The 57,671-nt window shown below is 37.9% G+C and carries 49 protein-coding genes (1 of these 49 running past the window's edge); 33 read left to right on the top strand and 16 right to left on the bottom strand.

Going from position 1 to position 57,671, the window contains the following annotated elements; translation table 11 throughout:
* A protein-coding gene (gene minD / locus MT390_RS11820; RefSeq protein WP_166372786.1) for a septum site-determining protein MinD crosses the window boundary here: on the top strand, positions 1-512 show its 3' portion. The gene continues 301 nt to the left of window position 1, outside the view; only the last 512 of its 813 coding nucleotides appear in the window; the start codon falls outside the window, past its left edge; it ends in the stop codon at positions 510-512.
* Between the two features lies 1 nt (position 513).
* On the top strand, positions 514-780 hold the full coding sequence (minE, locus tag MT390_RS11815) for a cell division topological specificity factor MinE (protein WP_166372787.1): 267 nt from the start codon (positions 514-516) through the stop codon (positions 778-780).
* A 218-nt stretch (positions 781-998) separates the two neighbouring features.
* Here minE and MT390_RS11810 read toward each other — a convergent pair whose 3' ends face one another.
* Positions 999-1,553: a peptidylprolyl isomerase gene (locus tag MT390_RS11810; RefSeq protein WP_166372788.1), complete on the bottom strand. Its 555-nt coding sequence runs from the start codon at positions 1,551-1,553 to the stop codon at positions 999-1,001.
* A gap of 77 nt (positions 1,554-1,630) precedes the next feature.
* Complete coding sequence (locus MT390_RS11805) at positions 1,631-2,215, bottom strand: YajG family lipoprotein (protein WP_499441322.1); 585 nt, start codon at positions 2,213-2,215, stop codon at positions 1,631-1,633.
* A 2,575-nt stretch (positions 2,216-4,790) separates the two neighbouring features.
* Between MT390_RS11805 and uvrB the strand changes: the two genes are divergently transcribed.
* Both uvrB and MT390_RS11795 read left to right on the top strand, forming a co-directional pair.
* Positions 4,791-6,815 carry an excinuclease ABC subunit UvrB gene (gene uvrB, locus MT390_RS11800; protein WP_499441320.1) on the top strand — a complete coding sequence of 675 codons (2,025 nt, stop codon included), beginning with the start codon at positions 4,791-4,793 and terminating at the stop codon, positions 6,813-6,815.
* Positions 6,816-7,136: 321 nt separating this feature from the next.
* Positions 7,137-8,123 (top strand): GGDEF domain-containing protein, encoded by a 987-nt coding sequence (locus MT390_RS11795; RefSeq protein WP_499441318.1) that lies wholly within the window; start codon positions 7,137-7,139, stop codon positions 8,121-8,123.
* Between the two features lie 86 nt (positions 8,124-8,209).
* On the opposite strand, the gene MT390_RS11790 is transcribed toward MT390_RS11795, so the two are convergent.
* The 4 genes from MT390_RS11790 to MT390_RS11775 all read right to left on the bottom strand — a co-directional run bounded on the left by MT390_RS11790 (position 8,210) and on the right by MT390_RS11775 (position 10,690).
* Entirely contained in the window at positions 8,210-8,473 is a 264-nt protein-coding gene (locus tag MT390_RS11790; RefSeq protein ID WP_499441316.1) for a glutaredoxin family protein, read from the bottom strand.
* Between the two features lie 232 nt (positions 8,474-8,705).
* The gene (locus MT390_RS11785; protein ID WP_499441314.1) at positions 8,706-9,392 is read right to left on the bottom strand and encodes a hypothetical protein; all 687 of its coding nucleotides are present in this window, start codon (positions 9,390-9,392) and stop codon (positions 8,706-8,708) included.
* A 163-nt stretch (positions 9,393-9,555) separates the two neighbouring features.
* Complete coding sequence (locus MT390_RS11780; protein WP_499441312.1) at positions 9,556-9,795, bottom strand: hypothetical protein; 240 nt, start codon at positions 9,793-9,795, stop codon at positions 9,556-9,558.
* A gap of 313 nt (positions 9,796-10,108) precedes the next feature.
* A complete protein-coding gene (locus MT390_RS11775; protein ID WP_499441310.1) occupies positions 10,109-10,690 on the bottom strand; it encodes a Maf family protein in 582 nt (193 codons plus the stop codon).
* A gap of 136 nt (positions 10,691-10,826) precedes the next feature.
* Here MT390_RS11775 and yceD point away from each other — a divergent pair, with 136 nt between their 5' ends.
* The 28 genes from yceD (at position 10,827) to MT390_RS11635 (ending at position 42,926) form a co-directional block, all read left to right on the top strand.
* A complete protein-coding gene (gene yceD, locus MT390_RS11770; protein WP_028870002.1) occupies positions 10,827-11,348 on the top strand; it encodes a 23S rRNA accumulation protein YceD in 522 nt (173 codons plus the stop codon).
* An 18-nt stretch (positions 11,349-11,366) separates the two neighbouring features.
* A complete protein-coding gene (gene rpmF, locus MT390_RS11765) occupies positions 11,367-11,537 on the top strand; it encodes a 50S ribosomal protein L32 (RefSeq protein WP_025562454.1) in 171 nt (56 codons plus the stop codon).
* 9 nt (positions 11,538-11,546) lie between these two features.
* Complete coding sequence (gene plsX / locus MT390_RS11760) at positions 11,547-12,587, top strand: phosphate acyltransferase PlsX (protein WP_499441307.1); 1,041 nt, start codon at positions 11,547-11,549, stop codon at positions 12,585-12,587.
* Positions 12,580-13,539 (top strand): beta-ketoacyl-ACP synthase III, encoded by a 960-nt coding sequence (locus MT390_RS11755; RefSeq protein WP_166372797.1) that lies wholly within the window; start codon positions 12,580-12,582, stop codon positions 13,537-13,539. Before plsX ends, MT390_RS11755 begins: the two co-directional genes overlap by 8 nt.
* 78 nt (positions 13,540-13,617) lie before the next feature.
* Positions 13,618-14,559: an ACP S-malonyltransferase gene (gene fabD, locus MT390_RS11750; RefSeq protein ID WP_166372798.1), complete on the top strand. Its 942-nt coding sequence runs from the start codon at positions 13,618-13,620 to the stop codon at positions 14,557-14,559.
* 2 nt (positions 14,560-14,561) lie between these two features.
* A complete protein-coding gene (fabG, locus tag MT390_RS11745) occupies positions 14,562-15,296 on the top strand; it encodes a 3-oxoacyl-ACP reductase FabG (RefSeq protein ID WP_166372799.1) in 735 nt (244 codons plus the stop codon).
* Between the two features lie 173 nt (positions 15,297-15,469).
* Positions 15,470-15,703, top strand: a complete 234-nt coding sequence (acpP, locus tag MT390_RS11740) for an acyl carrier protein (RefSeq protein WP_025562459.1) — start codon at positions 15,470-15,472, stop codon at positions 15,701-15,703.
* Positions 15,704-15,859: 156 nt separating this feature from the next.
* Positions 15,860-17,101, top strand: coding sequence for a beta-ketoacyl-ACP synthase II (fabF, locus tag MT390_RS11735; RefSeq protein ID WP_499441304.1), 1,242 nt, complete (start codon positions 15,860-15,862; stop codon positions 17,099-17,101).
* A gap of 201 nt (positions 17,102-17,302) precedes the next feature.
* A complete protein-coding gene (gene pabC / locus MT390_RS11730) occupies positions 17,303-18,121 on the top strand; it encodes an aminodeoxychorismate lyase (protein WP_499441302.1) in 819 nt (272 codons plus the stop codon).
* A complete protein-coding gene (gene mltG / locus MT390_RS11725) occupies positions 18,121-19,116 on the top strand; it encodes an endolytic transglycosylase MltG (protein WP_499441300.1) in 996 nt (331 codons plus the stop codon). The genes pabC and mltG overlap by 1 nt, the downstream gene beginning before the upstream one ends.
* Position 19,117: 1 nt before the next feature.
* Positions 19,118-19,771 (top strand): dTMP kinase, encoded by a 654-nt coding sequence (gene tmk / locus MT390_RS11720; protein ID WP_499441299.1) that lies wholly within the window; start codon positions 19,118-19,120, stop codon positions 19,769-19,771.
* A gap of 2 nt (positions 19,772-19,773) precedes the next feature.
* On the top strand, positions 19,774-20,802 hold the full coding sequence (gene holB / locus MT390_RS11715; protein ID WP_166372804.1) for a DNA polymerase III subunit delta': 1,029 nt from the start codon (positions 19,774-19,776) through the stop codon (positions 20,800-20,802).
* A complete protein-coding gene (locus MT390_RS11710) occupies positions 20,796-21,572 on the top strand; it encodes a TatD family hydrolase (RefSeq protein WP_499441298.1) in 777 nt (258 codons plus the stop codon). The genes holB and MT390_RS11710 overlap by 7 nt, the downstream gene beginning before the upstream one ends.
* A gap of 154 nt (positions 21,573-21,726) precedes the next feature.
* Positions 21,727-22,338, top strand: a complete 612-nt coding sequence (locus MT390_RS11705; RefSeq protein WP_166372806.1) for a fumarylacetoacetate hydrolase family protein — start codon at positions 21,727-21,729, stop codon at positions 22,336-22,338.
* Between the two features lie 167 nt (positions 22,339-22,505).
* The gene (gene pheS, locus MT390_RS11700; protein WP_166372807.1) at positions 22,506-23,486 is read left to right on the top strand and encodes a phenylalanine--tRNA ligase subunit alpha; all 981 of its coding nucleotides are present in this window, start codon (positions 22,506-22,508) and stop codon (positions 23,484-23,486) included.
* Positions 23,487-23,498: 12 nt separating this feature from the next.
* Positions 23,499-25,886, top strand: coding sequence for a phenylalanine--tRNA ligase subunit beta (gene pheT / locus MT390_RS11695; RefSeq protein ID WP_499441296.1), 2,388 nt, complete (start codon positions 23,499-23,501; stop codon positions 25,884-25,886).
* A 3-nt stretch (positions 25,887-25,889) separates the two neighbouring features.
* Positions 25,890-26,195, top strand: coding sequence for an integration host factor subunit alpha (locus tag MT390_RS11690; RefSeq protein WP_028870016.1), 306 nt, complete (start codon positions 25,890-25,892; stop codon positions 26,193-26,195).
* Positions 26,196-26,449: 254 nt separating this feature from the next.
* On the top strand, positions 26,450-27,154 hold the full coding sequence (gene cobB / locus MT390_RS11685) for a Sir2 family NAD+-dependent deacetylase (protein WP_499441294.1): 705 nt from the start codon (positions 26,450-26,452) through the stop codon (positions 27,152-27,154).
* Between the two features lie 1,858 nt (positions 27,155-29,012).
* Positions 29,013-29,819: a DUF2189 domain-containing protein gene (locus MT390_RS11680; RefSeq protein ID WP_166372810.1), complete on the top strand. Its 807-nt coding sequence runs from the start codon at positions 29,013-29,015 to the stop codon at positions 29,817-29,819.
* Positions 29,820-29,844: 25 nt separating this feature from the next.
* Positions 29,845-30,519 carry a DUF2987 domain-containing protein gene (locus MT390_RS11675; protein WP_499441293.1) on the top strand — a complete coding sequence of 225 codons (675 nt, stop codon included), beginning with the start codon at positions 29,845-29,847 and terminating at the stop codon, positions 30,517-30,519.
* 267 nt (positions 30,520-30,786) lie between these two features.
* Positions 30,787-31,491 carry a phosphoglycolate phosphatase gene (locus MT390_RS11670; RefSeq protein WP_499441292.1) on the top strand — a complete coding sequence of 235 codons (705 nt, stop codon included), beginning with the start codon at positions 30,787-30,789 and terminating at the stop codon, positions 31,489-31,491.
* Between the two features lie 87 nt (positions 31,492-31,578).
* Positions 31,579-33,024: an FAD-dependent oxidoreductase gene (locus MT390_RS11665; protein WP_499441290.1), complete on the top strand. Its 1,446-nt coding sequence runs from the start codon at positions 31,579-31,581 to the stop codon at positions 33,022-33,024.
* Positions 33,025-33,216: 192 nt separating this feature from the next.
* Positions 33,217-35,031, top strand: coding sequence for an ABC transporter transmembrane domain-containing protein (locus MT390_RS11660; protein ID WP_166372814.1), 1,815 nt, complete (start codon positions 33,217-33,219; stop codon positions 35,029-35,031).
* A 1,768-nt stretch (positions 35,032-36,799) separates the two neighbouring features.
* Complete coding sequence (locus MT390_RS11655) at positions 36,800-37,774, top strand: autoinducer 2 ABC transporter substrate-binding protein (protein ID WP_499441288.1); 975 nt, start codon at positions 36,800-36,802, stop codon at positions 37,772-37,774.
* Positions 37,775-37,840: 66 nt separating this feature from the next.
* Entirely contained in the window at positions 37,841-39,334 is a 1,494-nt protein-coding gene (locus tag MT390_RS11650; RefSeq protein ID WP_499441286.1) for a sugar ABC transporter ATP-binding protein, read from the top strand.
* Positions 39,327-40,316, top strand: a complete 990-nt coding sequence (locus MT390_RS11645) for an ABC transporter permease (protein ID WP_499441285.1) — start codon at positions 39,327-39,329, stop codon at positions 40,314-40,316. The genes MT390_RS11650 and MT390_RS11645 overlap by 8 nt, the downstream gene beginning before the upstream one ends.
* Positions 40,316-41,275: an ABC transporter permease gene (locus tag MT390_RS11640; protein ID WP_499441284.1), complete on the top strand. Its 960-nt coding sequence runs from the start codon at positions 40,316-40,318 to the stop codon at positions 41,273-41,275. Before MT390_RS11645 ends, MT390_RS11640 begins: the two co-directional genes overlap by 1 nt.
* Before the next feature lie 13 nt (positions 41,276-41,288).
* Positions 41,289-42,926 carry an FGGY-family carbohydrate kinase gene (locus tag MT390_RS11635; RefSeq protein WP_499441282.1) on the top strand — a complete coding sequence of 546 codons (1,638 nt, stop codon included), beginning with the start codon at positions 41,289-41,291 and terminating at the stop codon, positions 42,924-42,926.
* A 160-nt stretch (positions 42,927-43,086) separates the two neighbouring features.
* On the opposite strand, the gene MT390_RS11630 is transcribed toward MT390_RS11635, so the two are convergent.
* The 10 genes from MT390_RS11630 to MT390_RS11585 all read right to left on the bottom strand — a co-directional run bounded on the left by MT390_RS11630 (position 43,087) and on the right by MT390_RS11585 (position 56,512).
* Positions 43,087-43,659 carry an RpiB/LacA/LacB family sugar-phosphate isomerase gene (locus MT390_RS11630; protein ID WP_499441280.1) on the bottom strand — a complete coding sequence of 191 codons (573 nt, stop codon included), beginning with the start codon at positions 43,657-43,659 and terminating at the stop codon, positions 43,087-43,089.
* An 827-nt stretch (positions 43,660-44,486) separates the two neighbouring features.
* Entirely contained in the window at positions 44,487-45,995 is a 1,509-nt protein-coding gene (locus MT390_RS11625; RefSeq protein WP_499441279.1) for a glutathione synthase, read from the bottom strand.
* Positions 45,996-46,020: 25 nt separating this feature from the next.
* Positions 46,021-47,871 (bottom strand): ABC transporter ATP-binding protein, encoded by a 1,851-nt coding sequence (locus tag MT390_RS11620; RefSeq protein WP_499441277.1) that lies wholly within the window; start codon positions 47,869-47,871, stop codon positions 46,021-46,023.
* Positions 47,864-49,684, bottom strand: coding sequence for an ABC transporter ATP-binding protein (locus tag MT390_RS11615; protein WP_499441275.1), 1,821 nt, complete (start codon positions 49,682-49,684; stop codon positions 47,864-47,866). Before MT390_RS11615 ends, MT390_RS11620 begins: the two co-directional genes overlap by 8 nt.
* Positions 49,668-51,341 carry a glutamate--cysteine ligase gene (gshA, locus tag MT390_RS11610; RefSeq protein WP_499441273.1) on the bottom strand — a complete coding sequence of 558 codons (1,674 nt, stop codon included), beginning with the start codon at positions 51,339-51,341 and terminating at the stop codon, positions 49,668-49,670. The genes MT390_RS11615 and gshA overlap by 17 nt, the downstream gene beginning before the upstream one ends.
* A gap of 355 nt (positions 51,342-51,696) precedes the next feature.
* Entirely contained in the window at positions 51,697-52,251 is a 555-nt protein-coding gene (gene sigZ, locus MT390_RS11605) for an RNA polymerase sigma factor SigZ (protein ID WP_499441271.1), read from the bottom strand.
* 87 nt (positions 52,252-52,338) lie between these two features.
* Positions 52,339-52,728 (bottom strand): rhodanese-like domain-containing protein, encoded by a 390-nt coding sequence (locus tag MT390_RS11600; protein ID WP_499441269.1) that lies wholly within the window; start codon positions 52,726-52,728, stop codon positions 52,339-52,341.
* Positions 52,729-52,769: 41 nt separating this feature from the next.
* The gene (locus MT390_RS11595) at positions 52,770-54,092 is read right to left on the bottom strand and encodes a CoA-disulfide reductase (protein WP_499441267.1); all 1,323 of its coding nucleotides are present in this window, start codon (positions 54,090-54,092) and stop codon (positions 52,770-52,772) included.
* Positions 54,093-54,181: 89 nt separating this feature from the next.
* Positions 54,182-55,594, bottom strand: a complete 1,413-nt coding sequence (locus MT390_RS11590) for a cation:dicarboxylate symporter family transporter (protein ID WP_499441266.1) — start codon at positions 55,592-55,594, stop codon at positions 54,182-54,184.
* A gap of 477 nt (positions 55,595-56,071) precedes the next feature.
* Positions 56,072-56,512 carry a PACE efflux transporter gene (locus MT390_RS11585; protein WP_499441264.1) on the bottom strand — a complete coding sequence of 147 codons (441 nt, stop codon included), beginning with the start codon at positions 56,510-56,512 and terminating at the stop codon, positions 56,072-56,074.
* Between the two features lie 92 nt (positions 56,513-56,604).
* Between MT390_RS11585 and MT390_RS11580 the strand changes: the two genes are divergently transcribed.
* Positions 56,605-57,483 carry a LysR family transcriptional regulator gene (locus MT390_RS11580; protein WP_499441262.1) on the top strand — a complete coding sequence of 293 codons (879 nt, stop codon included), beginning with the start codon at positions 56,605-56,607 and terminating at the stop codon, positions 57,481-57,483.
* Positions 57,484-57,671: the final 188 nt, after the last annotated feature.

The following is a 57,671-nucleotide window of genomic DNA, read 5'->3' as shown; positions in this document are numbered from 1 at the left end:
GGGTTGCACAGGTTATTGAAGACTTAAAAGCAGATGGTTTTGAATATATTATTTGTGATTCTCCGGCTGGTATCGAGCAGGGCGCAATGATGGCTTTATACTTTGCAGATGAAGCAATCGTTACCACTAATCCTGAAGTATCATCGGTGCGCGATTCTGACCGAATTACGGGGATGTTGTCCAGTAAGTCATACCGTTCAGAAAAACAAATGGAGCCTGTTAAAGTTCATTTGTTAATTACGCGTTATTCTCCAGAGCGTGTTGAACGCGAAGAGATGCTCAGTATCGAAGATATTGATGACCTATTAGGTATTGATTTATTAGGTGTGATCCCTGAGTCTAAGGATGTGTTAAGTGCATCTAACTTAGGTGAACCAGTGATCTTAAACCAAGAAAGTGATGCAGGCAAAGCTTATCAAGATGCTGTTGATCGTCTTTTAGGTATACAGCGTGATTTACGTTTTGTAACAGTTGAGAAAAAAGGCTTTTTAAGCCGTATATTTGGGGGTTAAGATGGGATTATTACAATATTTTAGAAAAGATAAGCCTAAAAAGGGTACAGCGAAATTAGCAAAAGATCGCTTACAGATAATTGTAGCCCATGAGCATTCAAGTTTTGATGTACCTTCATATATGCCTGAGTTGCAAAAAGAATTAGTTGCAGTTATCCGCAAGTATATGGATATTTCATCGCATGATGTTAAATGTGAATTTAATGATAAAGCGGATGATGATATGTCGGTATTAGAAGTTAATGTGACATTGCCAAAAAATAAATAGCCAATCAAGTAAATAAAATGCGACTTATTAGCGACTTATTAGCGACTTATTAATATTAGTCGCATTTTATTACTTGTAGCTAAACATCATTTTAAGTCAGGTCCTAATCCCGACATTTATCCTGACATTAATCATTAATATTGCTTTCAATCTAGCCTGACTTACTCACCCAAACCAAATTCAGTTCAAATTAAACTAAATGCTTTCACTGAGCTGCTTTACTCTTTAGTGGCTGGTTTAACTAATGTGATGCTATTGATAATAACCGCTTGTACAGGCTTATCTGCCGCAGCGGTTTGCACTGATGCGATGGCATCAACAACATCTAATCCTTTGCTAACTTTACCAAATACCGCATAACCCCATTGACTACCTCGCATATCCAAAAAAGTATTATCTTTGTGATTAATGAAGAATTGACGTGTTGCCGAATGAGGCGCGCCTGTTCTTGCCATTGCAATGGTTCCTCGTTCATTACTTAAACCATTGCCTGATTCATTTCTAATCGCTGGCAGAGTCTGTAAAGGATTACCATCTTTTAAAAATCCGCCGCCTTGGATCATAAAATCTTTGATAACGCGGTGAAAAGTAGTGCCTTTAAAGCCGTCTTGTTGTACATAACTTAAAAAGTTAGCAACACTAAGAGGAGCCTGCTCGGGATATAATTCGACGCTAATTTGACCTTTATTAGTATCAATAATAACGACTGGATTTTCGGCCGCTAAGGCGAAGTGGCTGCTCACTAATAAAATCAGTGCGGTGATGTACTTCATATCATTTCCTTTATTATATTTTGCTTACTATAAATAAAAATTAACTTACTGTATTTACAATGTTGCTATTGGGGTGACTAAAACTGTTGTAATTTACTATTTAGTTCTGGGTCTTGAATAATTTGATTTAATAATTGTGATATCTGTACATTAAGTTGTTCTGTGATACCTGCCGCACTGGTAGAAAAAGCCGCATCCCACTGTTTGTTGCTGCGGAATAATTTAACGAAATTTTTACCTTGATAATTAAGTTCTATTTTTATTACCATTTGTGAGTCTACATCATAGCTTAATGTTGATTCAGTCACCGTAGCTAGGGCTTTGATTAATTTAATATTGACTTGGTGTTCACTGCTTTTATTCACTTTTAATTTATTGTTTATCCAAGCTTGAGTTAAACTTTTTTCAACCAGTAAACGTAATGATTGTTGCTCATTGATAAGTTGTGCGACATTGTCCCCATCAATAATCTCAATTAAATGACGTGCAACTCGTAAGTCTTGGCTAGCTATTTGCCAAGTATCCGATTGCTTAAAAGTATAAGTATTTTTTTCAAGATCAAGCTCTGGGTTAATATTGATATCGGTCGGCAAAGAGGCACAACTGGCTAATGTAAATAAGAGGGTAAACATGGCAACTAATTTGCTATAAGTGTTAAGCATTCAAAGATCCTTAGAAGAAAAATAATAATGCATCATATCAAACCTATTATTGAATCGTATTAATAAATATTCTATTTGGTTTAATTTTGAACAGGGTTGGATGATAGCAAAATTGTAAGAGTGAATTGTAGTGGGTTTCACAATTTTTTGGGGAACACTACTATCTCGATAGCATTGATTTATTGCATACTTAAACAGGTCTGAGAGCGCTTTAGTATCTGTTATTAACGACTTTCAATCTAGCTCCTGTTCGTCGAATTACCAAATAACAACACATTTAACATTGAATCATTCTTCATCAATAGTCAGACATAATTAAAGCTATTAGGAATGCTCAAAAGGGCTAATTCCTTTTGAGCATTATATTATCTAAAATGGTAATAATGTTAAAAATTTATATATAACCATTATAAATACTGCTGAGATTTCAAGATGAACAGTTAATCCCTTGTCTCTTTGATACCTAATATTTAGCGTCATACTTATACCTTAATATTTAATTTTGATAGAGGAATTATCAAAGGTATTGAGCTGAGTTGTATTAACAGGTAATATAATTTTTGAAAGTTATTGTTAGTGTCAATATCATTACTTGATGCCTCCAGAATATATAGTTTGTTTCAGCAAATTCTATATTCCAACTCAATATACGGAAAAGCCTGCTTTACAAGTGGGCTTTTTTTTTACCTAAATTTTGTCGTTCTAATATTTGGAACTACCACAACATGTAGTGGTATTATTCAGGTAACAACACAAGATAAAGCTTTCTTAAAAGTTTTCAATAGATTACTTTTATTAAATTAGTGGTTAAAATTGTGGACAAATTGGCATGGTTTATATCTGTTAGTGATTACTAACAAAAGGCTGTAAGAGAGGTCTGTTTTATACAAATTGCAATAAGTATTTTGGTTTTTTATTAAATGTGAAAATTACGTTTTATAGCAGTAATAATTTTTAAAAATTTATTTTTTGATCTCTTAATTTATTTATATTTTTAAAGAAAGTGTATGTCAGCACCTGCGAATGCTGACTTTTATATTAAATTAAACACTAGCAGGTATTCTCTGAATCACTTTATCCAACTCTCCTAAGTCAATATTCAAAGCTTCTACATATCGATCTTTGGCAGAAGTTTTTTGTTGCCTACAACTCTATTATTAATCATGTAGTTCGCAGCAAAGTTAACTAAGCTAGTCATAAAACTATGCCTCAAACGATAAAATATCAGAAGGTGGACTTACTCGCTCAAATTACTCATATCAGATTTCCTAAGCAGTTTGGTAAACTTAATATGAATAGAGCGAACCCTTCGTATTTAATCCAGCATTAAACTTATCAATAATGCCAAAATCAACTGAATACTTACTTATTTAGAGATTAGATTTTAATTTGCTTTTTGAGCCTTTTTCTTAAAATATAGAGCGCCGCTACGCATAGTTTGTTCTAATATTTTCAGTTTTTAAATCTAGTTTTTTGTGGCGTATTAGGCGAATGGCAACAGATAATAGTTATTTATGGTTAAGTGGTATCGTAGGTGCGATTACCTTGTTGAATGTTTGCTTTATAAGTTATCTGACACATTTTGTAAGGACGCTGTGTGTGTTTCTCTGGTAATAAAAACATATCTGTTAAATAACTCTATTAATTTCTTCTTCTATAATTAGCTTTAATAATTTTTATGCTTGTACCCTTATTTTCAATTCTTTTACTAAAGTAATACCAGTTGTTTTTTAATTTTTTGTGGGATATTAATATTCTAAAAATATGACATTAATTAATTGACAAGGTTGAAATCAAATTTTGGTATGTCCTAAGTTAACAAAGTGTTACATTTTTTACTATATACCATCATTTTAGGCACGGCTTGCTGCAACACCTTATTTTTTTATAAATGTACTTTTTTGTATAAAATATGATCGAACTACCTAAATTATTTACTAATGAGATCTCTGTCATATTATCTTAATCTTTCTGTAACACTGATAAACTCTAGGCTAGCGATGGTTATCCACTTTTTCTGTGGATAAGTCTGTGGGAAGTTAATGAAGATCGTGCTGAAAGCCTTGCTATACCTTGGGTTTGATTAAATCGAAGTATTTTTGAGCATGAAATTAATCCTATATTTTTCAATTGGTTATAATCGTCAAGTGGTTTTTTTAAGGTTTTGTCCCTTACCTGTAAACTCGCTTTTGATTTATGCCTTGTCAATCATTTTCTGTGCATTATTTGTTAAAAAAGACATTTATTTTAATTGACAAAAATACGGATTACAGAATTTACATTGCCTGTTTATTAAACAGGCGATCAGCGTTGTGTTTATTATAAAGAGTGCTTTTGTTTCGCATGAATATTGAACTTTTGAAAAATTAGCAATGACTTAAAATGCCAAATAAGGTCATTTATTGTTATTTTTAGCCTTGTAAATATTATGTTTGTCGAATAATTTAATCGTAATCCCTGTTTTCAGGCATTACTGATATTTATGTTTTTTATCGATAGCTAAAAATGTTCATTTTAGTGGTGATCGGTATAATGATAAGATTAACTTTTGAATTAAAATCAATAACGAGGATTTATGAGTAAAGCATTCGAGTTAGTCTGTCCATTCTCTCCAGCAGGAGATCAACCACAGGCGATTGCTAAGTTAGTTGATGGCATTGAGTCAGGATTGGCATATCAAACCTTATTAGGGGTGACTGGCTCAGGCAAAACCTTTACCTTGGCAAACACCATTGCTCAATTAAATAAACCAACTCTTATTTTAGCGCCTAATAAAACGCTTGCCGCACAATTGTACGGTGAGATGAAAGCTTTCTTTCCAAACAACGCTGTTGAATATTTTGTTTCATATTACGATTACTACCAGCCAGAAGCTTATGTCCCAAGTTCAGACTCCTTCATAGAAAAAGATGCCGCTGTTAATGCTCATATTGAACAGATGCGTTTATCGGCAACAAAAGCCTTATTAGAGCGTGATGATGTTGTCTTAGTAGCTTCCGTTTCTGCTATTTACGGTTTGGGTGACCCACAATTGTATCTTAAAATGATGTTGCATATTAGTGTCGGTGAAATGATTTCTAGCAGAGATATTTTACAACGTTTAGTCGATATTCAATATACACGCAATGAAACAGAGTTAAGCCGAGGCACCTTTCGTGTCCGTGGTGAAGTCGTTGATATTTTCCCTGCGGACTCTGAAAAAGAAGCTATTCGTGTGGAATTATTTGATGACGAAGTAGAAGCGATTAGCATTTTCGACCCATTGACGGGTCAGCAAATAGAAAAACTCTCACGTACCACTATCTTCCCTAAAACACACTATGTAACACCCAAAGAGCAAATCCTAAAGGCGATAGATGGTATTAAAGAAGAGTTACAGGATAGAAAGAAAACGTTTTTAGCTGAAAATAAACTCATTGAAGAGCAACGGATTTCGCAACGTACTTTATATGATTTAGAAATGATGAATGAACTCGGTTATTGTTCGGGTATTGAGAATTATTCTCGTTATTTATCCAGCCGTGGAGTAGGGGAAGCTCCACCTACTTTGTTTGATTACCTACCTAATGATGGGTTATTGATAATTGATGAAAGCCACGTTACGGTTCCACAAATTGGTGCTATGTATAAAGGTGATCGGTCACGTAAAGAAAATTTGGTCAATTATGGTTTTCGTTTACCTTCTGCGTTAGATAACCGTCCATTAATGTTTGAAGAGTTTGAAAAGTTAGCACCACAAACTATTTATGTGTCGGCGACTCCAAGTGATTATGAGATTAATAAATCACAGGGAGATATTATTAGACAGGTGATACGCCCCACGGGATTATTAGATCCAATCATCGAAGTCCGTCCGGTAACTACACAGGTAGATGACCTGTTATCTGAAATTAATATTCGCGTTGCAAAAAGTGAGCGTGTATTAGTCACCACCTTAACAAAACGTATGGCAGAGGACTTAACTGAATACCTGAATGAACATGGCATTAAAGTGCGTTATTTACATTCAGATGTTGATACGGTGGAGCGAGTTGAGATCATACGCGATTTACGTTTAGGCATATTCGACGTTTTAATTGGTATCAACTTATTGCGCGAAGGTTTGGATATTCCTGAAGTTTCTTTAGTGGCTATTTTAGATGCGGATAAAGAAGGGTTTTTACGTTCGGAGCGTTCGTTAATTCAAACTATGGGTAGGGCTGCACGTAATTTAGAGGGGCGAGCTATTTTATATGCGGATAGAATTACTGAGTCGATGCGTAAAGCCATTAAAGTCACAGAAGATAGACGAATATTGCAGGATGATTTTAATAAAGCCAATGGTATTGAACCTAAAGGTCTGTCAAAAGAAGTAACTGATGTAATGCAATTAGGGCAAAAACCGCAACCTAGAAGTAATATTACACCGCTTAACGTAGCTGAGAATGGGGTTTTATATCAATCTAAGAAACCACTGCGTACAGAGCAAGATATCTTAAAAGAGATTGCCAAACTTGAGAAAGAAATGTTCGCTTTTGCTAAAGCATTAGAGTTTGAGAAGGCAGCACAGTTACGCGATCAAGTGTCCAAATTACATGAGCAACTTCTATCTGTGGGATAAACACTTATGGCTGTTTATATTTATAGCCAGAATCTGGTCGCTTCATGTCTTGTAGATTTTATTTCTGCAATGGTAACGAGCATCAATTATCTAGATCCACATAATTAATGCTCATTTCTTTTTTCTAATTGGCACTAATAAAATGTGATACATCTCACTAATATAGATGAAGATGAACAAGTAGGCAGTGCATGACCTCTCATTAGCATAAAAGTAGACTGCAGCAGTAAAAATGACCATTATACTTAAAATAATAAGTCATACTTATAAGTGATCAAAATGGACTGACACTTTTTAGTTGAATCCAAGAATGGAAAATTAATGATAGAAACTGAAGAATATGGATATCGTCGCACTACACTGCGGGTTTTACTCGTTGTAACCATTTTTGCAGCAAGTTTTTTTGCTGTGACTAATTGGCTCGCCGGGTTTCATCTTTTTTCCATTATGGAAGCGATTATTGCGAGCTTTTGGAGTTGGATATTAGTTATTAGTAAGACAACACAATATTTACAGAGATGGTCTTTTGTCTATTTATGTACTTTTTACTTCCTGGTCATATATGGAATTATGATCACTAATTTTAAGGCCGGGTTATTTTCATGGCTGTTTATTTTTCCCATCCTCTCTTATCTACTGTTAGGGCTAAAAGCAGGAACAGTGATCACCTTTGTTAGCATTTCTGGTGGCTTAGCAGCGCTAGGGCAATTAGTGTGGGCGAGTAATACCGAAGCTCACTGGATTGTTATGGGGAATGTTGGGTTTACGCTTGCTGCAATTTGGGCAATGGTTTACGTATACGAAGCTAAACGTGAAGAAGTTGTTAAAGACTTGAAGGAGCAAGCAAGGAAAGATCCTTTAACTGGTTTACTCAATGTACGGGACTTGAATGGTATTCTCACTAGTACATTACAAATAGCGGAGCGACATTCACAACCAGTGACCTTGGTGTACATTGATATTAATGATTTTAAAAAGATTAATGATGCGCAAGGGCATCAAAAAGGTAATGAAATTTTACTTGCAGTGGCAAAAGCCATAAAAAAAATGACGCGTGTAGAGGATCAAGCTTTTAGATATGGTGGTGATGAATTCTGTATCATTTTCCCGAATTGTGTTGAACAACAAGTAGAGCAAACCTTTGGATTACGTCTAGCTAATGAAGTACATGAAAATTTGGATAAACTAACCATGAGCATTGGTTATGCTCAGACCGGACCCACTGATTTTTGTTCTCCTGATTCCCTGATCCATAAAGCAGATAAAAATATGTATTTAGTTAAGTCAACTTCCAAACTAAATGATTAACTTGGAAGATGGCTGAATAAATACGCTGATATATTGTTAAGCAATTATTTTATTGCGCATACTTGAACGAGCGATGACAAAAGTCATTATTGCGATATAAAATTAATGATGTCATTGGATTCATATAACCATTGTGTTTCACCGCTAGTATGCTCGATGCGTAAACATGGTACTTGTTTTTTACCGCCACCTTGAATTAAATCATTACGATGTTGAGTTTGCTGTTGGATATTTCTGTGCTCTATATCCAACCCTAATTTTTGTATCGCTTTGCGTGTCATTGCACAATATGGACAAGCATCGTAATGATAAAGAGACAGAGATTTTACTGGTGTTTGTGATAATGTCATTTTGCTTCCTTAAAAGTGGAGCTGGTTGTTATAGCGTTTAATTTTTACTGACTGATTTTTGTTGCTTCATTTTGCTGATTGATATTTGTAAATTCAAGTGAATTATAAACAATGAATTAGTGTTCGTAGCGACCATTCGTCTAAATATCCCTCCCATTTGTCCATTTCGTTGATTGACAGATAAATGTTAACAAAGCCAATTTTCACTTTTAATTAACTATCAATTTGCTTCTCAGACTGTTTTTGACATTTTCTTAGCGTGTAAGGTGGTTAGTTTTTTTAATAACATATCACCAGCAATATAAATAACGATAGCCCCTACAGGTGGATTAATGGTTGTGAATAACCACCAGTTCGAATGCCAATACCAGGTGCCAAGCTGCGTACCGATAATTTCTAGATATAAGACCAATAGACTCATTATTAGATATAAAATAGCGTAGTTTTTGCGCTGCAGCAGATAAAAAAACAATAGCGCTAAACAGGCGCTTAGGGTGTCGGTGAGCACTATCGATACGGTCAAAAATAATAGAATGAAAAAGGGCACTAAGACCATTTTAATTTTGTGTTCATTTTTCTGGATTAACTTTACGTTGCTGATTAATAAACCAGTGATATAAATTACAGCATGGCCAAAGGGGACGTATAAGGGAATACCATCATTCCTATAATTATACATATCAAGCCATAGACAACAGATCAGCTCGCCAAGCCATGATAGAGGCACCATGATGATCATTAGTTTTTTTAGTGATGTATTGACTTTAATAAAAAGAAAAGCCCATAAACTCATAATTATGAATGATGTAAACAGCTTATTATCAAAGTTAGTACCTTGTATCAATGTAGAATCTAACATCAATGCAGGGATCCATATCAAGATAAGTAATGAGTAGGTAGCGTATTTATTTAGTAGCATTATTTAATACTTTTAATGAGGAAGCTTTTTAGGTTGAGCAATTAAACAGCATTTTGACAAAGACATTATCATTTGCAACATTTCTCTATCTTATACTGCTATGTAAATCCTACGTAAAGTTTATAACATTTCTAAGCTGGGTAACTATCTCACTGTTTCAATACTAAGCTAATGGTGTTAGTTGATGCTGTTTCGCAATGGCATTTGCAACCTGTATTAGTCGATTTTTTATTGCTTGTTCAATACCTTCATTTATTTTTACTAAGTCTGCAATGGCAATCAAGGCTTGCGTATTTAGGTTATTACCTTGGTGTTGATAAGCAATGCCAGTATCGATCACCCAATGTTCTGTTGTCAGCTGTTTTTCTTCTATTGTCTTTACTAGCATAAAATTAATGGACAAAATAATCCTTTCATCTTTATACCAATTTGCCTTTAAAGCTTGAAAGTTTATCCACATTTCTAATTTTTTTATCAAAGGGCTTAGTGCACTAGAAAATTTCTGGTCGGCGACTACTGTGATAGGAAGTGAATTATACATTATGTAGATCATCTATTATTAGGGGCAGGAGTTGGCCTATTAACCTGATCCTGCCCGACGTTATTAGAATATTGCTGAGGTACATTTTACTGTGCTGTTACTACGAACTCTGCTACGCAACTTTGCTAAGGTACTTTGCGACTAGCTAATGCAGTAGTAAGTGCCAACACCTTACTTAAAGCACGGAAAATCCTTCTTTTTCTAATAACTCAATCAAAGAGATAAGTGGAAGCCCAATTAAACTATTTGGATCTTTTCCATCAAATCGACTAAATAAGCTAATACCATACCCTTCACTTTTGAAACTTCCTGCACAATTATAAGGTTGCTCTTTGTTAAGGTAATTAGTGATCATTGCATCTGATAAATCACGAAAATAGACGTCGAAAGGTTCAACTAAAGAGTGTACTTGTCCCGTTTTGCTATTAACTACCGCTAATCCAGTATAAAAAGTAACGTGTTGGCCACTGGCTGCTTTTAATTGTTTAAATGCATTTTCAAAGTTGCCGGGTTTACCTAAGATTTTACCGTCGTTTAAACATACTTGATCTGAACCTATGATTAAGGCGTCTGGAAATTCGCTAGCAACTGCTTGAGCCTTTGCTATCGCCAATCTTTCTACTAATTGGATTGCCGTTTCTCCAGGTAATTCCTCTTCGTTTACGTGTGGGTTAGCTGTTGAAAAGTCTAGATGTAGCTTTGTTAATAGCGCTTTTCTAAACGGTGAAGTCGATGCTAACACTAGCTTCTGTGGCATAATAAACCTTACTTAAGTGGAAAAATGAGTTTATTTTAAGGACTGTGAAAGAATAAAGCGATAGCTGAATAAAAACTTAAGAAAAATAACGCTTTTTCTTTGACTATATTGAACTCTATCTATATTATTCGCGACCATGCAAAAGGTTAAACTACCGATTAGCGTTGATTCTGTTCGCGCTGCTAATAATAGACTGGAGCTAGTTGCTAGCCTCGATAAGTCTTTATTAAGCAGATTAGGAGAGTCAACAAACAGTATTCACTCTGATATCGATACTGCTTTTTCGTTTGATGTGGACCAGCAAAAGCTGAGAATATTCAAAGGTAAAGCAAGTGTCGCAGTAGAACTCACTTGTCAACGGTGCAATGAGCCTATGACTTATCAGTGTGAAGCTGAATTTACGTATTGTCCCGTTCTTAATAAAGAACAGGAAAATAATTTACCAGACGTTTATGAACCCATTTATTACGATGAAAATGGGGAGGTAAACCTTCATCAAATAGTTGAAGATGAGCTGTTATTAACACTTCCGCAAATTGCAAAACATGCAATAGCAGAATGTAAATATGGCAACTACGAAAGTAGCTTTGGCGAAATTGAGGAAGAGCAAGAACGTCCTAACCCATTTGATGCTCTAGCGAAGCTAAAGCTCAAGTAACTAGCAGGAATTTTTAAAATGGCAGTACAAAAAAGTCGTAAGACTCCTTCAAAACGCGGTATGCGTCGTTCACATGATGCACTAAGTGCACCTACTTTAACTGTTGATAGCACTTCTGGTGAAACTCACCGTCGTCATCACGTTACTGCTGACGGCTTCTACAAAGGCAAAAAAGTAATCGAAAAGTAAGTTATTACTTTGCGTAACTTTACCATTGCGCTTGATGCCATGGGGGGTGATTTTGGCCCCCATATTTCTTTATCTGCAAGTTCCAAATCCCTACAGTTACACCCAAATTTGTTCATTACTATCGTTGGTGATGCTCAACAAATAACTCCTCTATTAAAAAAATATCAGCTACTTAATCACAATAGAATAAAGTTTGTACACGCACCAGAAACCATATCAATGGAAGATGATCCTGTTTCTGTTTTACGTCATCGATCTCAATCTTCAATGCTCGTTGCGTTACAATTAGTGGACAAGGGGGAGGCAGATGCTTGTGTCAGCGCGGGTAATACTGGCGCATTAATGTTACTAGCTAAGCATACCTTAAAAACATTAGAGGGTATTTCAAGACCCGCTTTAGTCTCTGCACTACCAAATAATCGTGGTGGTCACAGTTACTTAATGGATTTAGGTGCAAATTTGCAATGTGGGTGTGATACTCTGTTTAATTTTGCATTGATGGGCAGCGTGCTTTGTGAACAAGTTGAGCAATTAAGTGCTCCATCGGTTTCATTACTAAATGTTGGACGCGAAAGCAATAAAGGTAATGATACGATTAAACAATGTGCAGAGAGGTTGTCTGCTACTGAGTTTATTAATTATATCGGTTATATCGAAGCCAATGAACTATTCGACGGACGTGCAGATGTCGTTGTGACGGATGGGTTCAGTGGCAATATCGCACTGAAAAGTTATGAAGGCATGGGACGTGTTTTTTTTGCACGATTACAGCAAGCGATAAATACAACTTGGTATAGCCGTTTATTGGGTAAGATATTGAATCCAATAATAAAAAACCAATTAAAAAATTTGCATCCAGATCTGTATAATGGGGCAAGTTTAATCGGATTACGTGGCATTGTTGTGAAAAGTCATGGAAGTGCAAATGAAAGTGCATTTTTCTATGCAATAGAACAAGCCATTAAAGAAATTCAATGGCAGATACCTGCTTGTATTAGCGCAAGGTTGGAATCTGTCCTAGCAGAGCGAGATTGTTTATCACATGAATAGCAAAATTATAGGTACGGGTAGTTATTTACCAACAGCAGTGCGCACCAACCAGGATTTAGAAAAAATGGTTGATACCAGTGATGAATGGATCACAGTACGTACTGGCATTAAAGAACGTCGCATTGCTAATGAGCAAGAAACAATCGCTTTCATGGGCAAAAAAGCCAGTGATCTAGCTTTGGAAGCAGCTGGTATGAGTGCGTCGGATTTAGATTTAATTATTGTGGCAACTACAAGTAACCACAATGCTTTCCCTTCTGCAGCTTGTGAAGTGCAAAATTTATTAGGTATCTATGATATTCCTGCCTTTGATGTGGCAGCTGCCTGTGCTGGGTTTACTTATGCTTTAAGCGTTGCAGATAATTTCATTAAAGCGGGTGGAGCTAAAAATGTACTCGTGATTGGTGCAGATACACTGGCGAGTACCTGTGATCCAGAAGATCGTAGTACTATTATTTTATTTGGTGATGGTGCTGGCGCAGCCGTGCTAACAGCAACAGAAGAACCAGGTATTTTATCGACTCATATCAATGCCGATGGACGTTTTGGTGATTTACTCAAATTACCAAATGTTGGCCGTGACAAAGATGCATTATTAAGTAACTCATATTTAACGATGTCAGGTAATGAAGTCTTTAAAGTAGCAGTTAAAAAACTAAGCCAAGTGGTTGTTGATACTTTAGCCGCTAACAATATTGCAAAAGATAAATTAGATTGGTTAGTACCGCATCAAGCGAACCTACGTATTATCGCAGCAACGGCAAAAAAATTAGAGATGTCTATGGATCAAGTTATTTTAGCACTTGATAAACAAGGCAATACTTCTGCAGCATCTGTACCACTTGCTTTGGATGAAGGGGTAAGAAGTGGCAAAATTAAACCGGGCCAATTAGTGTTATTAGAAGCATTTGGTGGTGGTTTTACTTGGGGTAGTGCATTGGTTGTTATGTAATTAGCCTCACTAGTTACTAAAACCATTGACTTTCAAGTTTCATTTTAAAAATTGTTAATACAAAATTTAGGAATAAAGATGACAAACTTTACATTCGCCTTTCCTGGTCAAGGTTCACAAAGTGTGGGCATGTTGGCTGATTTAGCTGCAACCTATCCTGTTGTTGCTGATACGTTTAAAGAAGCAAGTGCAACGTTAGGTTACGACCTGTGGGCATTAACCCAAGAAGGTCCTGCTGAATTATTAAATCAAACAGATAAAACACAACCAGCATTACTGGCTGCATCTGTAGCAATTTGGCGTGTATGGGCTGAAGTTGGCGGTGCGTTGCCAACAATAATTGCTGGGCATAGCTTAGGTGAATATTCTGCATTAGTGTGTGCAGGTGTTATTGACTTTAATGATGCGCTTAAATTAGTTGAGCTACGTGGTCAATTAATGCAACAGGCTGTCCCTGCTGGTGTTGGCGCAATGTATGCGATCATCGGTTTAGGTGATGCAGAAATAAAAGCTGCATGTGAGCAAGCTGCGCAAGGTGAAGTTGTTTCTCCTGTTAACTTTAATTCACCTGGACAAGTTGTTATCGCTGGTAATAAAGATGCAGTAGAGCGTGCCGGTATATTGTGTAAAGAAGCAGGTGCAAAACGCGCATTACCATTACCTGTCTCTGTGCCATCTCACTGTGCATTAATGAAACCTGCGGCCGATGAATTAGCCGTTGCACTACGTGCTATTACATTTAATACACCGAAAATTTCAGTGATTAATAATGTTGATGTTGCGATTGAAACAGAAGCTGACAAAATCAAAGATGCGTTAGTTCGTCAACTATATTGTCCAGTACGTTGGACTGATATCGTGGTGAAAATGGCTGCTCAAGGTATTAATTTACAAGTTGAAGCAGGCCCAGGCAAAGTATTAAGTGGTTTAGTTCGTCGTATTGAAAAAGGTGTCGCTGCACAAGCTATCAATGATTCAGCAAGTTTAGACGCTGCATTAGCTGCAGTTAAAGGAGAATAATAATGAGTATGCAAGATCAAGTTGTTTTAGTCACTGGCGCAAGTCGCGGTATCGGTCGTGCTATTGCCGAAAGCTTTGTTGCACTAGGTGCAACCGTATTAGGGACCGCTACTAGTGAAAGTGGCGCAGCTGCAATTAGTGAATATTTAGGTGATGCGGGTAAAGGTTTTGTCTTAAACGTCACAGAAAATGAGTCTATTGAAGCATTATTTGCTGACATTAAGAAAGAGTTTGGTACTGTTGATGTGTTAGTGAATAATGCAGGTATCACTCGTGACAACCTATTGATGCGTATGAAAGATGCAGAGTGGGATGACATTATTGGTACTAACTTAACGCCTATCTTTAAATTGAGTAAAGCGGCACTTCGTCCTATGATGAAAAAGCGTGCTGGTCGCATTATTAATATAGGTTCAGTAGTAGGTACGATGGGTAATGCTGGTCAAGCAAACTATGCAGCAGCGAAAGCGGGCGTAATTGGCTTTACTAAATCATTAGCTCGTGAAGTTGCAAGCCGTGGTATTACTGTTAATACAGTAGCACCTGGTTTCATTGAAACAGATATGACTAAAGCATTAAACGAAGAGCAACGTGCAAATACTTTAGCAAACGTACCTGCTGGTCGTTTAGGTGATCCAAAAGAGATTGCAGCAACTGTTGTATTTTTAGCCTCTGAAGGTGCAGCTTACATTAATGGTGAAACAATTCACGTTAATGGCGGCATGTACATGGTCTAATTTTTGACTTGTTGAGTTATCAAATTAACCTGAAAAAGATAGATATTCTATAATTTATTGATTAAAGTCGTAAAATACTGGTCTAACCAGTGATAGAATACTTGAATATTAAACGCGATAGAATAAACTACCGCAACTTAACGCAAAAGCGTAATTACAAAGGAAGATAAAAAATGAGCAATATCGAAGAACGCGTAAAAAACATCATCGTTGAACAATTAGGTGTTCAACTTGACGAAGTTAAAAACGAAGCTTCTTTCGTTGACGATCTTGGTGCTGATTCACTAGACACAGTTGAGCTTGTAATGGCTCTTGAAGAAGAATTCGATACAGAGATCCCAGATGACGAAGCAGAGAAAATCACGACTGTTCAATCTGCTATTGATTACGTTGTTAACAACGGTTAATTCTTCACTTTAAAGTGTAGTTAATTTCTAAAGGCGGTCTTCTGACCGCCTTTTGTTTTTTATAGTCTTGAATCCAATTATTTTCTTTAGCAATACCTAAGCATTTTATTTAAAGTTTTTAGTTATTGTTTTTAAAGCCTCATTTAGGAGAGTCTAGTGTCAAAGCGTCGAGTTGTAGTAACCGGTTTAGGTATGATATCGCCAGTAGGTAATACAGTAGAGCAATCGTGGCAGGCTATTCAAGCAGGTCAAAGTGGGATCTCAAATATTGATCACTTTGATACAGAGAAGTTTTCTACTAAATTCGCTGGTTTAATTCGAGACTTTAATGTTGAAGAATACATGCCAAAGAAAGAAGCACGTAAGATGGACCTGTTTATCCAATACGGTGTAGCAGCTGCCGATCAAGCAATCAAGGATTCAGGTTTAATCGTTAATGATGATAACGCTGAACGCATTGGTGTTGCTATCGGTTCTGGCATTGGTGGCCTTGGCATCATTGAACAAAATAAAGATAACTTTGCAAAAAGTGGTCCTCGTAAAATTAGTCCATTTTTTGTTCCTGCGACAATTATTAATATGATTTCAGGTCATGTTTCTATTAATAATGGTCTGAAAGGTCCGAACATTGCAGTTACAACGGCCTGCACAACGGGTACGCATAGTATCGGTTTAGGTGCGCGCATGATCCAATACGGTGATGCTGATGTAATGATTGTAGGCGGCGCTGAAAAAGCATCGACTGAAATGGGGATGGGTGGTTTTGGTGCTGCACGTGCATTATCGACACGTAATGACTCGCCAGAAACTGCAAGTCGACCGTGGGATGAGTCTCGTGACGGTTTTGTATTAGGTGATGGCGCTGGTGTATTAGTGATTGAAGAATACGAACACGCAAAAGCACGCGGTGCAAAAATTTATGCCGAGTTTGTTGGCTTTGGTATGAGTGGTGATGCTTACCACATGACGTCACCACCAGAAAGTGGTGCGGGTGCTGCATTAGCAATGAAAAATGCGATTAAAGATGCGGGCATTACTGCTGCAGATATTCAATATATTAATGCACATGGTACTTCAACACCTGCAGGTGATATTGCTGAAACACAAGCTGTTAAAGGTATATGGGGAGAAGATGCAAAATCAGTAATGATGAGCTCTACTAAATCCATGACTGGCCATTTATTAGGCGCTGCTGGTGCAATCGAAGCTATTTTCAGTGTGCTTGCAATTAAAGATCAAGTGGCTCCACCTACTATTAATCTTAAAAATCCAAGCGAAGGTTGTGATTTAGATTACGTAACTGATGGTAAAGCGCGTCCTTCGAATATAGAGTATGCACTATCGAATTCGTTTGGATTTGGTGGAACAAATGGTACGTTAATCTTTAAACGTATCTAGTTTTACGTATTGCCTATAAAATGAAAACCCGATATTGACTCGGGTTTTTTTATGTCTAAATTTTACCAAGCTTTTTATGTACAAATTTTGCATTGCTAAAGCCGCTTATTTCAAGTGACTTCTTTTGAGCACAAGTGCTTTATAATTAGCCTTGTTTAACTCTGTATTAGCAATTAACTTCAAATAGGTGGCAGTAAGCTAATGTTTATTAACGGTGAAGAACATAACTCAATCGATGCAAGTGATCGTGGTTTAGGTTATGGGGATGGTTTGTTTTCCACCATAAAGGTCGAATATGGCAAGGTGGTTGATTGGCAACTGCATTTGCAACGTTTACAGCTAGGTGCTTCGCGTTTATTTTTTCCTACTATCGATTGGTTACAACTTCAAAGCGAAGTTTTTAACTGTGCAACGACGGTTAAAGCAGAAGCAAATTATGTGTTAAAAGTCATCTTAACTCGCGGTAGTGGTGGCCGGGGGTATAGTGCCGAAGGTTGTGAGCAACCGATGCGCATCATTAGCTTATCACCATTCCCAGTACATTATTTTGAATGGCAAACACAGGGAATTGACATTGTGCAATGCCAAAGTCAATTAGGGCGAAATAAACAATTAGCTGGGTTAAAATCATTAGCCAGGTTAGAACAAGTCTTGATTAAACAAGAACTAATCTCTTTAAATGCAGTGGAAGGTTTAGTGTGTGATGAATTTGGGCATGTTATTGAAGCCTGCAGTGCGAATCTTTTTATTCACCTAAATGGGCAGTGGTTGACGCCTAAATTAGATTATTGTGGTGTGGCTGGAGTGATGCGTCAGCGTATTATGCAACATACTGATATTGAAGTTATTGAAGCTGAATTGACCGTCGAACAAGTTAAACAAGCGTCTTGTATGCTATTAACTAATGCGTTAATGGGGATTGTGCCAGTGAAGCAATATCAAGATATAACATATTCTCAACAACAGTTGCAGCAGGTAACTGATTTACAAATTAAGCTTAAGCAAGGAAGTGGTTACTAATGGTCAAAAAAATTATCTTAGCTTTAATATTTATCAGTATTTGTCTGAGCATTGCTTTTTTATGGGCGCAGCAACAGATAGATAAATATTTACATGTACCAAGAGTACAACAAACACAGTTATTTACCTTATCCGAAGGGCGTTATTTTGCACATCTTGCGCCGCAGCTAATTGAACAAGATTTATTAGATTCTGATCGATGGTGGAAAGTAGTTTCTAAATTGAAGCCTGAGTTAACTAAAATAAAATCAGGCACCTATGAGTTACCTAAAGGTGCATCATTATCAGAGATCTTAACCATTTTAACTACCGGACGTGAGTTTCAATTTAAATTAACATTTGTTGAAGGCAGTACCTATAAAGACTGGTTAGTGATATTGCAAAATGCACAACATATTCAACCATTACAAGAATCTGAGCAAGCCTTGTTAACTAAATTAGATAGTAAAGCAACAAAGCTAGAGGGGTTATTATTCCCAGAAACCTATCATTACACCGCTGATATGAGCGCTTTTAGCATTGTTAAAAAAGCCTATTTGCATCAACAAATGGTATTAGATAAATTATGGCCAGAAAGAGACAAAAATTTGCCCTATAAAACACCCTATGAAGCGCTGATCATGGCCTCTATTATTGAAAAAGAGAGTGGGCTTGCAAACGATAGGGATAAAATAGCATCAGTGTTTGTTAACCGTTTACGCATTGGTATGCGTTTACAAACCGATCCGACGGTTATCTATGGCATGGGAGAACGCTACGACGGGCGTATCCGTAAGAAAGATTTGCAGGAAAAAACAGCTTACAATACCTATACCATTAACGGTTTGCCACCGACGCCAATTGCAATGCCGAGTGAAGAAGCAATGTATGCAGCTTTACATCCTGCGAAAACGCGTTACTTATATTTTGTCAGCAAAGGCGACGGGACCTCTTATTTTTCTAAAAATTTGAGAGAGCATAATAATGCCGTTAATAAATATATCCGAGGAAAGTAGCATGTCTGTATTAGAAAAATTAGCGGGTAAATTTATTGTTATTGAAGGCTTAGAAGGAGCAGGTAAAACGACGGCTATTCAATACATTAAAAAGTGGTTATTATCAAAGGGGCTTGCTGAACAACAACTCGCTTTTACGCGAGAACCTGGTGGAACTGTATTAGCTGAAAAAATGCGTGATATAGTCAAAATGGATGTAGCAGACGAACAATTAGCTGATAAAGCGGAATTACTGATCATGTACGCGGCACGAGTACAACTGGTTGAGCATAAAATAAAACCCGCTTTAACGGCTGGTCATGTGGTGATTGGTGATCGCCATAATTGGTCTTCACTTGCCTATCAAGGTGGTGGACGTGGTATCAATACAAACCTGATCAATGATATTAAGCAGGTTGCGTTAGGTGATTTTAAAGCGGACTTCACCCTATTTTTAGATATTGAACCTGAATTGGGACTCGCAAGAGCCCGTGGCCGAGGTGAATTAGATCGTATTGAGCGTTTAGCCATTGATTTCTTTAATCGTTCTCGTGCTGTTTTTCAGCAATTGGTTAACGAAGAAAAAAATGCGGTATGTATCGATGCAAGTCAAACATTTGCGCAGGTTGAAATTGATATTAATCGACAGCTTGACGCATGGTTAGCGAGTTTATAATAATGCCGGAAAGTAATATTTTTGAAAATGTGAATACGCCTTGGTTAACCCCTTTCTATGCGCATTTACAGGATGCCTATCGTCAAGGGCGTTTTGCGCACGGTCTGTTATTTACTGGCAGTAGTGGTATTGGTAAATATAAATTAGCGCGACAATTAGCCCAGTATTTATTGTGCAGTAATAAACAACATGATGACGCCTGCTTTGAATGTCACTCCTGCCAGCTCTTTAGTGCTAATAATCATCTTGATTTTAATCTATTGGAAGCTGAAAAAAATAAATCAATCGGTATTGATCAAATTCGCTTATTAACAGATAAATTGAATGAGCGTCCACAACTTGGTAATAATAAAGTGGTGTTAATTAAAGGTGCCGACCAATTAACCGAAGCGGCTGCTAATGCATTGTTGAAAACTCTTGAAGAGCCGCAAGGTGATAGTTATTTAATTTTATTAACACGAACACATCATCAATTGATGCCGACCTTATTAAGCCGTCTGCAACAAACACATTTACACAGTCCCGATGATCAAACCTTAATTGATTGGTTGTATCAATTTGGTTTTCAAGTTAGTGATGTTGGCGTATTACGCTGGTTTCAAAATAGTCCATTAGCCTTGCTCAACCATTTGAAAGCGTTGCAAGAAGATGCATCTCTTGATACTCGTCGGCAATGTATTGAAGGGTTATTTTCTCTTTTATATGAGCCTATTAATTTATTTTCCTTTGCACAATTATTAGCGAAGGATGTTGAGCAAAATCTATTATTATTATTTCATTTGTTACACGATCTGCATAAATTAAAATTGAACGGTAATCAGCTTGACCCTGATGCTATTTATTACTTTGCTTTACCGCAATTGCAAATTTGGCAAACTCAATTGTCGTTAAAAAGTTTACGTTTATTAAGCGACGAAATATTAAAAACACGCAGCCTATTAACGGGGCATTCGGCGCTTAAAAAAGAATTATTGATTAATGCGTTATTAATAAAAATTAAAAATGAATTTAAGGAAATTACTGTATGTTAGTAGACTCTCATTGTCATCTTGATCGATTAAAATATGGAGAAAAACATACCGATATTGCTGAGGTTATTGAAAAAGCACAGTCAAAAGGCATTACTCATTTATTGAGTGTTTGCGTTACGTTACAGGATTACCCCGCAATGGCTGCAATGATTGCACCTTTTAAACAAGTTTCAAGCACCTGTGGTGTGCATCCGTTATACGAAGAAGCAGTGATGGATGAAGCCTTATTGCTAGAATATGCAAGTGCAGAGAATGTGGTTGCAGTAGGGGAAACTGGTTTAGATTTTTTCTATTCTCCGGAAACAAAAGAATGGCAAATCGATGCATTTCGTAAACAAATTAGAGTGGCTAAACAACTCAATAAACCTTTAATTATTCATACTCGTGGTGCCCGACAAGAAACCTTAGACATTCTTCGCGAAGAAGGCGCTGAGCAAGTAGGTGGCGTTTTACATTGTTTTACTGAATCAATCGAAATGGCAGAGGCCGCGATGGAAATGGGTTTTTATATTTCTGTCTCGGGCATTGTCACCTTTAAGAATGCAAAAGAATTGCAGGCAGTAATCAAAGCGGTACCCTTGGAACGTTTATTGGTAGAAACGGATTCTCCTTATTTAGCGCCAGTTCCACATCGAGGGGAAGAAAATGAACCAGCTTACACCTACGACGTTGCACAATTTGTTGCTGAATTAAAAGGGGTGACATTTGAAGAGCTTGCTAAAGTCACTACTGAAAACTACTTCACGCTATTTAAAGGTGCGAAAAGATAACCTATTTGTAGTTAAACCTAATTCAATTGGTCATGCTCAGTTTGGTAACGCTTGGTTTGAGAATACTTAGCTTAGGAATACTTAACTTATCAATATTTAGATTAGCAACGCTTAGTTGAACGAAGAAATTAGTTTTTATATATAAGGATCACCCATGCAATCAGTATTATTAAATGGAAAACCAATTACTCCTTCGAAAGTGGTTTGTATTGGCCGTAATTATGTTGAGCATATTGCGGAATTGAATAATGAAGTGCCTACTGAGCCGGTTATTTTTGTTAAACCTAACTCTGCTATCGCTGCTGATATAAAAACACATGCCGTTGACGCAATTCATTATGAGGCTGAAATTTCATTTATTGTTGAGAATAATCAGTTTATAGGCGTTGGTATTGGGTTAGATCTCACCAAGCGAGAAGTACAAAGCGTGCTTAAAAGCAAATCTTTACCCTGGGAAAGATCTAAAGCTTTTGACGCGTCAGCCGTGTTTTCAGAGTTTGTCAGTTTTGAGCATCAAGTCGACTCACTGAGCCTGGTCTTGTCGATTAATGATCAGGTGATACAACAAGCGAATTACGAATTAATGATTTATAAGCCGTTACAGATTGTACAAGCAGTTAATGAATTTATGTCTTTTGAAACAAACGATATTTTGATGACGGGAACACCAAAAGGTGTCGGAAAAGTGAATCAAGGTGATAAATTTACCGGACAAATATTTGATCAAGGTAAATTATTATTAACACAAACTTGGACTGTGTTGTAACGCTTAGTTCATCCTGCTTTTATGTTGCGCTGGTTTTGAGTGAAATAAATACTCATTTCCAGTGTTTTATCCTCTGCAAATCCTCCTCAGCACTAGCCATATCTATTTGATCTGCGTAAAATTACATCCATATTTTTTATCACTTGTATTAAAGTAGAGTAAATTAAATGCAGCATCTAGATGAAATCGTTGCTAATGCGCAACAACAGATCGAAAGCGCCGCAGATACTAATGAATTAGAAGAGATTCGTTTACAGTATCTGGGTAAAAAAGGCCTAATGACTGAGCAAATGAAAGGCTTAGGCAAATTACCTCCTGCTGAAAAGCCAGCGGCAGGTCAATTAATTAATAAAGCAAAACAAGCGATTCAAGCAGTATTAGTTGAACGTAAAAAAGGGATGGAAGAAGCGATTTTAAATGAAAAATTAGCTTCTGAAACCATTGATGTGACTTTACCTGGCCGTGGTGCTAAACAAGGTAATGTGCATCCTGTTACGCGCACAACTGAACGTATTGTTGAGTTCTTTAGCGAATTAGGTTTTGAAGTGAAAGACGGTCCTGAAATTGAAGACGGTTACCACAATTTCGATGCCCTAAATATTCCGCCGCATCATCCTGCACGTGCTGACCACGATACTTTTTACTTTAATCCAGACTTAGTATTGCGTACACAAACATCGGGTGTACAAATCCGTACCATGGAGAACCAAGAGCCACCGGTACGTATTATTTCACCGGGACGTGTTTACCGTAATGATTACGACCAAACACATACGCCAATGTTCCATCAGGTTGAAGGGTTGATGATTGCTGAAAATGTCAGCTTCACGCAACTTAAAGGTATTTTACACGACTTCCTACATAACTTCTTCGAGCAAGATTTAGAAGTGCGTTTCCGTCCATCTTACTTCCCATTTACAGAACCTTCTGCTGAAGTAGATGTGAAAGGTAAAAATGGTTGGTTAGAAGTATTAGGCTGCGGCATGGTGCACCCAACAGTATTAAAATCAATGGGTGTTGACCCTGAGAAATATTCTGGTTTTGCCTTTGGTATGGGTATTGAGCGTTTAACAATGCTGCGTTACGACGTAAATGATTTACGTTCATTCTTTGAAAACGATCTTCGTTTCCTCAAGCAATTCAAATAAGGGTTAATAATAATGAAATTTAGTGAAGCTTGGTTACGCGAGTGGGTTAACCCAGAAATTACACGTGATGAATTAACGCATCAAATTACTATGGCCGGTCTTGAGGTTGATGACGTAGAGCCCGTTGCAGGTGAATTTAGTAAAGTAGTCGTGGGTGAAGTGGTTGAATGTGGCCAACACCCTGATGCAGACAAATTACAAGTTACCAAGATTAATATCGGCTCAGATGAGTTAATTGATATTGTTTGTGGAGCTAAAAACTGTCGCTTAGGATTAAAAGTAGCGGTTGCTGTTGTAGGTGCCGTTTTACCGGGTGACTTTAAAATTAAAAAAGCAAAACTACGCGGTCAACCTTCATTTGGCATGTTGTGTAGCGAGTCTGAATTAGGCATGGCAGAAAGCGCTGAGGGCATTATTGAATTGCCATTAGACGCGCCTATCGGTCAGTGTGTTCGTGAATATCTACAACTTGATGATGTGATTATTGACGTTGATTTAACCGCTAACCGTGCTGATTGTTTAGGTATTGCAGGTCTTGCCCGTGAAGTTGCAGTATTAAACAGTACACATGCAACTCAACCAACGTGGGAAAATGTAGCTGTTTCTATCGATGACCAAGTCGCTATTAACCTGCAAGCACCTGAAGCATGTCCTCGTTACCTTGGTCGAGTGATCAAAGGTATTAACCAAAATGCCACAACTCCTTTATGGATGGTTGAAAAACTACGCCGTTGTGGTGTGCGAAGTGTTGATGCTGTAGTTGATATTACACAATATGTGTTACTTGAGTTTGGCCATCCAATGCATGCCTTTGACCTATCTAAATTAGATGGAGGCATTGAAGTTCGCCTTGCTAATCAAGATGAAAAGTTAACTTTATTAGATGGTAAAGAAGTTAAGTTAAATGCAGATACATTAGTGATTGCAGATCAATCTAAAGCACTAGCAATGGCCGGTATTTTTGGCGGTCAAGATTCTGGCGTTCAGGAAGGTTCAACAGATATCTTCTTAGAAAGTGCTTTCTTTGCACCATTAGCGATTGCGGGTCGTGCGCGTAGCTACGGTTTACATACAGACGCTTCTCATCGTTATGAACGTGGTGTTGATCCATTACTTCAGGCAACTGCAATGGAGCGAGCAACACAATTATTAGTTGATATTTGTGGTGGTCAAGTTGGTCCAATTACCGAAGCAGTAAACGAAGCGACTCTACCAAAACAAGCTACTATCGAGTTACGCCGTAGTAAGTTAGATCGTTTAATTGGTATTTCAATTGATTCTGAACGTGTTCTACAAATCTTAACGCAATTAGGTTGTGTAGTATCTGAAACGGCTGAAGGTTGGTCTGCACTTGCACCGAGCTACCGTTTTGATATGGAAATTGAAGAAGATTTAATTGAAGAAGTAGCACGTGTATACGGCTACAATAATATTCCTAATATTGCACCACAAGCAGCATTAACTATGCCTGCTCATAATGAATCACGTTTAAAATTATCTAAAATACGTGATGTATTAGTGAACCGTGAATACCAAGAAGCGATCACTTACAGTTTTGTTGACCCTGATAAGCAACTTAAATTACATCCTGAAGCGGATGCATTGATTTTGCCACATCCTATCTCTAAAGATATGTCAGCAATGCGCGTTAGTTTATGGACCGGTTTGTTAGATAGCGTGTCTAAAAACCAAAAGCGTCAACAAAATCGTGTGCGTTTATTTGAAACTGGTTTACGTTTTATCAAGGATGAGCAAGCTGAAAATGGTATTCGCCAACAAGCAATGCTTTCAGGTGTGATCATTGGTAACGTTAATGACGAGCACTGGGCGATTGAAACGCGTGTTGCTGATTTCTTTGATCTTAAAGCAGATTTAGAAGCCGTACTGGATTTAGCTGTTGATGATGCAAGTTTTGAATTTAAAGCAGAGAAACACAGTGCTTTACATCCTGGTCAATCTGCAACTATTTACCGTAATGGTATTAAAGTCGGATACATAGGTACTTTGCACCCAAGTTTGAAAAAAACCTTTGCTTTAAACGGCCAAGCCATTGTATTTGAAATAGAAATTGATGCTATTTTAACCCGTCAATTACCTCAAGCTGGAGACATTTCTAAGTTCCCTGCAAACAACCGAGATCTCGCTTTTGTGGTCGATGATCAAGTAAATGCAGGTAAGGTCCTCAAATTTATAGAAAAAATTGGCGGATCTCAGCTAGTTAGCATAAACTTGTTTGACGTATACAAAGGATTGGGTGTTGAAGACGGTAAGAAAAGCTTAGCAATAGGCTTAATATTACAAGACGCGACACGTACTTTGGAAGAACAGGAGATTGCTGATAGTGTTAATTCAATAGTTGAAGCGGTTTCTACGGAATTTCATGCATCGTTGAGAGATTAATTTATGGCACTGACAAAAGCTGAGATAGCGGCACATTTATCGGAAGAAATCGGATTAAGCAAACGAGAAGCTAAAGAGTTTGTAGAATCTTTTTTCGAAGAAATAAAATCAACTCTTGAAGCTGGTTCACCAGTTAAAATATCAGGCTTTGGTGGATTTGAGCTAAAGGATAAAGGAGAACGGCCAGGTCGTAATCCTAAAACTGGTGAGGACATACCTATAGAGGCCCGACGAGTTGTTACTTTTAAAGCGGGTCAGAAATTGAAAGAGTTAGTAGAAACGAGTCTTTCAGATAAGCCTAAAAAATAATTTATTCCCTTTTAAAGAAAGTCGCTTAGCGGCTTTTTTTTTGCCTCAAATTCGGTTGGAATATGAACTGAACCACAAACTTTTTCTGATATAACATTACAATTAACAATGACTTTTTTGATACTTTAATTTCGTTTATCAAAAGTCATATTGTCAATATTAAGATTGCATTGGGGTTTTCGTGAATAAGGCATTAATAAATAGAGCTCAGCTTTATGCTGTTGGGGTTATGTTTTTGATTGGGGTTTAAAGTAGTGAGTAAATATAAAAAAATAGTAGTGTTAACAGGAGCAGGCATTTCTGCTGAGTCAGGTATTGAAACGTTTCGTGCAAAGGATGGTTTGTGGGAAAAATATAAACTTGAAGATGTCGCGACTTTGGATGGTTATCAACGCGATCCTGAATTGGTATTAGATTTTTATAATAAACGACGCCATAGTTTTTGTTTAGGAGAAAATAAACCTAATGCTGCACATTATGCGTTAGCGGAATTGGAACAAAAATTTGAAGGAGAGTTTCTACTTGTCACTCAAAATATAGATGATTTGCATGAACAAGCAGGCTCAAAGAGCGTTATTCATATGCATGGTGAATTATTAAAAGTACGTTGTGCTAAAACCAATCAAGTCATTCCTTGGAAAACGGATTTAACCAGTGATGATTTTTGTACCTGTTGTCAATACCCGTTACCTTTAAGGCCTCATATTGTTTGGTTCGGCGAAATGCCCATAGGCCTAGATATTATTTATCATCATCTTGCGCAAGCTGATTTATTTATAGCGATTGGTACTTCCGGCACTGTTTATCCAGCAGCGGGATTTGTTGAAGAAGCTAAAAGTGCAGGAGCTGATTCTATTGAGGTTAACCTAGAGCGTAATGAGCATAGCCATTTCGATACCATACTAGAAGGTAAGGCGACTCAATTAGTGCCTGAATTGGTTAAAAACCTATTAGCATAAAATTAATCACTGGTTTTATAGTGACCAAAAGCTAAATAACCTGAAGCTTTGAAGGGTGGATAAGGGCGAGTCAACATTCTTAACTCGTTAATAAGCAATCAAAGGTTAATGTTTGTATTGTTCCATCTGGTTTTTTAAGTGCAAATTCAAAAGCAATTAACCACGAAGACACGAAGGGTGGAGAAGGATGAATCAAACGATGATTCCCTTACCCTATAATAAGTAATTAAAGTTTATTTTTTAGCTTGATCCTCATTTTTGATCTTTTCTTCGTGCTCTCTGTGCAGCGCAGCGGCTTCGTGGTTAATTGCTTTAAAATCAAAAGCTGATTAACCACGAAGGCACGAAGAGTTAAGAAGGATAAATCAAACCATGAAACCTATAACTTGTTAATAAGTAAAAATTTAACTTTTACGTAGATCCGCACCTTTAAATCCCTTTTTGAAGCCTTTCTTCGCAGCGGAACGGTTTCGAGGTTAATTGCTTTAAAATCAAAGGCTGATTAACCACGAAGAGTGCAGAAAGATGAATCAAACCATAATCCTTTAACCCGTTAATAAGTGATTAAAATTTACTTTTTAGCTTGATCTTCATTTTTAATCTTTTCTTCGTGCTCTCTGTGCAGCGCAGCGGCTTCGTGGTTAATTGCTTTAAAATCAAAAGCGAGTTAACCACGAAGGCACGAAGAGTTAAGAAGGATAAATCAAACCATGAAACCTATAACTTGTTAATAAGTAAAAATTTAACTTTTACGTAGATCCGCACTTTTAAATCCCTTTTTGAAGCCTTTCTTCGTGTTCTCTGTGCAGCGCAGCGGCTTCGTGGTTAATTGCTTTAAAAACAAAAGCGAGTTAACCACGAAGGCACGAAGGTTGGAGAAGATGGAATCAAACCATAAACCCTTTACCCCTTATCCCTTTAATAAATGATTAAAATTTACTTTTTAGCTTGATCCTCGTTTTTAATCTTTTCTTCGTGTTCTCTGTGCAGCGGAACGGTTTCGAGGTTAATTGCTTTAAAATCAAAGGCTGATTAACCACGAAGAGTGCAGAAGGATGAATCAAACCATAATCCTTTAACCCGTTAATAAGTGATTAAAATTTACTTTTTAGCTTGATCCTCATTTTTAATCTTTTCTTCGTGCTCTCTGTGCAGCGCAGCGGCTTCGTGGTTAATTGCTTTAAAATCAAAAGCGAGTTAACCACTAAGGCACGAAGAGTGCAGAAGGATGAATCAAACGATGAATCCCTTACCCAATAATAAGTGATTAAAATTTATTTTTTAGCTTGACCCTCATTTTTAATCTTTTCTTTGTGTTCTCTGTGCAGCGGAGCCGCTTCGTGGCTAATTGCTTTAAATTCAAAAGCAATTAACCACGAAGGCACGAAGAGTTAAGAAGGATGAATCAAACCATGAAACCTATAACTTGTTAATAAGTAAAAATTTAACTTTTACGTAGATCCGTACTTTTAAATCCCTTTTTTAATCTTTTCTTCGTGTTCTCTGTGCAGCGCAGCGGCTTCGTGGTTAATTGTTTTAAAATCAAAAGCGAGTTAGCTACGAAGGTAACAACGAAGGCTCGAACTGAAACAAAAAAACCTTAAAAAATGATAATAAAATAGCTCAGTTTTTTCCTTCGTAAGCTCTGTGTCGTGTCTTGATTTTGTCGTTAAGTACTTTTTAAAATCAAAACTCATTAAGCACCAAGCATAGTAAAGAAGGCGTGTTTAAAAACTTGTTAAGCAATGAGTTTTAATTAATCTTGTTTAGCTTTGAATGTACTTGAAAAGCTAACAGAACTCCCTACAATGATCCGCTGTTAAGCAGCTGTTATTCAATTTAGGGAAGTTAGTGTGTTATGAATTCAAAATATTTTGTATTAGGTGGTGATATTAAAAAATCACTGACCGAAGGGTATCGATTTGATCTGAAAAAGTTGTTGCTGGATGCCCTTAAAATTACGCGTAAACATTTCTTTCCTCTATTAACCGCTTGTCTATTTATCATGTTGGTTTCATTTGCTTTACTTAGCGTATTTCTTGATCAAGCAACGTCACTTGATGATCCTAAAACCATGATACTTTTCTTTATTTTTGCATTAATTGTCGTGCCTCCTTTGATGACCGGTATGCTGATGATGGGAGTTCACCATTCTGTGGGATTAAAAACCAAATCTTTTCACTTGTTTAATTATTTTAATATCATCTTTAAATTATCGTTAGCCGCGATGATCATCAATTTGATGACCAATGGCGCTAGTATGTTCTTAGGGCAAGTCTTTGGCAGTGTTGGTTTTGTGTTATCTGTTATTGTGTTGCTGTATTTAAAAATGTCTTTCTGCTTGGTTTATCCTTTGATTGCCGAGAAAAAAGTATCACCAGTGATGGCTTTAAAACTCTCATTTAAGTTGGTTCATAAAAACATTGCTCAATTTACCCAACTATTAATTATATTTTGTGTTCTTTTTATGATTGGCATTTTGACATCAGGCATTGGTTTATTATTCGTTATTCCTTTTTCTATCAACGTGATGGGGATTGTTTATCGTCAAGTATGCGGTGTTAGCATCTCAGTAACAGAAGCAACTGAAGGTTCAAACGACAACAATAAGAATGATGATGATAATCATCATTCTGGACCTAAAAACGGCGGCTTTGAAGCTTAACTCCAATACAAAGAAGGAAGGTATAATGCGACGTTTAGTACTCGCCATTTTATTGTCTAGCTTGACTTCATTGAGTCAAGCTTCAACCATTAAGCTTAATTATTCAGTGTTTTTTAGCTACATGAAAACGATGTATAAACTTGATTACCCCTATGTCACTACCGCCTTTTATTTAATCGATAGAGAGAGTAAAGCGCTATGTAAGATTGCTAATGCAGAGATGGTAGTTGAGAATGTTCGAGAGCCTATTTTGTTTGAATCAGCAGGACGTTTATTGCCTTTCTACTCTGATAAACATCGCAAAGACGGTGGGATGTTAGAAGTTGATATTGATGATAATAAAACATTATCTAGTTGTGACTTACAAATAACAGTGATGGCAAAAGAGAGTGAATTATTTAATTTAAACGAACAAAAACTCGCTGCTATTGATGAACAGTTAGAAGGGGTGATAAAGAAAAATGCAGGCATGATAGGGAAGCATTTTTTACCTACGTTTGCTGGTTTACGCCTTCAGTTTTTAGATCCAATTCCCGCATCCATGAATACTTCACTAAGTAGCGATGTTGAAAGTAGCGATGTTAAATTTGCTGCTAATGGTGATCTATTACTTAGCAAAGATGATTTTGTAAAAATTAAAGAAATAAATGAACTTAACCTTTCTGTGGTGCGTATAACCCCGTGGATGTTAAACGACTGACTTTATTAGCTTATCGTTATTGTGGCGGGTTGATTGTTGATTGGTTAGTCCTTGATGGGGTAATTCTTGATGGGTTAATTGAGGTGGCTGAATTTAATTGGCCTGCTTATTGCCCTTCATATTGACCTTTATACAGTTTAATTAACTGATGGTTATGTTTAAACGATAAGCTTGAATCGCGTAATTAATAACAAACTAATATCGTTCAAACACACTGCAAAACCAAATAAAATAATAAATAAAAATAGCAGCACTTAGGAGTGACTCTTGAAATTTACAGGTAAAAAAGCAATTCTTTTTGATTTAGATGGTACGTTAATTGACAGCGCACCGGATCTCGCATTAGCTATCAATCATATGTTAACAAGTATTGGTCGCGAACCTATTTCACCAACTATTATTCGTTCTTGGGTAGGTAATGGTGCAAGTATTCTAGTGCAAAGAGGCCTTTCTGGGCAATCACACATTGACCCTGACCTTGATCCTGAATTGCTGGCAAAAGCTTTGGCGATTTTTCTTGAGTTTTATGCTCAGAACTTATGTATAGATACTGTCACTTATCCACATGTACGTTCAACATTAAAAATATTAAAAGCTAAGGGCTATCAGCTTGCAATTGTAACTAATAAACCCTTTGATTTTATTCAACCAATCCTTGATGGTTTAGAATTAAATGGTTTATTTGAGCTTTTAATTGGCGGCGATACTTTAGAAAAACGTAAACCTGATCCGCTTCCTTTGCATTACAGCTGCGAAAAGTTAGGTGTTACCGTTGACCAGTGTGTGATGGTTGGTGATTCTAAAAATGATATTTTAGCTGCCAATGCAGCGAACATGCAGAGCATTGGTTTAAATTATGGTTATAACTATGGCGAAGATATCAACGAGCACAATCCAGATATCAGTTTTGATGACTTTGCGGACATCATTGCTACTTTCTCAGATGTTAATCAATATGAATTAACAGAGTAAATAAAGCTTCAGTTAATTTTTGATAAAATCTAGCCATATTATTTTTACATATGGCATGAATTAAACGTAAATATAAACGGTTTTAAAATGACTAAGAACGAAATGTCAGATAAAAAAATTGCCATTATCGGTGGCGGTATTGCTGGAGCTTCAATTGCACTTTATTTAAGTGAAATAGGCTTACAAGTTGATTTATTTGAAAAAGGGACGAGTTTAGTAAATGGACCTCCTATTTGTCACCTTCATGCTGGTGGTAATTTATATAGGGAAATTTCAGAAGAACAATGTGTAACGTTATTAAAAGAGTCTATAGAAGCACTGCGCTTATATCCTGATTCAGTTGATTATCGCCCAACAGTGATTGCGATCCCTGAACAAGATCCTGGGCAACCGATGGAACTTTTACCTCGTCTAAAGCGATTACAAAGTGAATACCAAGAGCTAATTGATGAAGATGCTGATAATCAAGTGCTTGGCAAAGCGAGCGACTATTATCAACTGTTTGAGTTGGAAGAATTACAACAGTTAGCGTTACTAGATGAGCATCCAGTACCTAGCACGACAGAGCAATGGATGATTCCATTTGCTAAGCATGTTGATCTGTCTTTATTAAAATTTCCTGTTGTTTTAGTTCAAGAATTTGGTTGGAATGTATTTCGCTTAGGCGCCACAGCTGCGCTCTCTTTAGAAAAGAATGCCCATTGTCAGGTGCATCTAAATGCTAAAATCACAAAAATCGAACAAACTGTTGATAAAAAATGGCAGTTAAGTTGTGATGAAAGTGGTCATAATAGCCAACAGAAGTTTGATTATTTAATTAATGCAGCGGGCTTTAAAACCGGTGAAATTGATGATTTAGCTGGTTTTCATCGTCAACGTTTAGTCGAGTTTAAAGCTGCCTATGTCACCAAGTGGCAGGGTACCGGAGGTTTATGGCCTGAAGTTGTTTTTCATGGTCAACGTGGAACGCCCGAGGGCATGGCACAATTTACGCCTTATGCTGAAAATTTAGTACAGTTACATGGCATGACAGAACAAATTACATTATTTGATAATGGACTTGTTGCTAGTGCTGACAATAGCTCTCAGCCTCAGTTAGATGCGCAGTTTATTCGTAAAATAGATAAAGGTTGGTTAGCCCAAGAGGTTGCAGAACGCGGGCAACGCGCAATTGCACACTTGGCTCGATATATTCCTGTTTTTAAAGACGCGAGTGTAGAAGGTAAGCCGCTATTTGGAGCACAACAAATACCAGGTGAGGATGCTTCCCTGCGTGCCGCTGGTGTATCTTTTGAAGATGATAATTATGCACGTTGTGAAATAGTCAAAGCGTCATCTGTATTAACGAGTGCCGATGCGTTAACTGAAAAATTGGCAGAATTGGGTTTTGTTGATAAAGGCTTAGTGGGGTCACGTTTGTTTCCTGTGACACGCTCTATTACTGATCAACAAGTAACGGAGCGTTCAGAGTGTTACACACAGCAGCGAGGGTATCCGCTGGCTTTAGCTCATAGGACAGTCAAACAGTCATAATAAATTAAACCTTAAATGACATAACTCAAAGCAAATAACCAAAAGCAAACAAAAAATCCTATGACTCAACTAGTCATGGGATTTTTTGTTTTTACATTTATGTTCTTGAATTACTTTTCTATCAGCATCATTATTAACGCCTGATTCTTAATGAGTGATACAAATATCACCTCCTAACATATTGAGTATATTGTGAATAATACTTCAACCGAAGAGACCCATTTACAGAACAAGTCTAATCCAAAAGAAAAGCTTAAAGCCTTCAATAGCTTATTACCTATATTTTCCTTTATAAAACCTTATAAGTTAATGCTTTCATTGGCACTGCTTGCTTTATTAGTGACGGCCATTATTAATTTGTCTTTAGGGCAAGCAGTGAAATCTGTTATAGACAATGGGTTTATTGCAGGCTCAGAGCAACAGTTACAAGCAACTATTTTAGGCTTGGTTTTTCTGGTTGGTTTATTAGCGGTAGGGACGTTCAGTCGCTTTTATTTAATGTCATGGTTAGGTGAACGGGTGAGTGCCGATATTAGAAAGGCGGTTTTCAATCGCATTGTCACTTTACATCCCAGTTACTTTGAAGAAAATAGAAGTGGCGAACTAATGTCACGCTTAACCACTGACACTGCGTTATTACAATCCATTATCGGTTCTTCATTTTCCATGTCGTTACGCAGTTTATTTCTGTTGATTGGCGGATTGATCATGTTATTTGTCACCAACTTAAAATTGTCTTTAGTGGTTATTGTCGCCGTGCCTTTTATTTTAATACCGATGCTCGTTTACGGTCGAAAAGTGAGAGCCTTAGCTGAAACGTCACAGGGGGCAATTGCAGATATTGGTACCTATGCTGGCGAGATCATTCAAAACATTAAAGTGGTGCAGAGTTATACGCATGAAGCCAGAGAGCAAGTCGCTTTTGGTAATGAAGTTGAAAAAGCCTTTGTGGTCGCAAAACGTAGAGTGAAACAGCGTTCGTTTTTAATTGCCATTGTGATCTTTTTAACCTTCGCGGCTATCAGCAGTATGTTGTGGATTGGTGGCATGGATGTACTTTCAGGTAAAATGACAGGCGGTGAATTAGGCGCCTTTGTTTTTTACGCCATTATAGTTGCGACGTCGGTGGCCACCATCGCAGAGGTTTATGGTGAACTTCAACGTGCCGCGGGTTCAGCAACGCGCTTACTCGACTTATTAAAAGTAGAAAGTGATATAAAACAACCTAACCGAACTAGTGTGATGAAAGCACAATCATCATCAGCGATTACTTTTGAACAGGTCAATTTTTCTTATCCTTCTCGACCAGATATTGCCGCGCTACATGATATTAATTTAGTGATCCCAACAGGAAAAACAGTCGCGTTAGTAGGGCCTTCTGGCGCGGGGAAAACAACACTGTTTGAATTGTTACAACGATTTTATGACCCGCAACATGGTCAAATAAAGTTTAATGATACGGATATTACTCAACTGGCATTAACCGACTTACGTGATGCGATGGGAATGGTACCGCAACAGCCGATCTTATTTAGTTCTGACGTTTGGCATAATATACGTTACGGCAATCCACAAGCAACGGATGCGCAAGTCATCGAAGCCGCAAAACGCGTTCATGCTGATGAATTTATTAATGAGCTACCACAGGGTTACGCAAGTTTCTTAGGTGAGCAGGGCGTGCGGTTATCAGGCGGACAAAAACAACGTATTGCCTTAGCAAGAGCGATTTTAAAAGACCCTAATGTTTTATTATTAGATGAAGCCACCAGCGCGTTAGATGCACAGAGTGAAAGCCATGTGCAAGCGGCACTGAATGAGCTAATGGCCAATAGAACTACACTGATTATTGCGCATCGCTTATCTACCGTGATCGATGCAGACTTAATTGTGGTGATGGATAAAGGCAGAATTGTTGACACGGGCGATCATCACTCACTATTAACCAGTTCGACTTTATATAAGAGGTTATGTGACTTGCAGTTTGATAAAAGTAACTTGAATAAATAATGGGATTGGTGAAAGCTTTAAATGAGGAAGAGAGTTAACAATAAAATTGTGGTTCTTACTTTTCCATTCTCTATTTATTATCTGGGGTTAACCCCATTCCATCTAACCAGCCACAATAGTGTTGCAACGCTTTTTTTTTGTTCATAAAACCTCGGCTTTTTTAATAATTCAGCTATTAGCCGAACACATAGTGCAGGGTTATTACATTCAAAAGCGAATAATCGGCGATTATATTTTGTATTGTATATTAGGTCTGTTCATTGTATCAGAAGCATATTGGTCGCTGTTCTGTCGTTTCTAACTCGCAAAGGGGCACAAACTGCCCTAGGATTTATCTGCTATTTTAAAATTTGTAACGTCAGCTGTTCCGGCAAAGCGGACATTATTAGTAAGTCGCTTTCGTCCCTAAGGGAAGGGCAAGATTACGAAGCCGTACTTTAAATTTGAAGTTTTAGACTTATCTATTTGAAGGCATTTTTTGAGAGTTAACTCTATTGATCTGCACTAGGAAAAGGAGCACGTTGAAGATCATTTCCTGATGTGATCATATACTTCTTTTTATACGATGTAGAAGTTATATGAGCCAAGAAATGAAGAGAAAGTTATTGTGGCTGTGCGGCCTTTCGACCTAAGTCTATGCCAGAACCAAAAACATGTGCTCAGTAAAAGTATATTAAATACTTTATATAAAAATTTATAAGGCGTGTTGTCCCCCGAAACGAGCCAAATCGCCAATTTATTAATGTCTGCTTTAGGCTCATAGTGGACTTTTAAATTATGACCCATGATATCCATTTCTAGCTCGTATATGGATTCCACCTGTTTTACAACGATTAAGTTTCATAAACAGATAAGATGCGTTCGTATTTACGGCTTTTTATTGAGAGAGCTACCCTCTAGCCTAAGATGTTTACGCACCTATTATCCTCATCGCTTTGACAGTCTATTATGACTCCCGAGCTAGGCAGGTTTTAATAGGTTGGTCTTACCGTTTATGCTTCATCATTGTTGTAAAATTGGGTAAAGCTATTTTTCTGAATTAACGTGTTTTAATTTTTTATTATGTTACTAATAATTTTTGTTGGTATTTAGTTTCATATCTCAAAATAGCCCAAGCCGTTCTAACTGTTTTATTTGCTAATGCAATACAGGTTCTATTTATACCTAATCGCTCCCTTAATTGTATTAACCACGCTTGTTTTAGTGTTATTGGCTCATAACGCTGCAAATAGTCACTGGAAATAGTAGTAAGGATTAATATCATTTGCTCGGCAAGCCATCACTAAACTATATAAATTCGCACTGGCTTTGGCTCCACTAATTGATGTAGAGAACATCTGGTGTCACCACTTTTACCTTTCTTCACAGCTTTTTAAATTTTTGAAGATTATATAATCCATTATCCATGTGATATTCATCGCATTTGTATATTTATTTTTCCCCGATTTTATTCAATTTATTTCTATGCCTCGTTTTACCCCTTTTAATGTTAATTAAATGTTAAATGGTGTGTGTTTTTATGTTAACAGAAGTAGGGGGGATTGAGTTTTATATTTTGTATTGTCGTTTATATGCACCATTTATTTATTTTGTTAAATAAATGTTAATGAATTGTTATTTAATTGGGTTTTATTTATACATTTTTTTAACATTGTTGGTCGTAGATCCCATTACTCATCTACTAAGTAAATTTAATTTGATTAAAGAGATTAAAATCATTCTCGTAATTAAATAAAGCGTTCACTTATATAAAAAAGGATGACTAACAATGAAAAGTAAATTTATTAAAATTGCTGCATTAAGCCTTGTATTTGCAACATCGGGTATTCAAGCGAAAGACTATGAAATTGTTAATGTAGTTAAAATTACTGGGATCCCTTGGTTTAATCATATGAATAAAGGAGTAGAGCAAGCTGCTAAGGATTTATCAGTTAATGCTTATCAGTTAGGTGGATCTTCGGTTGATCCCGCTCAGCAGGTTAAGATAATCGAGGATCTTATTGCTAAAGGTGTTGATGCAATCACAGTCGTTCCAAATGATGTAAAAGTACTTGAACCCGTTTTTAAAAAAGCCAGAGAAAAAGGGATTGTTGTTTTAACACACGAAGCACCAAGTGGTCATAATGCAGATTGGGATATTGAAACGATTGATAATACCTCTTATGCCAAAACAACGATGGATGCCTTAGCTGAAGGTATGGGCAAAAAAGGTGGTTATATCATGTATGTGGGCTCGCTAACGGTCCCTTTACATAACAATTGGGCTGATGTCGCACTTGCTTACCAAAAATCTGAATACCCAGATATGTACGAAGTTTCATCACGTATGCCAGTGTCAGACAGCATAGAAGACTCTTACGCAGCAACAAATAATTTAATGAAAGCACATCCTGATATGACCGGGATTGTCTCTTTTGGCTCATTAGGTCCAATTGGTGGAGGAGAAGCTGTTAAAAAGAAACGCGCTAAAAACAAAATGACGATTGTGGGTGTCACAATGCCGAAACAAGCATCTCCATATTTTAAAAGAGGTGAAATAGACAAAGGTTTCTTATGGAATCCTGCAGATGCTGGTTATGCGTTAGTGGAAGTGGCTAAGATGATCCTAGATGGAAAAAAAGTTGCTGATGGCGTCACGCTAGATAAGTTGGGTGCAGCAAAAATTGACATGGAAAATCGTGTGATTAATTTTAATAAAATCCTAGTCGTAGATAAAGACAATGCAGATAAATTAGGCTTCTAAAGCTAAAAATATAACAGAGCATCTTACGGTGCTCTTTATTTAAACCTTTAATAATAGGATACAGTAATGCTAAGTGATGAATTTATTAGCTTAAAAAATACGTCTAAATTTTTTGGCCAAGTAAAGGCATTGAAGAATATCAATTTAACTTTCAATAAGGGTGAAGTGCATTGTCTTGCGGGCAAAAATGGCTGTGGGAAAAGTACTTTATTTAAAATTATTTCTGGTGTGCACAATCCAGAGCCTGGATCTGAAATCATTCTTAACGGCAAATCATATACAAAATTAAACCCTCAACTTTCAATAGAGAATGGGATTCAAGTTATTTATCAAGATTTATCTCTTTTTCCAAACTTATCTGTTGCTGAAAATATTGCAATTCAAAATCACCTAGCATGGACTAAAGGTCTCGTGAGTAAAAAAAATATGGACACCATTGCATTAAAGGCCATGCATAAAGTGGGTGTTTCATTACCGTTAACAAAGTTAGTAGAGAAGCTATCTATTGCAGAGTGTCAACTGGTTGCAATATGTCGAGCGATGGCTTCTGATGCAAAATTAGTGATCATGGATGAACCGACGGCCTCATTAACACGCACAGAAGTAAATAACTTAATTAAAGTTGTTAAAGACCTTAAAAGTAAAGGTATTACTGTCGTTTTTGTCAGCCATAAACTTGATGAAGTCATGGAAATATCAGACCGCATTACAGTGATCCGTGACGGTAAAACAATTGGTACTTATCCAGCTCAAGATGTTGACAGCAATGAACTTGGTTTTTTAATGACAGGGCAACGCTTCAATCATATGCCAATAGGAAAGTATAGTGCAGGCGGGGTCATTAAATTTGAAGCGGTTAATTTGAATAAAAAAGGCCAATTTAACAATATCAATTTAAAAGTACATGCAGGGGAAATTGTTTCACTTACAGGGTTGTTAGGCTCTGGTCGGACAGAATTATGCTTAGCATTATTTGGTATGGTCTCAATAGATAGTGGGGAAATTCGAGTGAATGATAAAAGTGTTTCACTTCAATCTAATCGAGATGCGATTAAAAATGGTATTGGTTATGTATCTGAAGACAGAATGTCAACAGGGCTCATAATGGAGCAAAGCATTCAAAGTAATACTACGGTCTCTATTTTACCCAAACTTAAAAAGAAGAGTGGTCTCTTTGATTATATTAAAGCAGGTAAAATAGTTGAAAGACTTATTTCATCATTATCGATTAAAGTATCTGATTCAACGCTACCGATGACGAGTTTATCGGGGGGAAATGCTCAACGTATATCAATTGCTAAGTGGATTGCTGCAGAGCCTGAAATTTTGATCCTAGACTCACCGACAGTCGGTGTTGATATTGCCAACAAAGAAAGTATTTATAAAATTATTCAAGATCTTGCGAAAACGGGTATTGCTATCATTATGGTCAGTGATGAGATACCTGAAGTTTTTTATAACAGCCATCGAGTCTTAGTGATGAAATCAGGAGAGATCACCCATGAGTTTTATCCTGAGTCATCTTCAGAAATTGAAATAATGGAGGCTGTAAATGCGTAATCTTTTATGGAATAAAATTATAAAAAGTCATGAGTTCAATTTGGCTGCAATTATTGTCATCTTATTTATTGGCCTGACAGTGACAACTGAAGGGTTTCTTACCTTGGGCAATATTTTTGACATGTCAGAAAGTACTGCTGTACTAGGTATTATGGCTTGTGGGTTATTTGTTGTTTTAATCGCGGGCGGTATTGATATTTCTTTCCCCGCTACGGCTGCTATTGCGCAATATGTTTCTGCAACTTATATCTTAAGTTTAGGTGGCAACTTTTTCATCGCCTTTTTGATCGCTGCTGCTGTTGGCGTAGTGTTGGGGTTAATCAATGCTGTATTTGTTTATAAGTTAAAGGTACCTTCAATCATTATTACTATTTCAACATTAAATCTATATTTTGGTTTATTAATGTATTTTAGTAATGGGGAATGGCTGTATGGTTTTCCTGATTGGTTCATGAACGGTGTGCATCTATTTCCTTTTATTGGTACTGATGGATACGATTATAGTTTGTCGTTACCTATTATTACCTTCCTAGTTGTTATCGTTACAACTTCAATTTTCATGACTAAAGTCCGTTTAGGGCGACAGATTTATGCCGTAGGCGGTAATGCTGATGCTGCTAGTCGTATCGGTATTAATCTTTTTACAATTAACCTATTAGTTTATGGCTATATGGGCGCGTTAGCAGGTATTGCTTCTATTGTTCAAATGCAAATTTCTCAATCGGTTGCACCAAACTCATTAATGGGTTTTGAGTTAACTGTACTTGCTGCAGTCGTCCTTGGTGGAGTCAGTATGACTGGCGGAAAGGGGTCATTATTCGGAGTTATATTGGGTGTCGCCTTGTTAGCAGTTTTGAAGAACGGTTTAACCTTATTAAGTATCCCATCATACTGGCACACTGTTTTAACTGGAGCGATTATTGTCTTCAGCATCAGTATGACCGCATTAAATAATAAAAAACAAAAATTGAGGGAGGCGTAATGAATCAACTACTCGATACATTAAGGTTGCCTAAAGATGCTAGTGCTCGTTATTTACTTGTATTACTCTTTGGCTCATTAGCATTCATGTTAGTTGCAAATGGCGAGGTTTTTTATTCACTATCAAACTTACAATCTATAGCTTCACAAATACCGTTATTAGGTGTATTTGCATTCGCGATGGCGATTTGCATGTTAACAGGGGGGATCAACCTCTCTATCATCGCAACAACAAATGCAAGTGCTTTAGTGATGGCAAATATTATTGTACTTGCCCCTGAAAGTAGCACAGTATTATTACTGGCTCTTGTCGCGGGATTCGTTGCAGCGCTTATCATTGGTTTATTTAACGGTATATTAATTGCCTACATTGGCGTCTCTCCTATTTTAGCAACACTTGGGAGTATGACGCTCATTAATGGCTTCAATATTTTGCTTTCAGGAGGTAGTGTTATTTCGGGTTTTCCTGATGGCTTACTCGTGCTGGCAAGTGGAGCTGTGATCGGCATCCCTATTCCCCTTTTATTACTGTTGGTGATTGGTTTTATATTGTGGTTAGTACTTGAGCATACTGTACTCGGACAAACCATTTTTTTACTCGGTTCAAATGAAGAGGCTACCTTTTATTCGGGTGTTAATACAAAAAAATCACTCATGTATGTTTACGCTATTTCTTCTATTTTATGCTGGGTCGCAGCATTAATCATGATGGCTAAATTTAACTCAGCAAAAGCGGGTTACGGTGAGTCTTATCTTTTAACTGCGATTTTAGCCTCAGTACTTGGAGGTATTAACCCTGATGGAGGGTTTGGGCGAGTTATCGGAATTGGCCTGGCGCTGATTGTTTTACAGGTATTAGAAAGTGGAATGAATTTATTGGGTATAAGTAGTTATTTAACAATGGCGCTTTGGGGAGGGATTATTATTTTGTTCATCGCTCTTAAAAGACAAAAGGCCTAATGGAGATAATAAAGTGACAACATATTTTATTGGGGTTGATGTAGGTAGCGGAAGTGCTAGAGCGGGTGTTTTTGATATTTTTGGAAAGAAACTAGCAGATGCTGTGTATGAAACAAAAACATTTAAACCTTTGGATCTGTTCGTAGAGCAATCTTCAGATGACATTTGGGATTGTGTTTGTAAAGCCGTGAAAGAAGCGGTAATAAAAGCGGATATAGATATAGTTCAAGTGAAGGGGATTGGTTTTGATGCGACTTGTTCTCTGGTTGTATTGGATGAGGATGGTTTGCCTTTATCAGTCAGCCCAACCGGAAGAAGTGAACAAAACGTTATTATGTGGATGGACCATCGTGCAATAAGTCAAGCAGAGCGTATTAATGCAACAAAACATGATGTCCTTAACTATGTAGGCAGTCGTATCTCTCCAGAAATGCAGACACCAAAATTATTGTGGTTGAAAGAAAATCAATCAAATATATGGAGCAAGGCTAAGTATTTTTTTGACCTACCTGATTTTTTAACATGGAAAGCAACATCGAGTAATCATCGGTCTTTATGTTCTACTGTCTGTAAATGGACATATATTGGACATGAACAAAGGTGGGACGATGATTTCTTTGCACAGATAGGGTTAAGTGAATTACTTGAAGATAATGCAAGAAGTATCGGCAATATAATTCGACCAATGGGTGAGAATATTGAAGATGGATTAACACTTAAAGCGGCAAAACAACTCGGATTGTTAAAAGGTACAAAAGTCGGTGTATCTATTATTGATGCACATGCTGGCGGAATAGGGGTAATAGGAGCAGTCGGCGTAAAGGGTGAAAAAGTTGATTTTAATCGCCGTTTAGCGTTAATTGGAGGTACCTCTTCTTGTCACATGGCAGTATCAGAGTCGGCTCGTTTTATTGATGGTGTTTGGGGAGCATATTATAGTGCCATGATACCAAATTATTGGTTAAATGAAGGCGGACAATCTACAACAGGCGCATTGATTGACCACTTTATAACCTCTCATCCTTTATATAATACATTGCATAAAAAGGCGCTTGAAGAAGATAGTAGTATTTACGAATTACTCAATACGCACTTATTAAAATTAGCTGGAAGTAATTATAATATCGCCTATTTAACAAAAGATATTCATGTACTCCCTTATTTTCATGGTAATCGCTCTCCTCGTGCAAACCCTAATTTAACCGGTTCTATCGTTGGTTTGAAAATGTCAAAAACGATTGATGATATGGCCCTTTCATATTTAGCTGTTATCCAAGCGATTGCCTTAGGGACAAGACATATTATCGAAGTAATGAATCAATCAGGATATGAAATAGATACTATTATGGCTGTGGGTGGTGGGACTAAAAACTCTATTTTCTTACAAGAACACGCAAATGCAACAGGATGTTTAATGTTATTGGCTGAAGAAAGTGAAGCGGTATTACTTGGCTCTGCTATGTTAGGATCTGTTGCGGCAAAGTTTTATGATGATATTCCTGACGCAATGGCCAACATGAGTCGAATTGGAAGAATTATTACGCCTCAATCAACTAAAATTAAACGTTTTTATGACGCTAAGTACCAAGTATTTCATCAAATGTATGATGATAGCGAAACGTATAAAAAGATGATGAATGACGCATTTTAATTGATTGTCTTTACCCCGTTAAATGGACTTAACTGGGTAAAGGCATAACGACTAGAAAGACTTAAAGGGTCCATAACTGCAAGCGTGATTATAGTTGTGTAATTGATCATTTAGAATGTAGGTCTCGCTTTATTTTCTCTGCAGATTATTTGTATTTCTATTATATGGTATTTGGGTTCTGCTTAAGTTCTAAAGGATAATCTCCCTGTTTTTTAACCTCAAACCCATTTTCTTTGAATTCCTCATAATTAAAACTTTCGAGTTCATCACATGCTAATTTGTGAAACTCATAAAAGTTAGGCCACCACTCATACCCATCTCCAAGGTTGTTACCTAGATAAGCATCAACTATATCTATGCCCATCTTAGGGGCTACATAGAAAGCTCCCATAGCCAGTACATTTACACCATTCCCTGTAATCGCTCTTAAGGCTGCAGGTACACTTTCTACAACACCCGAAAAAACACCTGGACATTTACTGGCTGCAATATGGATCCCCATGCCGGTACCGCAAAATAATAAAGCTCTTTCAAATTCGCCTTCTGAAATTTTAGCACCGGTTTTTAATCCAATTCGATGGAACATTTCGGGATCTTCTTCAGTTTCTGATTTAACTCCAATATCGGTGACATGCCACCCCTTTTCTTTAAGGTGTTTAACTACCGCTTCTTTCAATGGGAAGCCAGCAAAATCTGCAGCAACTAAAATATGCTTGTCCATTATCGTTTTCATATCATTCTCCTTATTACTGATTAATAGTAATTACCGTTACTTATATCAAAAGGTAATTTGATGTAGTCGAAACGTTTGCGCAATCGATTCGATTGTTTAATTTAAAGTAATTTCTGATTTGTGCACTTCTATTTTTAAAAAAATGAGAGTTAATACTTATATTTAAAATAATGTTAATAACAATAAACTTATCTCTTATATTGAGATTGTTTTTACTGGAGAACGGTAGGAGGAACGGAGTAATTTTATTTATAAATTTTTATTAGATTTTAAACAATAGATAGTTCGAGCTTATATCAAATGGCTGCCATTTTCTGGTGGTCGTGTTCCTATTCAGGTCAATTATTGAGTTGAAAGGGGGGCATGATATTGGTGGGGAGCCTTCATTTAATTTCTAGCGTGATTGATATGAGAAAAATGATAGAGGTTAATCTCATGGTGCCGTAACCTTGAATTAAAGCCGTGCAGTGAGCAATGTAAACTATAAATTTGAGTCTGCTAAAAATGGATAGCAACTTTAGCGTAGGAAATAAAAAGTACATACCTACTGTACTGGTTTAATCAAACAGGACACTTAATTGAAAGAATATAGTCTAGATATTGAGGTGTTATTATTGAGAAATATACAGAGTATTAATTTTAAATTTTCTGAAACGTAATGTTGGCCCTAGCAAGTTGGCGCTCTAGCTCACTTTGGGGGCGTTTGCGACTTAGCTTTCTAGCTCGGTTTGGGGCACTAAACGAGCTAGAAAACATTCGACGAAACGCTCACCCACTAATAACTTTTTTCCTGTTATCAGTGGGTGAGCGATAGCACAAACCGGTACTTAATTAATCAATACTAAAGAGTCTAATATTCCTTGCCCACTGTGTATTCCGCCTTCATTTTCACTCGCTGGTTTGCTACGAATAAGATAGCCTGCATAGCCGTTTTGATCTGTCACTGGTTGGCCTTGATAATGAGCTGTAAATAACCCAATTTCGCTAACAAGATCATCCACCAATTTTTGTTTTCCATCACGAACAGCAATGGTTGGCGTATCACGTTCATGTGGATATAAGCGTTGCATCAGGGCCCATGCATCGTATTCTTCGGGTTTCAAACTGGCTAATGTGTTGGTGATTTCGTTACCAAAAATACAATGCCCACCTCCTTCACCTTGGTTTTTCAGCACCCACTGTTGCTTATCGGCAGTATTATTAAACCATGCGATAGTTTGCGTAGAAATTGGTTTCATCTCGGCTAACACACTTTTAACTAATTTTGATTCTTCAATGGTTAAACCCCAGCGAGCGTAATCTTCCTCTGGCATCATCGTGAGTAGCATCTGCATGGATTTACTGGTTGCAAGTTGTTGGCTGATAGTGGCGTTCATTGCGACATAATGTTTTTCAATGAATAAACGCGTTTGGCTTAGAGCTTGACAGCAAATATCCTCGTTGAGCTCTGGCGCCCAATAGTCTGAATACTGATAACCGGCACGTAGATAAACGCTATCAATAGCGCCAACACCTTCAAGGATCAAACGCTGGTTATTGCCACTTGATAGCTGGGTGCTTAACTGCTCGAAGGTGCGTCGTACAGTTTTTACGCCCAATTTTTGTAAAGCCACTTCCAAAAGGTGTTGATCATAAACATTGTCTTCGCCTTTTTGCACAATCATTAAAAACGTCGGTTTTTGATCACTATTTTGCTTATCAAACTCAGCAAAGTGGGCTTGCACTTTATTAGTCGCGGTCGCAATGCCGATAGCCAATTGTTCCAACCCTTGATTATCTGCAGCAATAGCTGAATCATCTTCTAACCACTCATGGTAAACATCATTCCACTGATTTTTTACAAATTGATGGAGTTCGGTAGCACGTTGGCCAAATGGCCCCATTCCTGCTGCAATGCCATTAAACTCAATCACCTTTGCGCCATGTTGTCGATCGTCCATAAAATCGGTACGCATCAATAATAATGGCTGACGAGCAGGTTGTTTAGGCTGCTCTGAAGTACCATGGGCTTGTAAGTGTAATTCCATTAAGCGTCCAAAGAAGGGATCTGCTTTTGCCATGTCGCTAAGAGAGTCTTGCAAGAAGCTATGGTCTTCTGAAACATGACTGACCAGCTTAGCAATCAAGGGAGTCACCGTACGCAAATGTTCATATACTGGGCGCTCTATTGTCATCGGCGCGATGCTAAATGGTACATGCCTTGCGGTATTATCAGCCTGACGAAATGCGACGCCGTGCATGATTTCCCACTCTAAGATATCTTCGATAACTTGTTGAGGTACGAGTTGTTTTTTGTTGTAAACCTTATTATCGATGTTGATGGTGTTTTTTTTCATGATGTTATCATTCCTAAAATTTGAATTATGACGTTGCGCTTGCCGAAGCCAAGCCTAACATGCTGTTTTTATGTTCATTTTCTTCTTGCTCTTTTTGTGCAAGGTATAAGTCTCGATAGTCGCCATCTTGTTCGATTAGCGCGAGGTGTGTACCGCTTTGTACCACTTTCCCACTGTTCATGACTAAGATTTGGTCTGCGTGTTGAATAGTTGATAAACGATGCGCAACGGAGATCACAGTGCTACCGTCTTGGATATTCTCAAGCGCTTGTTTGACGGTTTCTTCTGATTCACTGTCGATGTTTGCAGTGGCTTCATCGAGTAAGAATATTTTCGGATCATGTGAAATCGCACGCGCTAATGCTAATAGTTGTCTTTCACCTACTGAGAGTGATGCGCCACCATTATTTTGCTGGTGATCAAATCCATCAGGTAAGCGGGTAATAAAGTGATCTGCTTTCACCATTTCGGCTGCGCTAATCGCTTTATCACGGCTATTTTCTACTACATTGGTGCTCACTTTTCCTGCACTGAGAACATCATGAGATAAATTAATATTGTCAATGATTGATCCACTAAAGATGGTGGGATCTTGCGATACCAAAGCAAACAATTGACGCAGTTGTGATTCCGGTAGTTTATGCAGAGGTTGGCCACCAATGAGAATGTCGCCCTGCTGTTGTTGATAAAAGCGCATCAATAGATTGATCACCGAACTTTTTCCGCTGCCGGTATGACCCACAATCGCGGTAAATTCCCCGCCTTTTGCTGTAAAACTGACATCGTTAAGTACTGGTTTATCTGCTTCATAGCCCATGGTGACATGACGAAATTCAATATCATGACTGTCGTTAATTTTTACTGTTGGCATCGCTTGATGATGTATTTCAGACTCATCATCTAGCAATTCAAAAATACGTGTCGAAGAGGCAGTGGCAACCTGTAATTTGTGTAATTCCATGGATAACTGTCGAAAGGGGTCAAAGAAACGTTCAACGTAATTCAAAAACGCATATAACGTACCAATTTCAACAACCGTCGATAGTGATGCCTCTGCAAACCAGGCAACAATACCTGCTGCTGTCAACGTCGCAATCAAGCGTGTCAGTGGTAATAACATCAGGCTATCAATCGCAACTGACTTGCTACGGAAGTTAAACCAGCTTTGATTATCTTTCTCAAACTTAGCGTGGAATGCCTTTTCTTGACGAAACGCCTGGATCAAAGCCATACCTTGTAACGATTCGTTTATTTGTCCATTAATGTTACTCACTTGTACTCGAATACCATCAAACACTGACATTGAAATTTTGCGATACAGGTGCATGGTTATTAGCAAAATAGGGATCAATACTAGGCTGAGCAACATCAAACGCCAGTCCAACAAAGCCATTGCGATGAAGATTGCAATGATGCGTAATGCGCCTTGAATCACGGTTGGAATGGTCGATACGTACATATTTCGCAGTGATTCAGTGTCGTTAGTAATATACGAAACCAACTTGCCGGTCGATAATTTGTCAAAGGTCGCAATAGGGAAATTCAACACATGGCGAAATAACTGCTCACGTACATCTTTGACCACTAGCAGTGCACCGTGTTTAAAGGCAACTGCTTGTAAATAGCCAAACACGGCACCCAGCACATAAAAAAGCATGACAAGGCCGATCAGGGTGAGTAGTTGTGGCCATTCAAACTGCTGAGGCACAATAACCTCATCGATCACTCTTTTAGTCAACCACGGAATCGCCATTTCAGCACTCACCGCCAGTGCTAACATCAAAAATGCAAAGCCAAAACGGGCTTTGTGTGGCAATGAGAAGGTCAGTAAACGACGATAAAGTGTCTGTTTTTTCATTGATGTTGGCTTATTCATGGCGACTTACCTCAGATTCTGATTCATTGTAAGTAGTCTGCGGTTCATCCGGCGACACTTTGTTTAATAACAGGTCTTTGCCCCCTAACTGACTTTGACGCTGATAAACCTTGGCATACCAACCTTGATTCTTGACCAATTCATGATGAGAGCCTCGTTCTTCTATCTGCCCATCATTTAATACTAAGATATGATCTGCTTCGATTAGGTTTGTTAGGCGCTGCGTGACCAGTAACATCGTTTTATGGGCGTAGTGCGCCTTTAAGTTTCGACGAACTTGCACCTCTGTTTTCATATCGAGCGCACTGAATGGGTCATCCAATAATAGAATATCAGCGCTCGACAACAATGCTCTAGCCAGCGTTAAACGCTGTTTTTGGCCACCTGATAAATTATTCCCTCCTTCTCTAAGAGGGGTATCAAACCCTTCTGGCATCGCTTGAATTTCTGCTCGAATACCTGCCATCTCTGCGACATGCTCAATTTCATGTTGTGACGCATTGGGTTTAGCCAAGGCAATGTTCTCTGCGATAGTGCCGGAAAATAGATGTGGTTTTTGAGGTACCCAAGCCAATTTAGTGCGCAATGCGTCAAAGGTAAGGCTATCACTTGGCATACCTGAAAGGTGAATACTTGATGGCTTCTCAAGTTGAAATTGACGTAAAGCCAAGTGTAAAAGGGTGCTTTTTCCACTACCAGTAGGACCTGTAATGCCAACTAACCCACCCGCGGGTAATTCAAATTTAATATTGTTAAGCACGTTGCGATTGGCTTTTGGATAGGCGAAATGATGAATGTTGAAAGACATGTTTGCAGGCGCATCTTTTGGTAATGTTTTTTCGCCTTCGATCACTTCAATGTTTTCAGCAAATAATTTTTCTAGACGAAGCCATGATGTATTACCGCGTTGGAATACGTTAAATTGCCAACCAAACTGCAAAAATGGGCCAAGCAATTGAGCAAGGTACAGGGTGAATGTAGTGAACAATCCAACGGTAATATTGCCCTGTTCAATTAACCATGCTCCGTAACCTATTGAGATGACAAAAGACAACCCATACACCAGTTGTATGGTTGGCGTGAATGCCGCATCTACTTTGGCAACACGGATGTTTGCCTCTACAGTATCATCTAAAGTTTTTTCAAAACGCTTTTCTTGACGGCCAGAAATGCCGAGCGAACGAACCGCACGAATGCCTGAGACTGTTTCTCGTGTTTCTTCCGTTAAATCAGAAAACGCAGATTGTGCTGTGGCAAACGCATTATGCAGCTTCATGCCATAACGGCGAGTGATCAGTACCAATAATGGAAAAGGAAGCAGGGCGACAGCAGTCAGTTCACCGCTAACAACAAAAATCATGCCTAAAATGACTGTCATGCCTGCTATAAAAGAGTCTACTAAGGTCATCACCCCCATGCCCATAGTTTCTTCGACTGCGTTTAGGTCATTGGTCGCATGCGCCATCAGATCACCAGTGCTACGGCGTGCATAGAATGCCGGTGATAAATGTAAAAACTTTTGAAATAACTCACTTCGAATCACCCGCGTGATCGCAATAGAAGCACCATAGAGTTGGCTTTGCCATACAAAGCGTAGGCCATACATTACAGCGCCCGAAACAATAATTCCGACGATGTGTATGATCATTGTTTGAGTATCGAATGTTCCTTCACTAATGCCATCGACAATTTTGCCGATCAACCATGAAGGCACTAAATTGACCAAGGCAACGATTTGTAATGCGACAATAGCAATCAGGTAGTGCCGGCCAAACATTTTTAGGTAACCTTTTAACTTAAATAGAATATTCATAATTATTTAGCTGCTCTATATTTTCTGTAATAAGTGTGTCTGACTGTGAGCGAACACTTTGCGTTGGTAAAACACAATCAATCAAACTTTTTTGTGTTAAATAATCGTCAAAGCTCATTTCTTGCGCTAACTCTAGCTGTTCTTGTTCACATAAGGATTCGCTGACAAGCAATGTAAACTTAGCCATTTCATTCGCGGATAGGGGATTGGCTGAGTGCTTTTGCATATGTTTTGCAGAAAGTCTTTTAGCAAATACCGTAAAGCCTACTTTCTGTTGCTTCATGAGTGATAAAACCTTTGCTGATGGCGTTAATGAACTGTCGTAAAACTTTGCTTGTTCATGCATTACCGCTAGCTCATAGCCACCTTGACGAGATGAACTATCCATACTTTTTGCCATTTTAGTTAACATGCTCATGAGTGGTTGAGCTAAATCAGTTATTGAAACGTCACCATCCATTGTTGGTAGCATTAACCCAGGTTTTCTTCCCTGCGTCGCGATTAACTCTTGTCTTTCCATAATAAGCGTACTTTCCTGCTCACTCATCTCAGGGCTTGGTGTGAGTGCGCTATGAAGTAAAAATAGATCAAGAAATTGGCTCTGTTGTTCATCAATACCTAAAGGTAGCAAAGGGTTATTATCTAAACTACGTAATTCTATGTACTGCACACCCTCGTTGCACATGGCAACCAAAGGGCGCATATGTGCATGAACAATTTTTGGACGAACTGAACCATACAATTCATTTTCAAGCTGAAGTACAGCGTCATTTAACTGTTGGTGTTTAGCCAAATGGGTATATTGCTCACTTGGCTGCGTCAGCGCGTTACAAAGACCGGTTAGGTAATCTTGTTTGCTATTAAAACTCATCGGAAAACGTGATTGCTCGTTGTTCCCATAACCCATATTACTCAACCGTAATGAGGTAGCCCAAGGTAAGTAGTTTGTACTGTCGTCCCATTTATCCAATGCATGCCGTTTTTCTTGTAGGTAACTTTTGTCGAGTGCGGGTGAAGCACCAAATAGATAGGGAATAATCCAACCATTACGAAGCACATTACGTATCAATTGAAAATACCGTTCAGAAATAAAGTCTTCTAACGGTAACTTACTATCTGTTTGTGTATGCAGTGCCTGCCAGAAACTATCTGGTAGCGAAAAGTTATAATGAATGCCTGAAATTAGCTGCATTCTTTTTCCATAACGATTTGCTAATCCTTCACGATAGCGAGTCTTCATCATACCCGCATTTGATGCCCCGTAATTCGCGATAGCAATATCGTGGTCGCTAGGCAGGACTGGTGGCATGCTCGCCGACCACATCAACTCTCCTTCATCTAGGTTTGAAGCAACAAAGTGATGTAGCGATGCTAATGATTTGAACATTTCATTTCTATCGGTCACTGCAGCGGTCACTAACTCCAACTGCGCTTCCGAAAAGTCAGTGGTAATGTACGGGTGAGTTAGTGCAGAGCCTAAAGATTTGGGATGTGGGCGACGAGAAAGCTCGTCACTCGCTGTCGCTCTAACCATTTCGCGTTCAATACCACGGCGAATGTCTTGTAAGGTATCTTGCACATGATCGCTTGCTAAAAAGTCTAATAGTAACTGATTATCGGGCGTATTGATTTTAAAATAGGTTGCTTGGTTGCTCATTTGTATTATCCACGAAAGTTTTGATTCACATAGTTAAGACGTAGGAAAACTAAAAAAGACGCAAAGATCGCCTATTTTTTTAAAATAAATTTAAATAGGAAAAAGGTGGGTCAGAGGAAAGAGACAATGTAGCTGTCGCAACTTCGCTCTCATTCGCATAAATAAAGCATTTCGTTTAAAACAATGCTCAGCTTTTCATAGGGAAAATAGTTAAGATCAAGGCGCATTCATTAACTATTTTATAGGTGGATTAGTATAAGCACGTATTTATAGGAGGATTAGTATAAGCACGTAGTTGAATGTAATCGTATTGACGAAACCACCTCACTGCCAGTAGTAACCATTCAGACTAGCTTCATTCACCGCTGTTTTTCTTAGCAAAATCTGCGCACGTTGGCTTAGGATGAAAATCAACGATACCTTCAGCGCCTGCTTCTATGTTGCAGCAATCCGTTAAAATATCTTTTAACTTTACCTTACCACGCTGGACTCGGCTTTTTGTGGCTGATAATGATAGCCCGAGTTGATCAGCAACTGCCTGTTGGGTTAATCCATCAAGCTCCGATAGAATCATGGGTTGGCGATATTTTTCTGGTAAACAGTCAAACATTGGGCGTAAACACTGTGCCATGGATTGTAAATTAACGATTTCAGAAGAGATCTCTTCTTCAACGTAGTCCTCAAGCAGCTCATCATGATTGGGTTGTGAGCGGTAAAAATCCATAATGGTATTATGTGTAATACGGTACAGCCAATTCTGTAATTTATCTTTTGTTTCAAGTTGTTCGATTTTTTGACTGGCTTTGATATACACATCTTGCAAAATATCATCAACAAGATCGAGATCACCTGTTTGCTTTATAATATAATTTTTCAATTGATCTTTATGTGCTGACCATTCTGCTAACATTTGCATTCCTCAAATTACTGATGTCCACTTAATTGCCAATCATAGTGAACATCAGCTGTAACTTAAAGGTAAATCACACTCTTATTTTCATCCAATTTCCGGTTGAATCTCTCCTGAGAACTCTTTCCAAGCTACAAATCCACCTGCTAGGTTCTTTACTGAACCGATACCCATCTCTGCTGCTAATTTTGCGGCATAGAGTGAGCGCAACCTACGAGCACAATAAAAAATAAAGGTTTTATCTTGTGCGAACACCGGATTATGCGCAGGGAATTCTGGGTCAATCAGAAATTCAAGCATGCCTCTTGGGCAAGTAAAAGTACCCGGGATAACGCCGAGTTTTCGTCTTTCATCGGCTTCTCGCACATCTACAAAAACATAAGCATCATCGTTAAGTAGTGCTTTTGTATGCTCAATTGAGATATCTTCTACGGTTTGATATGCCTCTTCAGTGAGCGTTTTGATGTTTTTAGTCATTTTTTGTACCATGATTATTCTCTTATTTAAATTAACAAACTTTATTTAGCGACATTACCTGCCACATTCAAGGCATCCCATGTACGCGAAAAGGGGGGAGCATAGGCAAAATCTAAATAGCCCAGTTGCTCGGTTGTAAATTTAGCGGTAATAGCAACCGCTAGGGCATTAATGCGACTGACAGCGCCTTTTTTACCAATTATTTCGCCACCCAAAAGCACTTTAGTGCCTGGCTGATAGGTCAATTTCACTTTAATATCCTCTTGACCTGGGTAGTAATCGGTTTGATTTTTATCGTCTATTACTGACATACTCACATGTATATCGTGGTCATGTGCCATCTGCTCTGACATGCCTGTACGTGCCAGTTCATAATCAAGCACTTTCAGTGATGACGAACCTAGAAAGCCCATCATGTGCGTCTCTTTTCCGGACAAGTAATCTGCCATCAACCGTGCCTGTTTATTGGCCGTTGTTGCCAAAGGCAGATAAACCGCTTTACCCAGTGTTAAGTGATTCACAACCGCACAGTCACCCACAGCAAAGATATGTGCATCTTCTGTTGCGCCATATTCATCGACTAACAATGCGCCATTAGCGGCTTTAGGTAGATCGAACCTGTCAGTATTAGGTTTGAATCCGAGTGATAAAACCACGATATCGGCTTCAACATCTCCCTTATTTGTTTGAATGATGTAACCACCATGATCTGCGTCTCGAATCGCCAACACGCTTGTATTTGTTTTTAAATCAGCGCCTGAGGTGCGAATTGCCTGTTCAACAACATCAACCATTTCAGGGCTGAATTGCTGGCTCATTATCTGTTGTTCACGCTCAATAATAGTGACGTGTTTACCAAGCCCATGGGCGGCATCAAATACCTCTAACCCGATGAAACCTGCACCAATGACTGCGATACGTTGTTTACTGCTATCTTTCAACGCGCGTTTAACTGCTATGCCATCTTCTTGGCTAGTTAACGTATACACAAATTCATCATTGTATTCGCCAAAATTTGGCATTATTGGACGCGCACCTGTGGCAACGATCAAGCGATCGTAATCAATGGCACTTTCAATATCTTGGTGTCGGATCAGAACCTTCTTTTCGAGTCGATTAACCGATAACATTTCGGTGTTTATGCGAACATCTAACCCTGACGCTATCGCCTGCTCTGGAGTACGAGAAATCATTCGCTCGCTATCATCAAACATGCCTCCCACGAAATAAGGCAACCCGCAGGCACCAAAAGAGAGGTAATCACGTTTCTCTATCACCACGACGTCATCTAAAGGCTGGTTTCTTTTATATTTTGCGGCAAAACTCATTCCCGCAGCGTTTCCGCCAATCACAACTATTTTCATCACTCTTTCCTAACAAAATATATTAACTGAGATAGGCAATAGAGGGCGTACATTAACCATGCACAACTCTCTATTGAATAAATGTTGGTTCACCCCTGCACGGCAATTTCATCACTTTTATTGGAAGTGGTGGTCGTAGCGTATTGCTCGAGGTCTAAGGTCCCATTTTGCTTTGAGGTAAGTACACCCGACAACATTGATCCTGAAATATTAAGGGCTGTACGCGCCATATCAATCAAGGCTTCTATTGAAACAAGAATTGCGACAATAGTAATATCTAAGCCCATGATGGTGAGTACTGCAACTGCTGCAAAGGTAGCGCCACCACCGACGCCCGCTATACCAAACGAAGCAATAGCAATAACCACGATAAGTTGCAAAATAAAGCTAATATCGACAGGAACACCCATCACTTGTGCCGCCATAATGGCTAGCATTGCAGGGTAAATGCCGGCACATCCATTTTGACCAATACTGGTTCCAAAGGTCGCCGACATATTCGCCGTTTCTTCATCAACACCTAGGCGTTGGGTTTGCGTATCAACATTTAACGGTATAGCCGCCATACTTGAACGAGAGCCGAAACCAAACACAAGCACAGGCCATATTTTTTTCATGAAAGTGATAGGCGATAAGCCAAATACCGACACCAATATAAAATGAATCACAAACATGACACCAATAGCTGTATAGCTTGCCATTAAAAATCGCCCCATTTCAGCGAGTGCAAATAAGTCGTTGGTCATCATAAACGAGGTCATTAACGCAAACACACCATAGGGCGTCAGCTTAAGAATTTCACGCACCATAGACAATACAACTTCCTTTGCTGAGTTAATGAAAGCGACAAAGGGCGCTGCTTTTTCAGGCTGACGTTTCTTTACTTGTAAAATGCTGTAACCGAGGAACATGCCAAACAATACCGTTGAGAGTGTCGATGTGCGCTGCGACCCCGTGAGCATTTCAAATATGTTGGCAGGAATAATCGACAGTGCTAGACCAGAAAGCCCGGTACTTGCCATTGCATTCTGTGTAGCAAGTAGAGAGTCGCCTCGTGCTTCAATAGCACTGTTGGTGCCCACTATGTTCACTAATGCATTCGCATCAATACCAAACAGGTATATGCTTGCGATGCCCACTACCGCGGAAATAGCTACGGTTACTATCAATATACCGATAATTTTAGGGGCTATCTTGGATAAGGCTCCGTCACCATCCACGTTCATAATTGAGGAAATCATGGCAACAAATACTAATGGGATCACCACCATTTGAAGTAGCTTGATATACCCTTTACCAAATAGAGATATAAGCTCAGCAAAGCCTGACGTTGCCACATTGTCTACGCCAAATACGGCTTGAATAACACCGCCGAATAACAAGCCTGCTGCCAGTGCGCTTAACACTCTAAAATTGAAGGATTGTTTTTGTTTTTTGAATCTTGCCAGTAGCACGTAAAATCCGAAGAAAAGTACGCTTAAAATAATGAATGATATATTCATAGGAGTAGCCTCTTAATAAGTTATATTAGTAAGACGCCCTAGTAACCTAAAAGACGCAAAATAATTTTAAAAGACGTTTTTGTAAATGGGGATATAAGTAACTTAACTTCCTAACAACTTCATGGGTTATCGATTTAATTCGCGTTGATTTTTTACGTCCTTGTTGCACCAGGTAAAGATAAGCCAAGCTTGATTGCTATGCCTTTCTAGCTTATGCCTTACAACCCAGCAAGATTTGGAGGAATGCAGTATTCATCTGGCAACTCTTGGATTAATCCATAATGATGTTGTGAGTAATACAATATAACTGAAATGATTAATGAAATTGGTTAACTATTTGTCGATCTGTAACTCACAATGGGGGCGTTTCGACTTAGTTTTCTAAGGCCCTTTGGGGCTCATTGCGAGTTAGGAATAATACTGATTTTTCTCTAAATCAGTAGCGAAGTACTTTCGAGCGAGTAGAAATCTTAGCTTCTACTCGTATTTATTTGTTTTACTGTAATGAATAATATATGTAATCCGTCCACGAATTAGGTCATAACACCAATTAAAAATGATCGCGTATATTAAGAAGAAAAGTACAAGCCCTATATCCATAATAAATACTGTCCAGAAATCTAACTGTAGCACCCACATCATAAGCGGAAGAGTGATAATCGTTAAGCCTAATTCAAAAATTAATCCATGGAATATTCGCATTTTAAATGAACGGTTAATACGCTCACTGCCAAATTTATGGTCAAAACCTAAGTTGTATATATAATTCCAACACATTGCAATTAATGACAAGCTAATTGCTAAACCTGTCGCTGAAGAAAATTCCACATCGGTGAATAATCTAGTAGCAGAAATCATAAAACCTAAAGCAATGACTTCAAATAAAATGCTGTGGATAATGCGTTCTCTCGTATTCATGTTTAATTTCATTTTTTATTTTGTGGGTGTTGAGGTGTATAGTAATCATTTATTATGAAGGAATGTAGTTAGTTACTATCAGGGAAAGTGATATGTATAATCTCGAACAATTGAGAATGTTTGTAGAAACTGAAAAATCAGGTTCATTTTCCGCATGCGCTCGCAAGTTGGGTAAAGTCCAGTCTGCTGTCAGCCAGGGCATAGGAAATCTTGAAATAGAGCTTAATACGACATTATTTGATCGTACTAGTCGTAAACCTTCTTTAACCCCTCATGGGAAAAGATTATTGCCATTTGCTGAGTCCATCCTACAGCAAACTTATGAACTTGATTCCGTGAATGATTCATTAAATCTATCTCATGAAACTCAGATAAGAATTGCCGTCGATGATGCATTACTCCCTTTAATCACGGATCTGATGAATATATTTGTAATGCACTTTCCTAGTACTTTATTAGATCTTTTAACCGTTTCAGCATCCGATGTATTAACAATAATTCATTCTGGTCAAGCCGATTTAGGGTTAATGTTTTCGAATGGTAATTTTCCACAAGAAGTCGATTTATGTTATGTCGGCAGCTTACCTTTTAATGGTGTTGTAAATCCAAATCATCCATTGGCAAGCTTAGATAAAGTCACGGTTTCTGATTTGATGCCTTACCGTCAATTATTGATTAAAGGACTTGATGGAAAAAGTTCAATGCACTCGCCTATGATATCTTCACATATATGGTGGGTAAGTTCATTTCATGCAATAAACACTATGGTGAAAGAAGGTTTAGGATGGAGTTACATACCTGCCTTTATCGCAGAAAAATATGAAAAGAATGGTGATATGGTACGTATGAACCTAAGTTTTGACCATAAGCCTTGGCCAGTTCAAGTTGAACGTGTCATGGCAAAACAAAAAACGATGGGGCCTGCATTAACATGGTGGGCAGATGCTGTCACTCATTTACTCGATAAGTAACACTTAATGAAAGTTTCTTGTTTGCCACTTTTTAAGCACCCAAGTCTAATGATTATGTAATCTAAATATTTTGGTAAACTGATATGGCTACCCTTGAGGGTATTGAGTAATAAACCATACCTTTTTAAGTCGCTTCGGTGCACAAACCGAGGCAGGAGTATCTAACAAGTTCTCGTAAAACATACCCC

Source organism: Vibrio sp. 2-Bac 85 (genome assembly GCF_037546705.1).
GTDB lineage: Bacteria > Pseudomonadota > Gammaproteobacteria > Enterobacterales > Psychromonadaceae > Psychromonas.
The sequence above is the reverse complement of the archived record's forward strand: the minus strand, read 5'-3'. Positions and strand labels throughout refer to the sequence as shown.

What these genes read in the sequence shown, in the direction of transcription:
- minE (WP_166372787.1), top strand. Translation starts at nt 514, where the DNA reads ATGGGATTATTACAATATTTTAGAAAAGATAAGCCTAAAAAGGGTACA.
- MT390_RS11810 (WP_166372788.1), bottom strand. Translation starts at nt 1,553, where the DNA reads ATGAAGTACATCACCGCACTGATTTTATTAGTGAGCAGCCACTTCGCC.
- MT390_RS11805 (WP_499441322.1), bottom strand. Translation starts at nt 2,215, where the DNA reads ATGCTTAACACTTATAGCAAATTAGTTGCCATGTTTACCCTCTTATTT.
- uvrB (WP_499441320.1), top strand. Translation starts at nt 4,791, where the DNA reads ATGAGTAAAGCATTCGAGTTAGTCTGTCCATTCTCTCCAGCAGGAGAT.
- MT390_RS11795 (WP_499441318.1), top strand. Translation starts at nt 7,137, where the DNA reads ATGATAGAAACTGAAGAATATGGATATCGTCGCACTACACTGCGGGTT.
- MT390_RS11790 (WP_499441316.1), bottom strand. Translation starts at nt 8,473, where the DNA reads ATGACATTATCACAAACACCAGTAAAATCTCTGTCTCTTTATCATTAC.
- MT390_RS11785 (WP_499441314.1), bottom strand. Translation starts at nt 9,392, where the DNA reads ATGCTACTAAATAAATACGCTACCTACTCATTACTTATCTTGATATGG.
- MT390_RS11775 (WP_499441310.1), bottom strand. Translation starts at nt 10,690, where the DNA reads ATGCCACAGAAGCTAGTGTTAGCATCGACTTCACCGTTTAGAAAAGCG.
- yceD (WP_028870002.1), top strand. Translation starts at nt 10,827, where the DNA reads ATGCAAAAGGTTAAACTACCGATTAGCGTTGATTCTGTTCGCGCTGCT.
- rpmF (WP_025562454.1), top strand. Translation starts at nt 11,367, where the DNA reads ATGGCAGTACAAAAAAGTCGTAAGACTCCTTCAAAACGCGGTATGCGT.
- MT390_RS11755 (WP_166372797.1), top strand. Translation starts at nt 12,580, where the DNA reads ATGAATAGCAAAATTATAGGTACGGGTAGTTATTTACCAACAGCAGTG.
- fabD (WP_166372798.1), top strand. Translation starts at nt 13,618, where the DNA reads ATGACAAACTTTACATTCGCCTTTCCTGGTCAAGGTTCACAAAGTGTG.
- fabG (WP_166372799.1), top strand. Translation starts at nt 14,562, where the DNA reads ATGAGTATGCAAGATCAAGTTGTTTTAGTCACTGGCGCAAGTCGCGGT.
- acpP (WP_025562459.1), top strand. Translation starts at nt 15,470, where the DNA reads ATGAGCAATATCGAAGAACGCGTAAAAAACATCATCGTTGAACAATTA.
- pabC (WP_499441302.1), top strand. Translation starts at nt 17,303, where the DNA reads ATGTTTATTAACGGTGAAGAACATAACTCAATCGATGCAAGTGATCGT.
- mltG (WP_499441300.1), top strand. Translation starts at nt 18,121, where the DNA reads ATGGTCAAAAAAATTATCTTAGCTTTAATATTTATCAGTATTTGTCTG.
- tmk (WP_499441299.1), top strand. Translation starts at nt 19,118, where the DNA reads ATGTCTGTATTAGAAAAATTAGCGGGTAAATTTATTGTTATTGAAGGC.
- holB (WP_166372804.1), top strand. Translation starts at nt 19,774, where the DNA reads ATGCCGGAAAGTAATATTTTTGAAAATGTGAATACGCCTTGGTTAACC.
- MT390_RS11710 (WP_499441298.1), top strand. Translation starts at nt 20,796, where the DNA reads ATGTTAGTAGACTCTCATTGTCATCTTGATCGATTAAAATATGGAGAA.
- MT390_RS11705 (WP_166372806.1), top strand. Translation starts at nt 21,727, where the DNA reads ATGCAATCAGTATTATTAAATGGAAAACCAATTACTCCTTCGAAAGTG.
- pheS (WP_166372807.1), top strand. Translation starts at nt 22,506, where the DNA reads ATGCAGCATCTAGATGAAATCGTTGCTAATGCGCAACAACAGATCGAA.
- pheT (WP_499441296.1), top strand. Translation starts at nt 23,499, where the DNA reads ATGAAATTTAGTGAAGCTTGGTTACGCGAGTGGGTTAACCCAGAAATT.
- MT390_RS11690 (WP_028870016.1), top strand. Translation starts at nt 25,890, where the DNA reads ATGGCACTGACAAAAGCTGAGATAGCGGCACATTTATCGGAAGAAATC.
- MT390_RS11680 (WP_166372810.1), top strand. Translation starts at nt 29,013, where the DNA reads ATGAATTCAAAATATTTTGTATTAGGTGGTGATATTAAAAAATCACTG.
- MT390_RS11675 (WP_499441293.1), top strand. Translation starts at nt 29,845, where the DNA reads ATGCGACGTTTAGTACTCGCCATTTTATTGTCTAGCTTGACTTCATTG.
- MT390_RS11665 (WP_499441290.1), top strand. Translation starts at nt 31,579, where the DNA reads ATGACTAAGAACGAAATGTCAGATAAAAAAATTGCCATTATCGGTGGC.
- MT390_RS11655 (WP_499441288.1), top strand. Translation starts at nt 36,800, where the DNA reads ATGAAAAGTAAATTTATTAAAATTGCTGCATTAAGCCTTGTATTTGCA.
- MT390_RS11650 (WP_499441286.1), top strand. Translation starts at nt 37,841, where the DNA reads ATGCTAAGTGATGAATTTATTAGCTTAAAAAATACGTCTAAATTTTTT.
- MT390_RS11645 (WP_499441285.1), top strand. Translation starts at nt 39,327, where the DNA reads ATGCGTAATCTTTTATGGAATAAAATTATAAAAAGTCATGAGTTCAAT.
- MT390_RS11640 (WP_499441284.1), top strand. Translation starts at nt 40,316, where the DNA reads ATGAATCAACTACTCGATACATTAAGGTTGCCTAAAGATGCTAGTGCT.
- MT390_RS11630 (WP_499441280.1), bottom strand. Translation starts at nt 43,659, where the DNA reads ATGAAAACGATAATGGACAAGCATATTTTAGTTGCTGCAGATTTTGCT.
- MT390_RS11625 (WP_499441279.1), bottom strand. Translation starts at nt 45,995, where the DNA reads ATGAAAAAAAACACCATCAACATCGATAATAAGGTTTACAACAAAAAA.
- MT390_RS11620 (WP_499441277.1), bottom strand. Translation starts at nt 47,871, where the DNA reads ATGAATAAGCCAACATCAATGAAAAAACAGACACTTTATCGTCGTTTA.
- MT390_RS11615 (WP_499441275.1), bottom strand. Translation starts at nt 49,684, where the DNA reads ATGAATATTCTATTTAAGTTAAAAGGTTACCTAAAAATGTTTGGCCGG.
- gshA (WP_499441273.1), bottom strand. Translation starts at nt 51,341, where the DNA reads ATGAGCAACCAAGCAACCTATTTTAAAATCAATACGCCCGATAATCAG.
- sigZ (WP_499441271.1), bottom strand. Translation starts at nt 52,251, where the DNA reads ATGTTAGCAGAATGGTCAGCACATAAAGATCAATTGAAAAATTATATT.
- MT390_RS11600 (WP_499441269.1), bottom strand. Translation starts at nt 52,728, where the DNA reads ATGACTAAAAACATCAAAACGCTCACTGAAGAGGCATATCAAACCGTA.
- MT390_RS11595 (WP_499441267.1), bottom strand. Translation starts at nt 54,092, where the DNA reads ATGAAAATAGTTGTGATTGGCGGAAACGCTGCGGGAATGAGTTTTGCC.
- MT390_RS11590 (WP_499441266.1), bottom strand. Translation starts at nt 55,594, where the DNA reads ATGAATATATCATTCATTATTTTAAGCGTACTTTTCTTCGGATTTTAC.
- MT390_RS11585 (WP_499441264.1), bottom strand. Translation starts at nt 56,512, where the DNA reads ATGAATACGAGAGAACGCATTATCCACAGCATTTTATTTGAAGTCATT.
- MT390_RS11580 (WP_499441262.1), top strand. Translation starts at nt 56,605, where the DNA reads ATGTATAATCTCGAACAATTGAGAATGTTTGTAGAAACTGAAAAATCA.